This is a genomic window from Acetonema longum DSM 6540 (genome assembly GCF_000219125.1).
Classification (GTDB): domain Bacteria; phylum Bacillota; class Negativicutes; order Sporomusales; family Acetonemataceae; genus Acetonema; species Acetonema longum.
The window spans coordinates 1-57671 of record NZ_AFGF01000081.1 but is presented as its reverse complement, the minus strand read 5'-3'; the positions used below and the strand labels follow the sequence as shown (position 1 = coordinate 57671).

Annotated in this window: 45 protein-coding genes, 4 tRNA genes, 1 pseudogene and 1 riboswitch (1 of these 51 running past the window's edge); of the genes and pseudogenes, 34 read left to right on the top strand and 16 right to left on the bottom strand. The window is 52.2% G+C overall.

Going from position 1 to position 57671, the window contains the following annotated elements:
- On the top strand, positions 1-337 hold the final stretch of the coding sequence (locus ALO_RS09775; RefSeq protein WP_004573336.1) for a xanthine dehydrogenase family protein molybdopterin-binding subunit. Its footprint begins 1943 nt before the window's first position; 337 of the gene's 2280 nt are visible here — the last part of the coding sequence; its start codon lies off the left edge, out of view; the stop codon is at positions 335-337.
- Between the two features lie 162 nt (positions 338-499).
- Complete coding sequence (locus tag ALO_RS09770) at positions 500-832, top strand: aspartyl-phosphate phosphatase Spo0E family protein (RefSeq protein ID WP_004573335.1); 333 nt, start codon at positions 500-502, stop codon at positions 830-832.
- A 73-nt stretch (positions 833-905) separates the two neighbouring features.
- On the opposite strand, the gene ALO_RS09765 is transcribed toward ALO_RS09770, so the two are convergent.
- Positions 906-1154, bottom strand: coding sequence for a hypothetical protein (locus tag ALO_RS09765; RefSeq protein ID WP_004573334.1), 249 nt, complete (start codon positions 1152-1154; stop codon positions 906-908).
- A gap of 344 nt (positions 1155-1498) precedes the next feature.
- Between ALO_RS09765 and ALO_RS09760 the strand changes: the two genes are divergently transcribed.
- Both ALO_RS09760 and ALO_RS09755 read left to right on the top strand, forming a co-directional pair.
- A complete protein-coding gene (locus tag ALO_RS09760; RefSeq protein WP_004573333.1) occupies positions 1499-1786 on the top strand; it encodes a zinc-ribbon domain containing protein in 288 nt (95 codons plus the stop codon).
- Between the two features lie 147 nt (positions 1787-1933).
- The gene (locus ALO_RS09755; RefSeq protein ID WP_004573332.1) at positions 1934-2848 is read left to right on the top strand and encodes a dihydroorotate dehydrogenase; all 915 of its coding nucleotides are present in this window, start codon (positions 1934-1936) and stop codon (positions 2846-2848) included.
- A gap of 75 nt (positions 2849-2923) precedes the next feature.
- Here ALO_RS09755 and ALO_RS09750 read toward each other — a convergent pair whose 3' ends face one another.
- The 4 genes from ALO_RS09750 to ALO_RS09735 all read right to left on the bottom strand — a co-directional run bounded on the left by ALO_RS09750 (position 2924) and on the right by ALO_RS09735 (position 5799).
- Complete coding sequence (locus tag ALO_RS09750; RefSeq protein WP_004573331.1) at positions 2924-3991, bottom strand: HD-GYP domain-containing protein; 1068 nt, start codon at positions 3989-3991, stop codon at positions 2924-2926.
- A gap of 201 nt (positions 3992-4192) precedes the next feature.
- Positions 4193-4618 carry a MarR family winged helix-turn-helix transcriptional regulator gene (locus ALO_RS09745; RefSeq protein ID WP_004573330.1) on the bottom strand — a complete coding sequence of 142 codons (426 nt, stop codon included), beginning with the start codon at positions 4616-4618 and terminating at the stop codon, positions 4193-4195.
- A gap of 110 nt (positions 4619-4728) precedes the next feature.
- Positions 4729-5286 (bottom strand): N-acetylmuramoyl-L-alanine amidase family protein, encoded by a 558-nt coding sequence (locus ALO_RS09740; RefSeq protein ID WP_004573329.1) that lies wholly within the window; start codon positions 5284-5286, stop codon positions 4729-4731.
- A 105-nt stretch (positions 5287-5391) separates the two neighbouring features.
- The gene (locus ALO_RS09735) at positions 5392-5799 is read right to left on the bottom strand and encodes a 3D domain-containing protein (protein WP_004573328.1); all 408 of its coding nucleotides are present in this window, start codon (positions 5797-5799) and stop codon (positions 5392-5394) included.
- A gap of 40 nt (positions 5800-5839) precedes the next feature.
- Positions 5840-5970: riboswitch (cyclic di-AMP (ydaO/yuaA leader) on the bottom strand.
- 241 nt (positions 5971-6211) lie between these two features.
- On the opposite strand from ALO_RS09735, the gene ALO_RS09730 reads away from it, so the two are divergent.
- The 6 genes from ALO_RS09730 to ALO_RS09705 all read left to right on the top strand — a co-directional run bounded on the left by ALO_RS09730 (position 6212) and on the right by ALO_RS09705 (position 17121).
- A complete protein-coding gene (locus ALO_RS09730) occupies positions 6212-7783 on the top strand; it encodes a diguanylate cyclase domain-containing protein (protein ID WP_004573327.1) in 1572 nt (523 codons plus the stop codon).
- Positions 7783-11253, top strand: a complete 3471-nt coding sequence (addB, locus tag ALO_RS09725) for a helicase-exonuclease AddAB subunit AddB (RefSeq protein WP_004573326.1) — start codon at positions 7783-7785, stop codon at positions 11251-11253. Before ALO_RS09730 ends, addB begins: the two co-directional genes overlap by 1 nt.
- Positions 11253-14996, top strand: coding sequence for a helicase-exonuclease AddAB subunit AddA (gene addA, locus ALO_RS09720; RefSeq protein ID WP_004573325.1), 3744 nt, complete (start codon positions 11253-11255; stop codon positions 14994-14996). Before addB ends, addA begins: the two co-directional genes overlap by 1 nt.
- A 357-nt stretch (positions 14997-15353) precedes the next feature.
- A complete protein-coding gene (locus ALO_RS20835) occupies positions 15354-15653 on the top strand; it encodes a helix-turn-helix domain-containing protein (protein WP_004573324.1) in 300 nt (99 codons plus the stop codon).
- Between the two features lie 91 nt (positions 15654-15744).
- Positions 15745-16392 (top strand): M15 family metallopeptidase, encoded by a 648-nt coding sequence (locus tag ALO_RS09710; RefSeq protein ID WP_004573323.1) that lies wholly within the window; start codon positions 15745-15747, stop codon positions 16390-16392.
- A 180-nt stretch (positions 16393-16572) separates the two neighbouring features.
- Complete coding sequence (locus ALO_RS09705; RefSeq protein WP_040293098.1) at positions 16573-17121, top strand: hypothetical protein; 549 nt, start codon at positions 16573-16575, stop codon at positions 17119-17121.
- A gap of 51 nt (positions 17122-17172) precedes the next feature.
- Here the strand turns inward: ALO_RS09705 and ALO_RS20830 are convergent, their stop codons facing one another.
- The gene (locus tag ALO_RS20830) at positions 17173-18603 is read right to left on the bottom strand and encodes a glucosyl-3-phosphoglycerate synthase (protein WP_004573320.1); all 1431 of its coding nucleotides are present in this window, start codon (positions 18601-18603) and stop codon (positions 17173-17175) included.
- Positions 18604-18900: 297 nt separating this feature from the next.
- On the opposite strand from ALO_RS20830, the gene ALO_RS09695 reads away from it, so the two are divergent.
- On the top strand, positions 18901-19371 hold the full coding sequence (locus ALO_RS09695) for a hypothetical protein (protein WP_004573319.1): 471 nt from the start codon (positions 18901-18903) through the stop codon (positions 19369-19371).
- A gap of 135 nt (positions 19372-19506) precedes the next feature.
- Here the strand turns inward: ALO_RS09695 and ALO_RS09690 are convergent, their stop codons facing one another.
- The 5 genes from ALO_RS09690 to ALO_RS09670 all read right to left on the bottom strand — a co-directional run bounded on the left by ALO_RS09690 (position 19507) and on the right by ALO_RS09670 (position 24900).
- Positions 19507-20433 (bottom strand): LPP20 family lipoprotein, encoded by a 927-nt coding sequence (locus ALO_RS09690; protein ID WP_004573318.1) that lies wholly within the window; start codon positions 20431-20433, stop codon positions 19507-19509.
- 62 nt (positions 20434-20495) lie between these two features.
- Positions 20496-21365: a CsgG/HfaB family protein gene (locus ALO_RS09685; protein ID WP_004573317.1), complete on the bottom strand. Its 870-nt coding sequence runs from the start codon at positions 21363-21365 to the stop codon at positions 20496-20498.
- A 191-nt stretch (positions 21366-21556) separates the two neighbouring features.
- Positions 21557-22675 (bottom strand): hypothetical protein, encoded by a 1119-nt coding sequence (locus ALO_RS09680; RefSeq protein ID WP_004573315.1) that lies wholly within the window; start codon positions 22673-22675, stop codon positions 21557-21559.
- A gap of 48 nt (positions 22676-22723) precedes the next feature.
- Complete coding sequence (locus ALO_RS09675) at positions 22724-23638, bottom strand: CsgG/HfaB family protein (RefSeq protein ID WP_004573314.1); 915 nt, start codon at positions 23636-23638, stop codon at positions 22724-22726.
- A gap of 308 nt (positions 23639-23946) precedes the next feature.
- Entirely contained in the window at positions 23947-24900 is a 954-nt protein-coding gene (locus ALO_RS09670) for a magnesium transporter CorA family protein (protein WP_004573313.1), read from the bottom strand.
- 400 nt (positions 24901-25300) lie between these two features.
- Between ALO_RS09670 and ALO_RS09665 the strand changes: the two genes are divergently transcribed.
- Together ALO_RS09665 and ALO_RS09660 are read left to right on the top strand one after the other, a co-directional pair.
- Positions 25301-25389: transfer RNA gene (locus tag ALO_RS09665), tRNA-Ser, on the top strand.
- Between the two features lie 42 nt (positions 25390-25431).
- Positions 25432-25522 (top strand) — tRNA-Ser (locus ALO_RS09660).
- A 137-nt stretch (positions 25523-25659) separates the two neighbouring features.
- Here ALO_RS09660 and ALO_RS09655 read toward each other — a convergent pair.
- Positions 25660-27942, bottom strand: a complete 2283-nt coding sequence (locus ALO_RS09655) for a cation:proton antiporter domain-containing protein (protein ID WP_040293096.1) — start codon at positions 27940-27942, stop codon at positions 25660-25662.
- Between the two features lie 237 nt (positions 27943-28179).
- Between ALO_RS09655 and ALO_RS09650 the strand changes: the two genes are divergently transcribed.
- The 7 genes from ALO_RS09650 to ALO_RS09620 all read left to right on the top strand — a co-directional run bounded on the left by ALO_RS09650 (position 28180) and on the right by ALO_RS09620 (position 34804).
- Positions 28180-28899 carry an NAD-dependent protein deacylase gene (locus tag ALO_RS09650; protein WP_004573310.1) on the top strand — a complete coding sequence of 240 codons (720 nt, stop codon included), beginning with the start codon at positions 28180-28182 and terminating at the stop codon, positions 28897-28899.
- Between the two features lie 204 nt (positions 28900-29103).
- Entirely contained in the window at positions 29104-29460 is a 357-nt protein-coding gene (locus ALO_RS09645; RefSeq protein WP_004573309.1) for an ArsR/SmtB family transcription factor, read from the top strand.
- Between the two features lie 68 nt (positions 29461-29528).
- Positions 29529-31664 (top strand): heavy metal translocating P-type ATPase, encoded by a 2136-nt coding sequence (locus tag ALO_RS09640; protein ID WP_004573308.1) that lies wholly within the window; start codon positions 29529-29531, stop codon positions 31662-31664.
- A 53-nt stretch (positions 31665-31717) separates the two neighbouring features.
- Positions 31718-32074 carry a hypothetical protein gene (locus ALO_RS09635; RefSeq protein WP_040293094.1) on the top strand — a complete coding sequence of 119 codons (357 nt, stop codon included), beginning with the start codon at positions 31718-31720 and terminating at the stop codon, positions 32072-32074.
- 156 nt (positions 32075-32230) lie between these two features.
- A complete protein-coding gene (locus ALO_RS20825) occupies positions 32231-33049 on the top strand; it encodes an ankyrin repeat domain-containing protein (protein ID WP_004573306.1) in 819 nt (272 codons plus the stop codon).
- The gene (locus tag ALO_RS09625; RefSeq protein ID WP_004573305.1) at positions 33046-33504 is read left to right on the top strand and encodes a hypothetical protein; all 459 of its coding nucleotides are present in this window, start codon (positions 33046-33048) and stop codon (positions 33502-33504) included. Before ALO_RS20825 ends, ALO_RS09625 begins: the two co-directional genes overlap by 4 nt.
- Before the next feature lie 148 nt (positions 33505-33652).
- Positions 33653-34804, top strand: coding sequence for a DNA polymerase IV (locus ALO_RS09620; protein ID WP_004573304.1), 1152 nt, complete (start codon positions 33653-33655; stop codon positions 34802-34804).
- Between the two features lie 149 nt (positions 34805-34953).
- Here ALO_RS09620 and ALO_RS09615 read toward each other — a convergent pair whose 3' ends face one another.
- Complete coding sequence (locus tag ALO_RS09615; RefSeq protein WP_004573303.1) at positions 34954-35274, bottom strand: hypothetical protein; 321 nt, start codon at positions 35272-35274, stop codon at positions 34954-34956.
- Positions 35275-35428: 154 nt separating this feature from the next.
- Between ALO_RS09615 and ALO_RS09610 the strand changes: the two genes are divergently transcribed.
- The gene (locus ALO_RS09610) at positions 35429-36562 is read left to right on the top strand and encodes a M20/M25/M40 family metallo-hydrolase (protein WP_004573302.1); all 1134 of its coding nucleotides are present in this window, start codon (positions 35429-35431) and stop codon (positions 36560-36562) included.
- A gap of 31 nt (positions 36563-36593) precedes the next feature.
- On the opposite strand, the gene ALO_RS09605 is transcribed toward ALO_RS09610, so the two are convergent.
- On the bottom strand, positions 36594-37652 hold the full coding sequence (locus ALO_RS09605) for a tetraprenyl-beta-curcumene synthase family protein (RefSeq protein WP_004573301.1): 1059 nt from the start codon (positions 37650-37652) through the stop codon (positions 36594-36596).
- A gap of 135 nt (positions 37653-37787) precedes the next feature.
- Positions 37788-39296, bottom strand: a complete 1509-nt coding sequence (gene ppx / locus ALO_RS09600; RefSeq protein ID WP_004573300.1) for an exopolyphosphatase — start codon at positions 39294-39296, stop codon at positions 37788-37790.
- A gap of 303 nt (positions 39297-39599) precedes the next feature.
- On the opposite strand from ppx, the gene ALO_RS09595 reads away from it, so the two are divergent.
- From ALO_RS09595 to ALO_RS09565, 7 genes are all read left to right on the top strand, one after another.
- Entirely contained in the window at positions 39600-41162 is a 1563-nt protein-coding gene (locus ALO_RS09595; protein ID WP_004573299.1) for a Ppx/GppA phosphatase family protein, read from the top strand.
- A 5-nt stretch (positions 41163-41167) separates the two neighbouring features.
- The gene (locus ALO_RS09590) at positions 41168-43303 is read left to right on the top strand and encodes an RNA degradosome polyphosphate kinase (protein WP_004573298.1); all 2136 of its coding nucleotides are present in this window, start codon (positions 41168-41170) and stop codon (positions 43301-43303) included.
- Positions 43304-43836: 533 nt separating this feature from the next.
- A complete protein-coding gene (locus ALO_RS09585; protein ID WP_004573297.1) occupies positions 43837-44250 on the top strand; it encodes a hypothetical protein in 414 nt (137 codons plus the stop codon).
- A 24-nt stretch (positions 44251-44274) separates the two neighbouring features.
- A complete protein-coding gene (gene larAH10 / locus ALO_RS09580; RefSeq protein WP_004573296.1) occupies positions 44275-45564 on the top strand; it encodes an NPN-dependent 2-hydroxyacid racemase, LarAH10 family in 1290 nt (429 codons plus the stop codon).
- 73 nt (positions 45565-45637) lie between these two features.
- On the top strand, positions 45638-45952 hold the full coding sequence (locus tag ALO_RS09575; RefSeq protein WP_004573295.1) for a hypothetical protein: 315 nt from the start codon (positions 45638-45640) through the stop codon (positions 45950-45952).
- Positions 45953-46191: 239 nt separating this feature from the next.
- Positions 46192-46268: transfer RNA gene (locus ALO_RS09570), tRNA-Arg, on the top strand.
- Positions 46269-46300: 32 nt separating this feature from the next.
- Positions 46301-46377, top strand: a tRNA-Arg gene (locus ALO_RS09565).
- A gap of 240 nt (positions 46378-46617) precedes the next feature.
- Here the strand turns inward: ALO_RS09565 and ALO_RS09560 are convergent.
- The gene (locus ALO_RS09560) at positions 46618-47433 is read right to left on the bottom strand and encodes a helix-turn-helix domain-containing protein (RefSeq protein ID WP_004573294.1); all 816 of its coding nucleotides are present in this window, start codon (positions 47431-47433) and stop codon (positions 46618-46620) included.
- Between the two features lie 397 nt (positions 47434-47830).
- Here ALO_RS09560 and ALO_RS09555 point away from each other — a divergent pair, with 397 nt between their 5' ends.
- The 6 genes and pseudogenes from ALO_RS09555 to ALO_RS09530 all read left to right on the top strand — a co-directional run bounded on the left by ALO_RS09555 (position 47831) and on the right by ALO_RS09530 (position 57655).
- A complete protein-coding gene (locus ALO_RS09555; protein ID WP_004573293.1) occupies positions 47831-50026 on the top strand; it encodes a TonB-dependent receptor in 2196 nt (731 codons plus the stop codon).
- 43 nt (positions 50027-50069) lie between these two features.
- Positions 50070-51695, top strand: a complete 1626-nt coding sequence (locus ALO_RS09550) for a (2,3-dihydroxybenzoyl)adenylate synthase (protein ID WP_040293103.1) — start codon at positions 50070-50072, stop codon at positions 51693-51695.
- 54 nt (positions 51696-51749) lie between these two features.
- Positions 51750-51971: pseudogene (locus tag ALO_RS09545) on the top strand (phosphopantetheine-binding protein); the annotation flags it as partial.
- A gap of 43 nt (positions 51972-52014) precedes the next feature.
- Complete coding sequence (locus tag ALO_RS09540; RefSeq protein WP_004573290.1) at positions 52015-56022, top strand: non-ribosomal peptide synthetase; 4008 nt, start codon at positions 52015-52017, stop codon at positions 56020-56022.
- On the top strand, positions 56019-56231 hold the full coding sequence (locus ALO_RS09535) for an MbtH family protein (RefSeq protein WP_004573289.1): 213 nt from the start codon (positions 56019-56021) through the stop codon (positions 56229-56231). The genes ALO_RS09540 and ALO_RS09535 overlap by 4 nt, the downstream gene beginning before the upstream one ends.
- On the top strand, positions 56228-57655 hold the full coding sequence (locus ALO_RS09530) for an MDR family MFS transporter (RefSeq protein ID WP_004573288.1): 1428 nt from the start codon (positions 56228-56230) through the stop codon (positions 57653-57655). Before ALO_RS09535 ends, ALO_RS09530 begins: the two co-directional genes overlap by 4 nt.
- The last annotated feature ends 16 nt before the right edge of the window (positions 57656-57671 follow it).

Genomic DNA, 57671 nt, shown 5'->3' with positions numbered 1-57671 from the left:
TGCCAATTTGGCCCGGATTCAGGCGGAAGGCGGCCTGGTCCAGGGTATCGGCATGGCCCTTTATGAAGACGTTCGTTATGACGATAAAGGCAGGATGGCCACCGACTCCTTTATGCAGTATAAGATTCCCTGCCGTCAGGATATCGGGCAAGTCCGGGTGCAGTTTGAAGAAAGCTATGAGCCTACCGGACCCTTTGGGGCCAAATCCCTGGGGGAAGTGGTCATCAATACCCCATCGCCGGCGATTGCCCATGCAGTTTATAACGCAGTAGGGGTAAGTATCACCAGCCTGCCGATTACGCCGGAAAAAGTCTTCCGTGGGCTAGGGAACCGTTGAAAAAGGCTCATCTGCGTGGTTGCTCCTGCGGGCGGGCTTATTCAGAAAGCGTCTCTTTTCGGATTCATAGGCAATAGATTTATATCCCTGATAGTTCCAGCTATCAAATCCCAGCTTGCCGCATAAGATACCTTTAGATTATTTTGCGGAGGCAGGGGGATTATGGAGGATATATTAGTCATTCAGCAGCAGATCGATGCGCTGCACCGCCGGCTGGAACGATTGCTTCAGGAGCGGGACGGGATCTGCGAGGATATGATTTTTGCCGGCAGAGGGGCTACTACCCAGACCAGCGCCGATTTGGAGGAAATCAAGCGGGAAGCGGAAGCCCTGCGGCGGCGCCTGGATGAGCTGACGGAACAAAGGGGCCGGCTGGATCCGGATGTGAGGGAAGCCAGCCGGGAACTGGATGAGCTCCTGAACCGGTACTATTGGCTGTGGCAAAAATGCGCCCAACAGGATCAGCGCCAGTCAGAGGAACCCGATATGTTTTAGAAATGCTAAAAAGGCAGCCATTGGCTGCCCTGCTTGATTTTTGGCCGGTCGTTTCAACGGCCGCCGGTTCCGATTATGAAAGGTTCGGTTGATTTTGTCCGGCCATACTCTCAGGTTTGTCAACGCCGGTCAGCTTTTTATAATCTTCGGCTCTCAGAGCCGACAGGGACATCTCCGGAACTTCGCCGTAAGGCAGAGTGTACAGGAACCCATCGGCGTTGGAACCGGCCTGGGTTGCATAATCTTCTGTTCTTGTTCCTGGGCTGCTGAAATAGTTTTGACTTTGTTGCGTCAGATCCCCGGGGGGCCTTTGTTCGTCCATGAAATGCCGCTTCCTAACAATTTTTCTATTCATAGTGTTTCCGTGACAGCGATGATTATGAATCGGGACGGCAGGGGATCCTATTTTATTATTAACATAGAATCAGTGACTTGGTGGCTAACTGGGACTAATCTACCAACCTGTCAAATCTCTATAAAAATTTCAAAAAAATACTTTACAATTCTCATATTTCAAGGTATATTAAAATAGCCCGATGAAAATAGGTCTAGGTACGCATGTCAGTTCTCCTTCTCAAGCTGTTTTGTAGTTTGGTGAAAGAGTATATGCTAGGATTTTTACTAAACCAGTCAGGGCGCAAAACAATTTGAGGAGGATTCCAAATAATGACTGAAGACAAAACCCTAACTTGCCGCGACTGCGGCGCTGAATTCGTGTTCTCCGCTTCCGAACAAGAATTCTATGCTTCCAAAGGATTCACCAATGAACCGGGCCGTTGCCCTTCCTGCCGTGCAGCCCGCAAACAAAATGCCGGCGGCCGCACTGGTGGCCGTCCCCAGCGCGAAATGCATGAAGCTGTTTGCAGCGCTTGCGGCGTAACCACCCAGGTTCCTTTCCGTCCTACCGGTGACCGTCCGGTTTATTGCCGCGATTGCTTCAGCTCTCAGCGGTAAGATCATCTAAACAGCAAAAGGTCTCTCCTGATTATCAGGGGAGGCCTTGTTTTTTTGCGAAATGACGGCTCACTCCCTTGTGTTCCGTTAAAAAATGAGCTATGATGAAACGACATAAAAAATAGACGGGAGGTAGTCTGTGTAAGTATGGAAAAGCATGCAGCCCTGGCTGTCCGGTTAGGCCGGATGTCTCTAAAGAATCCCCTGATGCCGGCAGCCGGGACCTTTAGTGTGGATACAGCCCGGGAATTTTACGATATCAACAAATTGGGCGCTATTGTGGCCAAAACCATTACACCCTTAGAGCGCAGGGGCAATGAGACGCCCCGTGCGGCTGAAGTGTACGGCGGCATGCTGAACAGCGTCGGACTGCAAAATCCGGGTCTGGAAGCCTTTCTGCGCCTGGAAGCGCCGAAACTGACGGAAGTGGAGCCGCCGGTGATTATCAGCATTGCCGGTCATTCCATAGCGGATTTTGCTCTGATGGCTCAGGCCTTGGACCCGCTGAGACAGATTGCGGCACTTGAAGTCAATGTTTCCTGCCCCAACGTAGCCTGCGGCGGACGGGTTTTCGCGGCGGATCCGGTTCAGGTGGAGGCTGTGGTGGCGGCTATTCGCCGGGTAACTCATAAATACCTGATCATTAAGTTATCCCCCAATGTGGGGGATATCACTGAAATGGCCGCGGCGGCGGAACATGCGGGAGGAGACTGTTTATGCCTGGCCAATACTCTTTTGGGCATGAAAATCGATATCCACAGGCGCCGTCCTGTTCTGGCCAATATTGTGGGCGGCATGTCCGGGCCGGCAGTTAAACCGGTGATTTTGCGCATGGTGTATCAGACCTATTCCCGGGTTAAAATCCCCCTTATTGGAGTGGGGGGGATCGCCACCATGGAAGACGTACTCGAGTACATGATGGCCGGTGCCAGCGCTGTTCAGGTCGGCACCGCCGCCTTTACGGATCCTCTGATCCTTCCCCGGCTGATAGATGAACTGGCGGAATATGCCGACCGTCAGGAAATATGCCTGGCCGATCTCATCGGGGTGGCGCAAGTTTAATACAGGCAATAAGGCTGCAATAACAATAAAAAACGCCGAATCCTGACAGGAACACGGCATTTTTTAGCTGGTTTACTACCTTTTTACTATTCCGGAAATCTTAATCTCCCGGTTTTTGCGCAAATCGATATATTCGTCATCCTCGGTTTTGATCACCGGATAGCGGGATTCATTCTGCTGCAGGTAAACCACTTCGGCTTTGCGGCCGTCGCTGAGGAGAATCCTATGGCTTAACAGATAATCCCGGATACGGCGGGTAAAGGTATCAACAACGGCAATGTCCAGTTTGCCGACCATGTCATGAAGCATGCTTTCGGCCAGATAAAAGGGATTGGGCTGGTCTGTCTGTTGGGATAAGGTATGGAAGGTATCGGCCAAAGTGATAATGCGGGCAAAGGGATGGATTTCGCCGTCCCGAAGTTTGCGGGGAAATCCGCTGCCGTCCATGAACTCATGATGCTGGGCGACGGCAGCCAAAATATCGGCGGAAACGCCTCGCAGCGGGCTGAGAATTTTCATCCCCTCCTCCGGGTGCAGGCGGTAGATCGCTTTTTCCGTATCGGTTTGAAGGTTCAGGCCGCTGATCAGGGATAAGGGCAGGCTTACCTTGCCGATATCGTGCATCAGGGCAGCCAGACACAAATGCTTGATATCCTCCGGTTCCCAGTCCATCCAGCGGGCAATGCTGCCGGCGATAGCGCTCACCGTTACGGCGTGCTGCCCCAGGTAATCTGCTTTCGGCGACTGGCTCTCCAACAGCAGATAACTCATAGTGCCGCCGGTCGTTACCAGTGAATACACTGCATAGGATGCTTCCCGGAAATCCAGAAACAGTACCTTGCGGGTATTTCTATAGGCATCAAACAAGTCGGAGACCGTATCGCTGAGCCGTTTGTATTTAGCGGCAAACGGGGTCGGAGCTGGATCGGGAGTCACAGCCGGTACCTCCACTGCCGCTGCTGTCTCTTGCGAAGCGTCCTGGATCATGACGTTTAGAATATCCCAAGTATTCAGCGAGGTAATCATGGACGGCGTGAGGACAGTGCCGGCGGCTAAGAGAATTCTGCGCCGGCTTGACATGATATGTTCACCCAAAATCATACCTGGTTGTACTTCACTAATGGGGACAGTTTTCACGGCCATTTGCATCTCTCCACTCTTGCGCCATTTTAAACCGGAATTATGCGAATGTATAAAATTAAATTTGCTTTCGGACCTATATTACCATAGTTTTCAGGGAAAAAACTACTATATCAATGCATTAAAATAATAAAAGTAAAAAATATATACCCGGCGGATAAAATTCGCCGGGTATTCGATCCCTATCTTTAGGCGGGCCGAAGGTTACAGGGATTCAAAAATTTGCAGCAGTACTTTCCGGAATGCAGTGATTTCTTCCGGGGAGCAATTTTGCAGCATGGTAGATTGTACCTGAGCGGATATTTCCCTGATCGCGGGTTCCAGAGACCGCCCCTTGGCTGTAAGGGAGATATTATAGCTGCGCCGGTCGGAAGGAACATCACAGCGGACCACCAGCTCATTTTTTTCCATACGGTCGATCAGGCCGGTGAGAGTGGAATTATCCAGATAGATTTTCTTGCTTAATTCCGAGATCAGAATACCGTCGCCTTTATACAAAGTGTATAGAACAGCCAGCTGGCCGGGCGTAATGCCAAGGTCATTTTTCTCCAGCAGCCGCTTGGTGTGTTGATAATGCTTCTGTTCGGCTTTAGAGAGCAGGATGCATAGGTTATCAAAAATTTCTAACATACGGCACCTCATATATATGCAATTAGTTATTTGGCGTACAAATTATCAGAATTAATTATACATTTTGCTGCGACTCCTGTCAAGGTAAATTGGTATTTCCGCCGGTGGGCTTATTCCGCTTCGGCAGCAAGCCATTTTCCCAGTCCGGCGGCAATAGCGCAGGCTGCCTGATGTTGAAAGGATTCCTGCCGCAGCAGCTCCTCTTCGGCGGGATTGCTGATAAACGCCAGCTCTACCAAAACTGCCGGCATCAGCGTATGGAGCAGCACGTATAAGGACTGACCGGTTTTGATACCCCGGTCGGTAAGTTCCAGGGCAGCTGCCAGTTCCGCCTGAATCAGCTTCGCCAGTTGGCGCGATGCTGTACAGCCGGCGCAATGCCAGGTTTCAGTGCCGTGGGCCTGAGAGCTGGCGGCGGCATTGCAGTGAATAGAGACAAAAACGTCGGCAGCCGCGTCGTTGGCCAGCCTGACCCGGTAAGCCAGATCATCGCTCTGGGGATCATCACCGCAGCGGGTCAGCAGGCACTGATATCCCTCAGTTCTGAGAATATCCCGGAGTTTTTGGGCGACAGCCCAGGTTATATCGGATTCCTTGGTTCCGCCGGGGCCGACTGCGCCGGGATCGGGCAGGCCGGAATGGCCGGGGTCAATGCAGATCGTAGCCATTTTTACCTCCTCACGTTTATCCATGAATCGTTTACTACAATATATTCAAAAGAAGCCCGCTGTACTCAATGAAGTAACAGCGGGCCACACATTGCTTGGAGCCTTCTAATTTCCCAGGACATAGACTTTTACCTGTTGTATACCGAATTTGTAGGCTTCCTGCACAGTCTGTTTGGCGATGTCGATTCGGCTGCCTTTAATTGCGCCGCCGGTATCCTCGGCCACTGCATAGGTTCCGCTGCCATCGGCAAATTCGATATATACCCGGGTGCGCAGCGGAATGATCTTCGGGTCTACAGCAATGATTCCCGGGCGAACCTGGGTGCCGATATGGGTCAGGTTGCCCCATTTGCCGTTATCGTGAGGACCCGGCGCATAAGCGGTAGCCTTTACGTTCAGCACTTTCGTATAGTTTGCCGGTGCTGCTGTCGTCACCGGCGGCAACAGGGTCATTGCCAGCATGGCGGCAGCCAGCCAGCTATAAAAATTGAAGATCCTGCTCGTTTTGATCATGAGAAATCACCCTTTCTATGGGGTTGCTGCCAAAGTGATTTTCAACAGTCCCCATGCCTCCGGAGTTAGCTGACGGGTTCGGGACAGGGATCCCTACCTGCGCCGGGCGCAGGATTCACCCCAATAAATTGGTTCCTCCGTATTCCTGTGGAAATTCGGCACATTTTAGATGATACAGTAAATCGCTCTGCAAGACAAGGTCCATAATCCGGCAAACGCAAGAGAATTCTCGGCGTTATGTAAACTATGTATGGTGATACAGCCGTATATGTTTTTTTGCTCCTGGTCAGGGTATAGGAAAAAAGGCCTATTTATTTTTGCATAAAGAGTATGATCTGGGAGGAAGTAGGAATTTACCGGCGAATTACCACCATAGAATTATGAGTGGCCATAGCGGGCAAGAGGTGCTAAAATGTTGGCAATAGAACAATTTCAGACAATGCAGAGTGCTTATATGGCCCAATCTTCTTTAGTTGAAAGTCTGATATGCGGAATAGCCCTGACAACCTTGCTGATCATTGTACTGCTGATCCATAGCAAGCGGCGGCAGGCGGTTCAAATCGGTCAGGATTTGACCGATGGCAAAAAAACGGACCAACTCCGGCAGCAGGAAGAGATCAAATTGAGGGGTATCCTTGCGGCGATTCCGGACCAGATTGTCCGGTTTAGCTCTGAGGGAGATTGTTTGGAAGTCATGGCCGCCCCGGCGAAGGAATTACACGGGCTGTCCGTTGAAGAGATCTATCCGCCGGACATTGCTCAGCTCTACCGGCAGGGCATCCAGGCCTTGCGGGACAGTGGTCATCCTCAGATTTTTGAGTACCGGCTGAAGACCGGAGCAACGGTTTCTGACTGCGAGGCCAGACTGGTGGCTTCGGCGGAGGATGAAATCCTGGCCATTGTGAGGGACGTGACGGAACGCAAGAAAATAGAAGATCAGTTTCACTATCTCAGCTTGCATGATTCCCTGACCGGGCTCTATAACCGGGCTTATTTTCAGCAGGAAATGCGGCGGCTGGCCGGTGGCCGGCAGCTGCCGGTGGGAATCGTTGTCTGTGATGTGGACGGGCTCAAATTGATTAACGACACTCTGGGGCATGAACATGGCGATACGTTGATTATTGCGGTAGCCCGCATCTTAACGGAATGCTTTCGCGACAGCGACGTGGTGGCCAGGATTGGCGGCGATGAATTTGCCATTCTGCTGCCCCGGATCAGTTCTTCGGTCCTGGAGAGAATCTGCCGCCGCATACAGGACAGAGAGGCTGTCTACAACAAGCTAAACCCGAGCATTCCGCTGGGACTGTCGGTGGGGTACGCCATCAGTGACGTGGATGCTGTGGATATGAATAACCTGTTCCAGCAAGCCGATAACGCCATGTACCGGCATAAACTGATGGACGGACGGGACACCAGGACCGCTATGGTGAAGGGAATGCTGCAGGCTCTGGAGAGATGCGACTTTTTTGATTATGATCATGCCCATCGCCTGCAATTGTTTATCGGCATGATCGGGGAACGGTTGCAGCTGCGCAAAAGCCAGCGGAGGAATTTAAATCTATTAGCCCAGTTTCATGATATCGGCAAGGTCGGGATTGCGACTGAGATTATTTATAAATCGGCGCCGCTTACGACGGAGGAATTTCAGGAAATATGCCGGCATTGCGAGATCGGTTATCGCATTACCCGGTTTATCCCGGAACTGGCGGGGATCGCCGACTGGGTGCTCAAGCATCACGAATTTTGGAATGGGTCAGGCTATCCTCTCGGTCTGAAGGGAGAGGCAATACCGCTGGAGAGCCGGATTCTGGCTGTGGCTGACGCTTATGAAGTGATGACGGCCGACCGTCCTTACCGCCAGGCTCTGACGAAACAGCAGGCTATAGCCGAATTAAAGGCTCAGGCCGGCATCCAGTTTGATCCCAAATTGGTGGAAGTATTTGTGGCGATGGTTGAGGAGATCGATCCACAAGGAGGCAAATAATGGATATTCGATTATTATATGGCCGGGCCGGGGCAGGCAAAACCTGCGCCTGCCTGGATGAGGTCCGGGAACAGGCGGGCAGGCAGCAATTGGGCAGCCCGCTTATTTTGTTAACCCCCGAACAGGCAACTTTTCAGGCTGAACGGGAGCTGGCCGCCAGCGGCGGCTTTATCGCCGCCCGTGTGCTGGGGTTTCGCCGGCTGGCCCAGATGGTGCTGAGCGAGACCGGCGGCGCCGCCCGGCCTGCCGCCAGCGACCTGGCCAGACGGATGATCGTCCGTAAGATCCTGGCCGAGTATGGCTCCCAGTTAGGCCTGTTAAAACAGGCAGCCAGGCAGAGAACATTTTCCCAGACCCTGCTGACATTATTGGACGAATGCAAGGCCTATGGTCTCAAACCCCAGGATCTGGCCGGGATCAGCGTCGGTCAGGGGGACGGACGGCTGCTGGTCAAGCCGGCTCTGGCGGCCAAACTGGCCGACCTGGCATTGGTCTATGGCGAATATGAGGCACACATGGCTGGTCGCTATACGGATCCGTCGGACTATCTTTCCCTGATGGCCGAACGGATCAGCCGCTCCCACTTGATTCAAAGCGCCAGGATATGGCTGGACGGCTTTGACTGGTTTACGGGAGAGGAGTACCGGGTATTGACGGCCCTGGGGCAAACCGCCGCTCAAATGACCATCACCCTCTGCCTGGATGATCCGGCCAATCCGGAGCACCGCCGGGAAGAGTCTTTATATCACCGCCAGTGGCAGACCTATGAGGCCCTCAAACAGTTCGCCAATCAAAACGGCTGGGATTGGCGGGAAGTCCCGGTAGAGTCTCCCGGCCGCTATCGGGCGCCTCTCCTGGGCCATATCGAGCGGTGCTGGGCGGCTTATCAGACCGCGCCCGGACCGGCGGCCGACGGGAGCCTGATCATTGCCGAAGCCGCCAACTGCCGGGTGGAGGTCGAGGCGATTGCCCGGGATATGATCCGTCTCTGCCGGGAGAAGAAGTACCGCTGGAAAGATATTGCCGTGCTGGTGGCTAATCCGGCTTCTTATATGGAAATTTTGGAGATTACCTTTGCCGATCATGACATTCCCTGTTTTGTGGACAGGCCGCGGCCGGCCGGATATCACCCTCTGGCAGAATTTTTGCGTTCGGCTCTGGACGTTATCCTGGAGCAGTTTGATTATGAGCCGGTTTTCCGGGCACTGAAGACCGGCTTTATTGACCTGCCGGCGGAAGACATTGACCTGCTGGAAAACTATGTTCTGGAGTTCGGCATCCGGGGCAAACACTGGACTGACGAAATGCCCTGGGATTTCGTCAGGCGCTACAGTATGGAAGAAGACGAAGAAATCAAAGAAAAGCAGCAGGACAAGCTGGACCGGATTCAGGCTATACGCCGGGCTTCCGCTGGTCCGCTGGTCGCCTTTGCCCGCTCTCTGCCGCGTCGGGGGACAGCCCGGGAATATACCGGACGAGTGTATGAACTGGCCCTGGAATTAGCCATTCCGGACACTCTGGTCCGGTGGTCGGCTTCAGCCGAACAGGCCGGCCGCTTGGCTCAGGCTGACGAGCATCGCCAGGTATGGAACTCGGTGGTAGAGCTGTTTGACGAAATCGTCGCCAGCTGTGGCGATGATCCTATCAGCCTGCGGGAGTATCGGGACATCCTGAACGAAGGATTGGACGGCCTGACTTTGGGCTTGATTCCGGCCGGACTGGATCATGTGCTGGTTACACCCCTGGAACGGGTTCGCCTGCTGCGGGCCAAGGCGGTGTATCTGCCGGGAGTCAATGACGGTGTCCTGCCGCCCCGGGTCCGGGAGGAAGGGCTGTTGACAGCCGCCGACCGGGAGGAATTGGCAGCCCTGGAGTGGAAGCTGCCGCCGGCCGGCACGTCATCGGCTTTTGCCGCCAATTATCTGATGTATACGGCTATGACCCGGGCCAGTGACATGCTTTGGGTCAGCTATCCCCTGGCCGATGCCGAAGGGACCGGGTTGCAGCCATCGATGGCGGTTCGACGGCTGAAGGAACTGGCGCCGGACTGCGGCGTTGAATCCTTCGGTCTGGAACCGGCAGCCGGCACTGAGAAGGACTATCTGGCTCATCCCCGGCAAAGCGTCTCCTTGCTGACAGCTGCTTTACGCCGCTGTCTTACCTGCGGCCAAACGGATATTGACCCACTGTGGCGGGAGATTTACCGATTCTGTCTGGCGGAGCCTCAATGGAAAACTTATTTGGCCCGCTCCCTGGCCGGCCTGTTTCACGTCAACCAGGTCCGGCCTCTTGCCGTCTATACCGCTGGCCGCCTATATACGAAAGATACGGTTTTGCGCGGGAGCGTGACTGCCTTTGAAACCTATCGGGCCTGTCCCTTTCAGCACTTCGCCCGCTATGGCCTGAATCTGAAAGAACGGCCGGTCTTTCGGCTGGAGGCTCCCGGCATTGGGATGCTGCTTCACGCTGTGATGCGGCGGTTCGACGAGCTGGTGCGGGAAAGGGAGCCGGACCGGCATTGGGGCGACCTTACGGATGAAGCGGTCAGTGCTCTGTGTGAAGTTTGCGTGGATGAACTGGCCCCCAAGCTGCAGCATGAGATTCTGTTCAGTTCAGCCCAGTTCAGGCATTGGGAAAAGCGGCTGCGCCGCACGGTCCGGCGGGTCATTGGCCGATTGGCGGAGTTTGACCGGGTCAGCCGCTTTAAACCCATTGCCCTGGAACAATCCTTCGGTCGTGAGGGCGGGCTGCCGGCGCTGGTATTTGATCTGGACGGCGGGACGAAACTGGAGCTGGCCGGCCAGATCGACCGGATCGACTGCGCCGAGCATGAGGGCCGGAACTATCTCCTGATCATTGACTATAAGTCGGGCCATGCCACCTTACGGTTACCTGAAGTTTATTATGGACTGAGATTGCAATTGTTGACCTATCTCCTGGCCGCCCGGCAGGGGGCCAGGCAGCTGGTAGGGGATGACGCCTTGCCGGCGGGAGTGCTGTACTGCTACTTGATGAATCCTAAATTGTCCAAGGACCAGTATATCCTGCCGGAAAAGATGATTCAGGAGTTGAACGGACAGCTGAAAATGCCGGGCTGGGTCCTGGCTGATCCTCGGATAATCCGGTCCCTTGATCAGGAAATTCAAACCTGGTCCAAATTTACCAAAGTCGGTCTGACCAAAAATGATGAAATCCTCAAGGCTGCTGCCGGCAGCGTCAAATCCATGGAAGAGTTTGAACTTCTGCTGCGGCACGTAGGGGATCAATGCGTACAAACCGCCGGACAGATCCTGGACGGCGATATCGCCATCAGGCCCTATAAAATAGAGCAGCAGACAGCCTGCCGCTACTGCCGTTACCGGCCGGTGTGCCAATTTGACCGGCTGCTGCCGGAAAACCAGTTTCAGCAGCTAGCCAGCCTGGACGACACTGCGATTATGAAGCTGTTGAATGAAAGGAGGAAACCCTGATGGCTTGGTCACCGGAACAAGAACAGGCAATCACGGCCCGGGGGCAAAATATTCTGGTGGCTGCCGCTGCCGGCTCTGGCAAAACCTCGGTGCTGGTGGAACGGATCCTCCGGCGCATCAGCGATCCGGCTGATCCGGCGGATGTGGACAGGCTGCTGGTGGTTACCTTCACCAATGCGGCGGCTGCTGAAATGCGTCAGCGGGTGGCCGGGGCCCTGGCCGATCTGGCACAGAAACAGCCGACCCGCCACCTGCAGCGGCAATTAACCCTGCTGCCATCGGCGTCGATTACTACCCTGCACTCTTTTTGCCAGTCCATTGTCAGGCAGTATTTTTACCTGGTGGACCTGGACCCCGGCTTTAAAATTGGCAATCCCACAGAACTGGAACTCCTGGGCCAGGATACGGCCGAGTCCCTGCTGGTCCGGTTGTATGAGGCCCAGGATCCTGATTTTATGCTGCTGGTGGAACATTACGGTGATATGGACGGAGACGAGGCTCTGGCATCCTATATCCGCCGGCTGTACGACTTCTCCCGCAGCCATCCCTGGCCCCAATACTGGCTGCAGCAGGCCGTGGAACGATTTGACCTGGCGGAGGAGGCCACGCTGGATGAGACTGTCTGGTCCGGTTTAATTCGGGACGGTATTGCTCTTAAGCTGGAGAAGATCCTCTACCGGTTGGAGGCGTTGATCGGCGAAGCTTTGCGAACGGACGGCTTTGAGCCCTATGCCGACGCTTTTCGCCAGGATAAGGCTCTGGTGGAACAATTGCTGCAGGCGGCGCGACAGTCTTGGACGGCGCTGGAAGCCGTCATGCTCACCCTGCAGTTTGCCAAGATCCCCACCCTTGCCAAAACCGCCGATCCGGAGTGGAAAGAATATTTTAAGGATAAACAGCGGGACGGACGAATCAAAAAAACGGTGAATGATCTAAAAGAAAAATATTTTTCCCGCTCCCAGGACCTGCTCCTGGCGGATATGCGCTCGGTCAGGCCGGTAGTGGCGGCCTTGGCGAATGTGGCGCTGGCTTACGGCCGGGAATATAGTCAGGCCAAACAGGATAAAAACCTGGTGGATTTTAATGACTTGGAGCATTATTGCCTGGAAATCCTGCTGGCGTCCGATGCAGCGCCGGGCTGCGCAAAACCTTCAACTGTGGCGGAGGAGCTGGCGGCCAAGTATCTGGAAGTCATGGTGGATGAATATCAGGATACCAACGGCGTTCAGGAGACCATCCTGAGCCTGATTGCCTCCCGTTGTCCGAATCGGTTTATGGTCGGCGATGTGAAGCAGAGCATCTACCGCTTCCGCCTGGCCGAGCCGGGCTTGTTTCTGGCTAAATACCGCAGCTACGGGACGGGACCGGAGGGGGACACCCGCCGCATCGACCTGTCGCAAAACTTTCGCAGCCGGCCGGAAATATTGTCTGCCGTCAATTTTCTCTTCGCTCAGCTGATGACCGAACAGGCGGCTGAAATGGACTATGGTGAGGCTGAGCGGCTTAACCCCGGACCGGACTATCCTGATTGTCCCGGGACCTCTCTGACCGGTGTGGAGCTGCATATTTTTGAACGTCCCCGGACAGGTCCGGCAACGGAGGCCCAGGCAGAGGAGAGAGACGATCCGGACCCGGAAGCGGACCAGGAAGATTCCAATACGCCGACAGCCGGGGAAGCGGCTGAGCCCCTGGCGGGGTTTGAACAGGAAGCCGCTTATATCAGTCAACGCCTTCTGACTCTGATCGAATCCGGCAGCATGATATTTGATAAAGGGCAAAAACAATATCGACAGCTGGAGTGGCGGGACATCGTCATCCTGCTGCGGGCGGTGGAAGGCAAGGCTGCCTATCTGCTGGACACGCTGCGTCAGGCTGGCATTCCGGCCTATGCCGAACTGAAAGCCGGCTACTTCCAGGAGGGCGAAGTCCAGGTCATTATGTCGCTGCTGCAGATACTGGATAACCCCCGGCAGGATATCCAGCTGGCCGCCGTGCTGCGCTCGCCCCTGTTTGGCTTTGCCAGCGAGGACCTGGCGGTCATTCGTTTAGAAGGACAGGGACCAATGGCCGGACGAAATCCGCCTGCCGATCTCTGGGACGACCTGGAGACTGTCTCTGACAATTCGGTTAATCAGTTATTAGCCGCCAAGGTGGCTGCGGCCATCGCCAAAATCAGGGATTGGCGGGAATTAGCCCGGACCCGCAGTGTGCCGGAACTCATCTGGCAGATTTACCGGGAGACCGGCTATTATGATTATGTGGGAGGAATGCCGGGCGGCGTGTTTCGTCAGGCTAATCTGCGGGCCTTGTATGACCGGGCCCGCCAGTACGAGACCACTAATTACCGGGGGCTGTTCCGTTTCCTGCGGTTTATTGACCGGATGCGGCAAAAAGGCTCTGACTTATCCACAGCCAGGGCCCTGGGTGAAAACGAGAATGTGGTCCGGATCATGAGCATTCATAAAAGCAAAGGGCTGGAATTTCCGGTGGTATTCCTGGCTGATCTGGGCAAGGGTATGAATCTAAGCGACACCCGGCAGCCCATTCTCTGCCACCAGGACTTAGGCATCGGTCCCTATGTCACCTTGCCCCAGGAACGCTTCCGCTATCCGACTCTAGCCCGGTACGGCATGATTGAGACCATGATCCGGCAGGCAAAAGCCGAGGAACTGCGGGTGCTTTACGTGGCAATGACCCGGGCCAGGGAAAAACTGATCATGACCGGTTCGGTGGCCAAATTGGCGGAAAAATGTTCGGTCTGGAGCCAGACCCTGGATCGTCCGCTCCTGGCCCTGCCGGATTCTATTATTGCCGGTGCGGCCCATTATCTCGATTGGCTCGGACCGGCAGTCAGCCGCCACCCGGAGGGGCTTCCCTTGAGGAAACTAGCCGGCTTGGCCGATTCTGCCTCTAGCCTGATCAAAGACCCGTCCTGCTGGCAAGTGACGATTCATCCGGCTGCGGTCAAAGGAGACGATGTCCAGCCAGCGGTCGATCTGCCCGTCTTCTGGGAGCAAGTCCGCTGCCTGGAACCGATACCGGCCGGCAGTGAGGAAAGCTGGGTCAGAGATCGTCTGTCCTGGCAGTATCAACAGCAGGCGGCGGCAGGCAAGCCTGCCAAACTGACCGTCACCGAGATTAAACGCCGCTTCGCCCAGCCTGACGACGGGCAGCAGAGATACAGCGCCAAAACCTATGCCAAACCCAGATTCGTCCAGCTAAGCGGCCGGTTCAGCCAGGCCGAGCTGGGGACTATCCTGCACACAGCGGTCCAGCACCTGGATCTGAACCAGGTGGCGACTCTTCCAGCTGTCAGGCGCCAATTGGAACAGATGGTGGAACAGGAGATCCTGCTGTTGGAAGAAGAAGAAACCATATCCCCTCAGTCTATCGTCGATTTTCTGGCCAGTCCCATCGGTCAGCGGCTGCGCCGGGCGAAATGGGTCAGACGGGAGCTGCCCTTCAGCGTGATGACTCCGGCTGGCCGCTTCTACAGCGAACTGGCCGGCAGCTCCGATGAGATCTTTATTCAGGGCGTTGTAGACTGTCTCTTTGCCGAGGAGGATGATACCATGGTGCTGGTGGATTATAAAACCGACGCGATAGAAAATGCCCAAGCCCTCACAGAAAAATATTCAGCTCAAATCACCATTTACGCCGAAGCCCTGGAACAAATCCTCAAGCAGCCGGTGAAGGAGAAATACCTCTACTCCTTCCACTTGCAGCAAGCCATACGGGTGTAACCCAAAAGGTTTATCGGATTTATCTGCAGCCTCGAAACTGGGGCCGTTCAAAAAGGTTCAGATGCTAGGCGCGATGAGGACGGGCGTGAGACTGTACGTTCGGAGGGTACGTCGAACGCCCGCCCGCAGGAGCAACGACGCAGATGAGCCTTTATTCAACGGTCCCCTTAGGACCTTTGGGGGAGGGCGATTTTGGGAGCAGGACTTAGGACTCTTGTAGTAGCAGGTCATAAATCCTAAAAGACCGCTTTTACAGGGGAAAACGATAATCCACCACATTTTGCGGCCTTTGTGGATTCTTGTGCCTGATGATAAGATGGTATCGTATCAAATCAGCGCTTTATTAGGAGTGATGGAATGATTGGTGATACCATCCGCTCGTTGCGTGACGAGCGCGGTATGACGCAGGAAGAGTTGGCTGCGGCTGTAGGGATATCCGCTGTTGCAGTGCAGTATTACGAGTCGAATACATGGCGCCCCGGCATGCCGGTACTGGTAAAAATGGCGAACCATTTTGGCGTCTTGATTACAGATATTGTTAAGCATTGTTCGCTTTACCACGACCCGGAAACCGGCGACTTGGTCCTGCTGGAATCTCTGGGCAACAATAGTGTAAAAGTTTACGGCACGATTAAGCAATCCGGCATCATGCAATAAAAGAATGATTTGGGCGCTCCGGCAACGGAGCGCCCAACGTTTCATTTATGGTATACTTAAGTTATTACCTTTAATCCGGGGAGGGTCCTTATTGCAGTGGTTCAGTGGTCAGCAATGCCTGAAAGTGATGATGACGGCGGCCGCCTTATTGTTATTGCCGCCGGTCTATTCGTTAGCGGCAGGGTCCCAGCAGGACCTGGTCAAGATACAGAATATTGATCCTGCGATCTATATTGATATGCGTTATGCCGGAATCCACAATTTTACCGGCAGACAGGTTTATACCGCGAACGTTTGTGTCCTGCGCCGGGGGACAGCCGAAAAGCTGGCCCGGGCCAATGCCGAATTTGCCAAACGGGGGTTCCGGCTTAAGATATGGGATGCATACCGCCCTTTATCCGTACAAAAAATTTTTTGGAAGCTGGTGCCGGATCGGCGTTATGTGGCCAATCCTCAGGGAAATGCTTCCCGGCATAACCGGGGAACCGCCGTGGATGTGACACTGGTTGATGAGCAAGGCCGTGAACTGATCATGCCTTCGGAGTTTGACGACTTTTCCTACCGGGCCCAGCGCGACTATCCCGGTATTTCTCCTTTTGCCCAGAGCAACGCAGCCTATTTGGCCGAAGTTATGGAACAAGCCGGCTTTCGCTCTCTGGGCAGCGAATGGTGGCATTTTGACGATGCTGACTGGACAATGTACCCGGTGGAGGATATTCCGCTGGAGAATTTTTTATGATCATCCCTGATCAATCTAATCATCTCAGCCTCGTTGAGATGATTATTTTTTTTTGGAAATTTTCCTATAAACATGGTAAAAAGCAGTAAAAAATAAGGGAATCTGGCAATTGACGTCGAATAGACAGGTGAGAATGGATTGGCACGGATCTTTAATATATATTATAAATGGAGTGTTACCATGATGACAGGAAAACGATGCGGTCAGCGTATGCTGCTATGTTTCATCGGAGTTTATGTCTTGTTATTGCTTTGCAGCCAGTTTTCACCCGCCATGGCCGCCGGCGGCGAAAATCCGGAGATAGCCGATGAGCAGGAGGAACGTTACCGGTTGGCAGTGGAGGCAATCAGACTTGGCAGGGCCGGCATCAGTCCCCTGGACCCGATTGCGCGCCGGGAAGAACTCCTGAATAACGAGATCAACCTGCTGCGGGATGACATTACCAGCCTGGAATTTACGGCTCGCCTGTTAATCCTGGGAGAAGTGCTGCTATTGATACTGTTTGGCTTGCTGCTGCATTCATTTTTGCGATTGCGTCAAAAACAGCAGGAGACCGAGGAAAGTATATTTGCCCAGCGGGAGGCGATGCGCTGGGCTGCGTGGCAGGATGCTGCGAGCGGCATACAACCAGGGACAGGGCTGGCAGAAGGCCCAAAATCAGAAGAGCCGTCACCCTTAGAGACGCCTGAGAGGGCTGCCGGAACAACCGGCAGCCCCCAGACCGGATGACAGGCGAGGTTTCTGAACCTGATGCAAAGCAGGTAGAAGTTTCTACCCCTGCTATTTAAATTGACGCCAAAAGATATTGAATCGTTTAATGCTGATTTCAAAGTGCCCCCGGGTGGAGAATACCCGCCGCAGCATAGGCTGGCAGGGTTTTCCGGCGCCGCCTTTTTGACTCATATTCATATCGTGCAGGACCTGCAGGATTTGGAAAGCCATTTCGCTTAAACCGATCACGTCCTTGGATTTATGGATGACTTCTCCCAGATTTACCTGGCAGGTTGCCCATAGACCAACCTGTTTTACCGCCTGAGCCAGCATGGCGATTTCAATGCCATAGTTGGTGGGCAGGTACATTTTTTCCAGCAGGTGGCGATAAATAGCCACCGTACCGGCAAGAGGCTGAATGTAGCCTGACAGTTCCGGCAGGTACAGATTGATATAAGGGCGGGCGAAGATTTCTGTCACCCTGCCGCCTCCCAGTTCAATTCCGCTGGATTCCACCCTGACAGGCCGGGCAAAATAACCCTTGACAAACTCAATCTGCGGATAGGTCAGAATCGGCCCCAGCAGACCGTAAAAAAAGCTGGGGACGATGTTTTCGATATCGGTATCCACCCAGGCCAGGATATCGGCGTCAGTCACAAAGGCGCTCTTAAACATGGCTTCTCCTTTGCCGCGATAGGTCCCCAGATCGGAGCAGATCTGGGAATGACTGTAGACCGGGATACCGTAGGATTTGCCGATGGCTGCGGTATCATCAGTTGAATCCGAGTCGATGAGGATGACTTCATCAATGATGCCGCTGGACTTTACTTCCAAAGCGGTTTCGATGACCTTGCCCACAGTCTTCTCTTCATTGAGAGCCGGCAGGATGACCGATACTTTTTTTCCCAGCTTGCGTTTATAATTCCGCAATGCTGAAGGAAACGAGAAATCATGGGCATCATAGGTGCGTTCCCTGACCCATTTAAAAATCGGGTCACCGGCGTCAAACTCCTCATCGTCGGTTGCCGCAGAGCGCACAATAGTAACGCTGCCGGGATAGATATCCTTGATCCGCCGGTAAAAAGGCAGAACCTCCGACTTGGCTAAAGGAGCGCCAAATAGCAGCATGTCATACTCGCCGGCGATGGATTCAATCAGATCATAAATAGACTGGTCGTGGCGCCAGAAAATATTTACCTGGTCAAATAACCGATTGGCTTCCGGGACAATTGTGCCGACAAAGATGTCTTCCAATTGCGGGATCTTCTCTTCAATGTGGAAGATTTTTAATGCGGCAACATCCGAACGGGCCAGGACGTCCAGAACAGCCTTGGCGTTCATGCCGCCGCGCAGGATGGCCGCCTTGGATCCGGGCCGCCAGCCGTCGGTCATTACTAAAATGTCATGGGGCGCCGATTCAAATGCTGACAAATCATCGAAGGAAGTGACTGTAACCGGTGCAGAGATTGAACTTTGCAGCGGCCAGTTTAGCTGATCCATAGTATCACCGCCTTTCTGACTGAAATTGGGAAGCTTGCAATACGATCTTTTCGCAATGTTGCAGCGTGTATCAAGAAGAAGGCCTAAGAATAGCGTATTTATATATTATGTATTCCATGCCGCATATCCTGCCGATAACTGCTTATAAAATAAGATTTACCCAAATAATCCAATTTATGTATATCTATAATGGACTTTGTCGCAGCGGAGCAGATAAAGGCAAATACTGTTCTGAAATACTGTCGCCACTAATAAGATTTAACAGATTCCACTTTGACTGTCAAAGAGGTGGCGTGGATGCACGAGCAGGCAGTGGTGAATCTGTTGCAGGAAAAGGCTGTTTTCGTGGGAACGGTGGAGGGAGTCCGGCCCAGGGTCAGACCTATGCTGGGCTTTATTGGCCCGAACGGCGGCTTATGGCTGTTGTCTCTTGTCTTGAAGGAACGGGTTACCTTGACAAACAATGACCAGGCCCAGTTGTGCGCTATGGGAGACGAAGGGGATTTATTGCAGATCAACGGTTTTCTGGAACCGATGCCATTTTCTTCCGGGTCAATGTCTCAATGGACGGAAGCAGAGTCGACGCTCCCGAAACATGCCATGGATGCAGATCTGTCGGCGACACTGTATCGCTTACGGGTCCATTCCGTATATTATACCGTCAGGGACGGGAAGACTTTTTACCAGCAGGATGAGGCGGGAAAGATTGAAACCATGGACGGCATCAGACTGATCCCGGGCGCCCCTTTCCGGTTAAAGCAGGAATGACAAGAAAAAAATCTGCTTTTGGCAGAGTTTTTTTCTGTCTGGACAAGAAAGAATCTGCTTTGCTGACTAATTTGTCTAAGTGAATAAAAAAAGACCCGGTCAGAACATTTCTGACTGGGTCTTTCTCTAATAGATTTAGTGCTTGATAACAACGTTGCACTTCAGCAAAAAACCGGTGGGGCCGTTGGCGTTGAGAATCCTGTCGCCGTCAGCGGCGCTGATGACGATGTTGCGGTTGCGGTCCCGGAGCTTGATGGCCTTGACCTCAATATAGTCGGCGCCGGCCCGGGACTGGCCCATGCCGATCAGTTCAATGGCGCCGGGAGAAGCGGCATAATCCACCAGGCCGTTTTGCACCACATAATTTTGGTCTACATACATGTTACCGTAGATGACCTTGCCGGTTTCGTCATAAATCATGGGCGTCATGGTCCGTTCCAGGCCCAGTCTTCTGGCGTCAATTACCAGGCCTGTGTATTGACGAACGGCCGGCTGAGTCGGTTGATATCCCTGATGCGGCTGATTGGGTTGCTGCTGCGGATAGGGTTGAACTGCCGGAGGGAAAGGCCGCTGGGGCTGTCTTTGACCGGAAATGGCGTTGGCCAGACTGTTCTGACCATACATTCTGACGGAGATGACAACTTGATAGGAACCATCCGGCATTTGCTGTTCATTGACAATTTTGTAGCCCTTGAGCATGCCGGACATCCTGGTATTGATAACGTCGCTGGAGACAGCCAGGTTCTCCACCGTCGTTTCCGAGTCCACCTGCACTCCCTGGACGGATTCCAGCAGATTTCTCTGAGCGTCGGCGATGGCAGCACGGCGAGCCATGTTCCGGGCCTGAGCCGAACTGAAAGCGTTGGCCGGAGGAACGCCGAACCCTATTGCTTCCACCGAATCGGTTTCCCAGTTGACAAGGCCGTTGCCGTCAGCCACAGGCTGGCTGGCATAGGGATCATTGTTGTTGTACAGGAACTGAGCGTTATTGGCGTAGGTTACCAGAGGAAGAACCAGAAGCAACAAACTGAGTACCAGACATATCCATGCTTTTCGGGACATGATTTCTTACCTCCCTGATTTATTTACGATACGAAAATCTATAGAAAGACTGAGACGGCAGGCTATAATTTGCTGACCGGCTGCAGCGGTTTAATATCTTCCCACTTTCCTGAGACAACTTGTCCGGTCGAATGTTGATTTTGTACCTGAAAGATTTTAATGACGGCCAGACTTTTTGTCTTTTTGCCCAGTCCCTGCCGGTTGACAGGGTGAACCACCACGGTGCCTTCCTGATAAATCAAGTATTGCTGCCCCACACTGGCGCCCTGTTCGGACCCCAGGTCAATCACAACACTGTTGTCCTCAGGATGTACCTCAATGACCAAGCCGGAGAGAGGATTCAAGGCCTGGATTTTGTCCGTCAGTTGGGCGAGTGCCTGTTGCAGGGCTTCCTGATAGCCGGACTGAGGATCAGCCAATTTCCAACTGTCGGTGTCGGCCAGAAAGGTTTTCCTGGTTTCACCCACCGCGGTCTGGGCAAAGATGATTTCGCCGCTTCTTGCATTGATCAGCCGCATGGCCAAGACCACTTTGACACGCTTTTGCCGAAATCCGTCCAGTTCCACATCCTGACTCTCTGCCCGGATGATTTTACCGGTGACCAGATAGTCCAATCCATGTATCTGCTTTACATCCTGCGTCATGCTGCCTTCAAAAAAGCCGCTGACAGAGATGTTTTGCTCGGCCAGTATGGCGGCTGTCCGTTCAGGACCGATCACCTGATAGGACCGGTTGGTAATCAGGGATTCGGTCAGGAGGCCGGTGATTCGTTTCGTCAGGCCGGTGTTTTGGACCTGAGGCGCCGCTTCAAACTCCAGTATGCCAATGGGCTTTTGGTCGGCGGCCTGGGCAACCGGGACAGATATAGATATGAATAAAATTGCGATAAAGAATAAGATAAATAGAGCAGCGCGGGCGCGGCGTCGATCCATGGTCGTTCCTCCGTAAATTACTGTCTGCTGGTAAATACTATTTCGCTGTCGCCTACTATTTTCCTGCCAAAAGACCGGATTTGGGACGGCGGATGACAAAAGACCGCATTTTCTGCCAGCGGAAAAAATAAAAAGTGAAGGGAAGAATGCATCATCCCCAAGCTGGGAACGATGCATTCTAAGCTGTAGGATCAAAACATTTCAACCTGAATGAGGCTATTGGCGATTTCCAGAATAATCAAGGTAACGCTGCTGCATTGTTCCAGGCGGTCAGCCAGTCTCTGGGACGTACCGATAAAGTTCACGTCAAATTCAGCCGCTCCGTTGGCATAGCTGCGCAGATATACCGCTTTTACGCCGGGGACATCCTTGAGTTCTTTCTGCAGGGCATTCACCTGGCTGAAGGCGGTCACCTGCTGGGCGACGATCTTGAAGGTTTTTTCGGTATCACTGGCGTAGTCCAGAAACTGCTTGGCGATATCCTCAGCCAGTGTTTCACCAGCTTTGGTCAGGGCTTTTTGCCCCGCCACTTCCTGGCTGATATCCGCACCGCCGGACTCGAATCTGCCGGCTGCAATGATTTCGCCGGTGTCCGTCTTTAAAAGCTTCGCCTCAATGCTGGCCCGGGCTGAGTACATACCGGCGCCTGCTATGACTTCACCGGCCGAACTGTCCAGGGCGCTGCCCAGGATTACATAATCCAGCTGATAGGAAGCGGCAATGGTTTGGGCGGTAGAATCGTCCTCTTCCATGGAACTGATAAAGGCATCGGAGTAGAGGTTTTTTGCCTGTTGGGGATCAATTACCCGCTTGAAGCCCAGCTCCCGCAGTTTGCGGATGACGGAAATCTGGCCGGCCTGATTGGGTGTTTGATCGCTGTTGACGATGATGACGCCGATGCGGGGGTCTTGCAGTCCGGCTTCAATCAGCTTGAGCCTTTGCAAGGAGGTCATAAGGGCTGCATTGGGCTGGGTATTGACCTTGATCCGGACTGTGAGGACTACCTGGTCGCCTTGTTTTCCTTCCCGCAGGATTCGGTAATCCTGAACGAATCCTTGGGCTTTGGTGTAAATCTCGTCAGTGACGATACTGGCGTTTTCCACCAGGGTTTGAGCCTCCACAAAGGATCCCACAGCCTTTTCCACCGCATTGCGCATGGCGTCCCGCAGAGCGTCATCCTTCGATGGGCCGTAGCCCTTGACTACGATTTCCCTGGCCGGCGTCGCATCGTTCGGATGGGCCAGCGCCGGCGCACCGCTGAGCAGCAGAGTGGAGATAAACGCCATCAGAAGAATCAGGGATCGTTTCATGAGGTCTCCCTTCTTTCGTGAAACTCACCGGTTTTGAGTATCGGCAGATCACAGCAAGCGGGCTTTGTCTCCCAGCATGACTTTGCCGCTGCCTTCCAACTTGCAGACCGACATTAGGCTATCCACACTGACGACTTTGACGGTGGCGATATCGATCCGGGTCATGCCGATAATCTGGCCCCTGGCATTGATGATGGGTTTGCCTTCCCGGTAGATTTGGAAGCGGTTGCCGGCTTCCACACCCTGTTCGGCCCCCAGGTCTAAGTAGATGGTTTTGCGGTCAACTTCTACGATGGCTCCTTCCAGAGGATTTAACGCGTTGATTTTGCCGGCGATTTCTTTAATTGCCAAAATGGCCGCCTGGTCGTACACCTCAACAGTTACTTTCGTTTTGGAACCGGTGGCGAACCCTCTGCCTCCGACTGCGCCGGCCAGGCCGCCGCCGCTCTTTTTAACCTCACCGGTGGCGGTATGGGACATGACCACGGCGCCGGTAGTGGCATCGATCATTCTTACCGCTACCACCACTCTGACTGTCAGATGTTCATTAGCCACGGCCCATGGACCAATAGCGGCTCCGCCGCCTGTCTTCTCAGCGCCGGCGGATACGATTTTACCGTATACGATATAGTCCAGTCCAACGACCTTGCCGATTCGGGCAGCGGTAGCGTCATCCACCACACCGCTGGCGCCAAGGCGCTGCTCTGAAAGAACTTCGGCTAATTGCTGCCGTTCGAAGACCATATAGTTTTTGTTTTTCACCAGTTCGTTGGTCAGCATATCGGCTGCCCCCGCACCAACGTCGTATTCATAATCCCAGGAAGATGCGACCGAAGTGCCGTCAAACTTGGTGATCCCGATTTTCTTTTGGGCAGCTTCACCGGTTGCCGTGAAAGAGCCAGGCAGAAAAATCAGGGTAAAAGCAAGGGTAACCACAAGGAGCAGATTCTTTTTTCCATTCATGAGCGGATCTCCTTTCATAATCATAGGGGCAATTTTGTAAAGGCATTGCGGAAAATTATATCGTTAGATTCTGTTAAATCTGGTCCAAATCCTTCCTGGATTTTCTATTTGATCAAAATTGTAATAAATTGGCACGCTGCTCGGTTTCCCCTTCCGGTATAGCCGTATTTTACTTCCATCTATGTATCGTTATTGCTGCCTTTTACAATGCCGGTCTGAATTTCCATGAGAACTGAAAAGAAAAAAGGCTTGCCAAAATGCAAACCTCATAAGAACGGGCAGACTGCTGATCTCTTACAATGATCTGCTTAGAACATATCCTTGCGCCACAGGGCGAACGCCGCCACGCTGGCGCCGGTTACCGAAAGGACCAGGATATAGCCGAATCCGAAAGACTGTTCCAGTCCGAAGGGAAGCGGCACATTCATGCCGAAAAAACTGGCGACCATGGTAGGGATTGAGAGGATGATGGTCATAGACGCCAGGAATTTCATAACCATGTTCAAGTTATTCGAGATAACCGAAGCAAAGGTATCCATCATGCCGTTTAAAATGTGATTGTACATTTCCACCATTTCAATGGCCTGCTTGTTTTCGATGATAACGTCTTCCAGGAGGTCTTCGTCTTCTTCATAGACTTTGATCAGGTGCTGCAGCTGATTGTTGAGCCGCAGACGCAGCAGTTTTTCCAGTACAATGCCATTGGATCGCAGGGATGCCGAAAAGAAAGTATAGCCTTTCTGCAGTTCCATCAGCTGGAATAATTCCCGGTTTTGCATAGATTTGCGCAGCTGGCGTTCGATTTCGTCAGTACGTTTGTTGATTTGTTTCAGGTAGGTCAGATAATAGGTTGCCGATTTGTAAAGAAGCTGAAACAAAAAACGGGTGCGCTTAAAAGTGCTGAAATATTTGGCGTTGGTCGGGCAAAAATCCGACAAGACCCGGTTATTCTCCAGACAAACGGTGACAATATAATCCGGTGTCAGGATGATGGAAAGCGGCAAGGTATCATAGCTGTCCACGCCGCGCATCACTGGAATGTTGGTAATGACCAGCAGACAGTTTTCTTCGATCTCGGTGCGGGAACGTTCCTCTTCGTCCAACGCCGCCCGCAAGAAGTCCAAAGGTGCGCCGGTAATGACGGCAGCGGCATTGAGTTCCTCTATTTTTGGATTGATCAGATTCAGCCAGGCGCCTTTTTCCGGGACGCTCAGCGGTAATTCACGCAGCGCTTCATAGCTGCTTTTAAATAGTTGCAGCATGGTGCGGTCCTCCTTTTTAGGGGAATACACCATTTTTTTTGCCACAGAGAGAGCGCGCGGGGTTCCGTCAAGGCATAAAAAGGAACAAGAACTTATTGCACAGGCCTCTGTCTATTCTGAGCAAGAAAAATGGAGTATTCCATTTGAAATTGTATGAATTTTGACGATAATGTGGACTAGGTCGGTCTGCATCCATTTTTCTCACCTCTTTGCCTAATTATTACGGCTTGCATTTGTGCCGCAATTAAAATATACTTCTTCTATTCGGCGAAGTCAAGAGAGGAAATAAACCAATGGCCCCAGTGCGGTGGCCTGACTCTGGATTCACCCGCTGATTTCGGAAAATAATTATTTGACATTCGATTGTTGAATTTGATATAATATTTTATGTGTCGGACACGGAGGGGTGTCCGAGCGGTTTATGGAGCTGGTCTTGAAAACCAGTGATCCCGCAAGGGACCGTGGGTTCGAATCCCACCCCCTCCGCCACGTTTAATCATTGGCAATTTAAGATACACAGCATTCATCTACGGAGTGGTACTCAAGCGGCTGAAGAGGACGGTTTGCTAAATCGTTAGGGGGTGCAAGCCCCGCCAGGGTTCAAATCCCTGCCACTCCGCCACACATTAAGAAAGCACGGCCTATTCCCTTGCGGGAATAGGCCGTTTTGTATTGAAGGGAGCCAGCTTCCGGCAACCGCCAGGTCACTTGGGGCATGGAAGCCGTAGCCTATCTTGCGTAGGGGCCGTATATCGACTATTACAGTAAATCCATTTTAGCCAGTTTACCGGCCATTTTTTGCGAACCCAGAATCCAGAGCAAGTCGTTTTCCTGGAGGCGCATATTGATATTGGGGAAAATAATGGGGTAAAGGTCTCTTTCCAGGCCGAGGAGGAGACTGCCCCATTCGCTTTTTATTTTGGAATCTTTGATGCGGACGCCTGCCAGTGCGGAGCCTTTTTCCACCGTTATGGCGAAAGAAAGCAGTTGGTCAGCTTCGGCGTAGTGTTCCTGATGGTTGATAAAATCGTGCAGGGTGGCAAATTCGCCGGCAGCTTTTTTTGTCAAATCAAAATCAGAAACAACATCCGTATTGTTTAATCCGTCAAGGGTTCCGGCAATGAAAATAATGTCCCCTGGCAAGAGCTTTTCGGTTCCGGCGGGAATATTAATATGCTTATCGTTGCGGATGATTTTGATGATTTTCATGTCGAAACGCTTGGTGATTGACAGATCAAGCAAACGCTTATTTATGACGGAAGATTCGCGATTCAAGGTAACGCTGCTTACATAGATCCGTTCATCCAGCCAGTTGTGCTCCAGACCGGCGTCTTTTCTTTCGTTCAGTTTCCTTTCGTTGAAATTCGTAAGAAATCTTGCTTCAATTTGCAAATAAGGGGTAATCAGCCATTCGGAACGGGCGATAAAAAAGATCATAGCCGCTGCAGCCAGCAAAATGTAGAAGGCGGCGAAATGGAATAGGATGCGAATTGGCAGCGCCACAAGGAAAACCATGATGGCAAACCGCAGGCTAAGCAATACGAGCAAGGGCAGCCGGTTGGTTCTGTTTTTAAACCAAAGGGGAATAAAGAATTCATTCTTTTGAAATAAGCCCTGTCGCAGAAATGGCGCCATCACAATCAGAATGGCCAGCACGGTGAGAATGGCGGCAATGGTCGAATCCATATAAGCGTTCAGGAAAGGCCGGACAAACGAAGTTCCGCCCAGAATAATTCCCAGCATGATGACGGCATAAAGCGTCAGACGGGAAAAAAATTTTTTGACAAAAGCGTTCCAATCGCTGTCCTTTTCCGCTTCGGACCGGTCTTCTGAAGTATGGCGGTTGAGGTAATCCGAGAATTTGGCCGGCAGGTGCTTATTAACAAAGGCATAGGCCCCTTCCGCCGACCGGATGACGAACGGCGTGGTAAAGGTGGTAATGACGGAAACCGAAACCACAATCGGGTAGATATACTCGCTGATCACCCCCAGGGATATGCCCAGGGAAGCGATGATAAAGGAGAACTCCCCGATTTGAGCCAGGGAGAAGCCGCAAAGGATCGATGTTTGTAAAGGCTGTCCGGAACCCAGAACCCCCAGGGTGGAAAAAATCGCTTTGCCGACAATCGTAGTGATGGTAATGATCACAATCGGACCGGCGTATTCCATGATCAGGGCCGGATTGACCATCATCCCCACCGAGATGAAAAAAACGGCCCCGAACAGGTCTTTGACGGGCTTGCTGACATGCTCAATCTCCTCCATGTGAATGGTCCCCGCCAGCAGGGACCCTGCCAGGAACGCGCCCAAAGCGGAGGAGAATCCCAGATGAGTGGCCAGCAGAACCATGCCGAAGCATAGGCCCAAAGAAACAACCAGCAGGGTCTCATCATTCATCAGGTTTTGGGTTTTCTGCAGCAGCGTCGGCAGCCAATAGATGCCCAGAAGCAGCCAGAGGGCCAGGTAAAAGACCATTTTGACCAGGCTGGCGGCCAGCTCACCGCCGGAAATTCCCTGACTGACGGCAATTGTCGACAGTATGACCATCATAAAAATACCGGCAATATCCTCAATGACCAGGGTGCCGAAGACCAGCTCGGTAAATTTTTTCCCCTTCATGTTAAAATCTTCGAATGCCTTGATGATAATGGTTGTGGAGGACATGGACAGCATGCCGCCGAGAAAAATACTGTCCATTTTGTTCCAGCCCATGAGCTGACCACAGCCGTAGCCCACCGCAAGCATAGAGACCACTTCGGTAATCGCTGTGATGATGGCCGTGCCGCCAACCGAGGCCAGCTTATGCAGATTAAACTCCAGACCCAGGGAAAACATAAGGATAATGATGCCGATTTCGCTCCAGGTGTGGATGTTCACCGTATCGGTTACGGCGGGAAACCAGCCGGAATAAGGGCCGACGATGAAGCCGGCAATGATATAGCCTAAAACCAGAGGCTGACGGAGTTTTTTGAACAGAAGCGTCATGGCTCCTGCGACCAAAAGCATTAATGCCAGATCAGAGATTAGTGCAGGTACATGCAATTACGAGAACCCCTTTACTTGTAATATATCGGTAAACAGCAATGAGAAGTTGCACTGGGCTTGCCCGGAATGATGAGTATATCAGTTTGCTGGATAAAGTGTTTCCCAATCTTTTTGAAAGTAACCCGATGAAGCATCGGTAAAAATGGGCTGTACATAAAAAAAGAGGATTTTGGATAAAAAGCAATAACATAGAAGATAAAAGATCAGAAAACAGTGAAGAAAGAGGGAGTAGCGATGGACCAAGCGGCAAAGCTGCAGGCGATGCTGGCCGGCAGCGATAATATTGTATTTTTCGGCGGCGCCGGCGTATCGACGGAAAGCGGCATTCCCGACTTTCGCAGCGTTGACGGCTTGTACAGCCAACAATATGCCTATCCGCCGGAAGTCATGCTCAGCCATAGTTTCTATGTCTCCCATACGGATGAATTCTATGCCTTTTACAAAGCAAAGCTGCTTGCCCCCGGGGCAAAACCGAATAAGGCTCATATCAGACTGGCGGAATGGGAGCGAACCGGCAAAGTGAAAGCGGTCATCACCCAGAATATCGACGGCTTGCACCAGGCGGCAGGCAGCAAAACCGTACTGGAACTGCATGGATCGGTTAAACGCAATTACTGCAGCCGCTGCAAAGCTTTCTATGACGAACAGTTTATTATCCGGGCCAGCGGCGTTCCGACCTGTTCCTGCGGCGGCACGGTGAAACCGGATGTGGTTTTGTATGAAGAAGGACTGGATATGGGCATCATGCAGCAAGCAACTGCCTTTATCGCCAACGCCGACGTCCTGATTGTCGCAGGCACTTCCCTGGTGGTCTATCCCGCCGCCGGGCTGATTGACTATTACCGGGGAAATAAACTAGTTCTGATCAACCGGGCACCAACTTCTGCCGACGGCAAGGCGGACCTGCTGATTCAGGGCAGTGTCGGCGAGGTACTGGGAATGGTTTCTTTATAGTGCGGAATTACTAACAATTTATTTTATCATGTCAAAAAATTCAAGGCAAGTCATCTCCTGCCGAGGTTGTCGCTGTCGCGGTCAAGGAAGGATTAGAGGCAGGAGATGACTTGCCTTGTGAAATTAAAGGCTCTTGACAAAATGATTGCCGGCAGATATTATATAGTTGAATGATTGCTCAATTATTGCGGGGTGGTGATGCATATGACAGACAAACAGATGCTGTGCGATTGTGACGTTATTCATGAAGATGTGGTCAACAGTGTGCGGGAGCGATTCGCGCCAAGAGAAGAATTCAACCGGATGGCAACCCTTTATAAAATGTTTGCGGACCCCACCAGGGTCAAAATCCTTTACGCGCTGGAACTGAATGAACTGTGCGTCTGCGATTTAGCCTCGCTTTTGAATATGACCAAATCGGCCATATCCCATCAATTGAAATCCCTTCGTCTGTCCAATCTGGTGCGGTTTCGCAAGGAAGGGCAGATTGTGTACTATTCCCTTGCGGACTCCCATGTGAAGGATATTCTGGACAAGGGGTTCGAGCATATTCGAGAATAAAAAATTTTCTCTTGATAGTTGAGCAGGTGAGCAACTAAGCAATTATAATTTGAAGGAGGCATATGACAATGGAAGCCGCTGTTCTGAAGAAGGAATATTTCCTGGAAAACCTTTGCTGCCCTGTATGCGCCGAAAAAATCCAAAATCATATCCGCAAACTGGACGGAGTCGCCGGCGCCATCGTTGATTTCCCGTCACAAAAACTTTCGCTGGAGATCAACGACGACAGCCGACTGACGGATATTGTAACCCAGGCGGATCAAATTGCCCGGCATTATGAGCCGGAAATTGTCATGTCGGAATTCAAGGCTATGAAACAACAGAAACCTGAGGCGGATGCCGCCGCCGAACGGAAAGAACGGGTAGAACGCCTGATGATTCTTGCCGGTGCAGTTCTCTTTGCGGCGGGAATGGCCTTTGAATTCGCCGGGCCGGTCAAATTGGCGCTGTTTTTGATCAGTTATCTGCTGGTGGGCGGCGAGGTGGTCTGGCGCGCCCTGAAAAACATCTCGCGCGGCCAGGTGTTTGACGAGAACTTTTTGATGAGTGTCGCTACTATAGGTGCCTTTGCCATCGGCGAATACCCGGAAGGGGTGGCGGTCATGCTATTCTATCAGATCGGCGAAGCCTTTCAGCGGATGGCGGTCAATCGCTCCCGCAAGTCGATCGCCGCACTGATGGATATCCGGCCTGACTTTGCCAACCTGAAGCTGGAAAATGAAGTCCGGCGGGTATCGCCGGAGGAAGTGCGGCCCGGCGACAAGATCGTCGTCAAACCGGGGGAAAAGGTGCCTCTGGACGGATTCGTTGTAGAAGGCAATTCCGCCGTTGATACCTCCGCCCTAACCGGCGAGTCCCTGCCGCGGGATGTAGAGCCGGGCAGTGCCATTCTTTCCGGCTCCATCAACAAAAACGGCCTGCTGACAATCGAAGTGACAAAAGCCTTCGAGGAATCCACCGTAGCCAAGATCCTCGACCTGGTGCAGAACGCCGGCAGCAAAAAGTCTCCCATGGAAAATTTCATTACCAAGTTCGCCAGATACTATACCCCGGTTGTGGTTTTTGCAGCGTTAGCTTTGGCTGTTATACCTCCTCTGTTTGTGCCGGGGGCGAATTTTGCCGACTGGATCAGTCGCGCCCTGGTCTTCCTGGTGGTATCCTGCCCCTGCGCCCTGGTTATCTCCATCCCCCTTGGATTCTTCGGCGGCATCGGCGGTGCTTCAAGGAACGGAATCCTGGTTAAAGGAAGCAATTATCTGGAAGCCTTAAACAACGTGGATACCGTTGTCTTCGACAAAACGGGAACATTGACCAAGGGAGTTTTCAAAGTGTCTCGTGTTGAACCTGCCAACGGCTGGACGGCAGATGGGCTTCTGGCAGTTGCGGCTTATGCCGAGAGCAATTCCAACCACCCCATTGCGGCATCGGTGAGAAAAGCGTTCGGTCAGGCAGTAGATCCGGTCCGGATCGGGGAATATGAAGAAATTGCAGGGCAGGGCATTCTTGCCCAAGTGGACGGGAAAACCGTTTTGGCCGGAAACGGCAGCCTGCTTGCTGCCCATGGCATTGCCTATCCTCAGGAAGAGGTCCCCGGGACCATTGTGTACCTGGCGGTTGACGGGGCCTTTGCCGGCTATATCGTCATTGCCGATGAAGTAAAACCCGATAGTAAGCAAGCCATTCAACGGCTAAGAGACATCGGCGTCAAGCGTATTGTTATGCTGACCGGCGACAGCCGGGCAGTCGGCGAAAGCATTGCCCGTGAAATCGGTTTGGACACGGTATTCGCGGAATTGCTGCCCCATCAGAAGGTAGAGAAGCTGGAAGCCATTGAACAGGAAAAAACGACAAAAGGAAAACTGGTTTTTGTCGGCGACGGCATCAACGACGCGCCGGTGCTGGCCCGGAGCGACATCGGCGTCGCCATGGGGGGCGTTGGTTCCGATGCGGCGATTGAAGCGGCTGACGTGGTGCTGATGACCGATGAGCCATCCAAACTGGTTGCGGCGATCCGCATCGCCCAAAAAACCCGCCGTATCGTTTGGCAGAATATCGTATTCGCTCTCGGCGTAAAAGCGGTCATCCTGGCTTTGGGAGCGATGGGCATCGCGACTATGTGGGAAGCGGTTTTCGGCGACGTAGGCGTTGCGGTGATCGCGATATTAAACGCCATGCGCGCGATGGAAACTCAAACGGCTTCATGAATTTTTCCCAAACTGCTTATACTAAAATCAAGTAAAAGCAGGGAGGGAAAATAGTGAGTGATATGACTGATTCTAACGCCACAGGGGAACACAACAGGCATAAATTGGTCGAAGTGGTGACGGCTCTGGGAAACCGGGCCGGCGAGATGCACCTGGAAGCCGTGATGAGCGGTCAGCCCTTTGATGCCGGTTTGGTAGAAGGCATGAGCCATGCCGTGGAACTCATTGAGTCGGAATTGGATTCTCTGACCGGGGATGACAGCAAACTGGAGAAAATTGTATCCTCCCTGGGGAATGCGGCTCAGAGCGGCAGCCAGGAAGCCAGGGAGGCCGGTGACGCCTTTTCCCGGGGAGTGGCAGCCGGCGCCGGCCATGTGGCTGAGGTGCTGCAGGAAGAAGTATTGCCATGACATAGGCTTTTCGACTCAAATCAGTCTTCGCCAAACTATCCTGGAAGGATATCCGATTGCCCTTGCTGAATCAATCTATACAGGAAACCTATAGGAATTTTCAGGAATTTTGATAGGTTTGGTCGGCAGAGCAATACGCGATAGGGCGGTGAAAGAATGACTGATGAACAAAAACTAGAAAAAGAGCGTCAAGAGATAGAATCACCGGTGGCGGAGGCGGCAGCAGCTGCGGCGGATGTCGCCGGAGCTGCTCAGGAAACGGACAACGAGTTTATTCGTCAAATTAAAGAGAAAATCCGGTTGCAGCGTGAACAGACCAAATGGCATGATGAGTCGGACGGCCTGCTTCAGCCGTCTGCTTTCATTGCCGAAAATTTTTATAAGAAGTTATCCATCACCATCGGCATTATGTTGCTGATCGGGACAGTTGCTGCCGGCTCCACCTATCTGGCTCTGGAAAAGGTACTGCCCCGCCGGAACCCGGTAACCGCCGAAGAAAAACTGGAGGCCCGCGGCATCCCGTTCACTGTTAAGAGTTATTTTCAACAGATCGGCCAAGGGCATCAGGATGTGATGAACCTGTTTCTGGCTGCCGGCTTTTCGGTTGACGACAGACGGACTGGGGATGAGTACACACCTTTGATGGTGGCGGCTCAGTATGGCAATGGGACTATTGCGGAAATATTGCTGCAGCGTGGTGCCGATGTGAACGCACGGGACAAAGACGGTCAGACCGCTCTGATGAAAGCCGCTGCCCAAGGACATGACCAGATGGCGGAGAGACTGCTGGCGGCCGGCGCTGACTGGCGGATCAAGGATAAAAACGGTGAGACGGCGCTGGATATTGCCGTCCGCAAAAAAAGTACGTTATTCAAAGATATCTGGAGGCCAGGGCGGCACTGGATCCGGAGGTTCAAAAGCAAAAGAGGCAGCAGGACCAGGCCCTCCTTGACGAGCTGCAGTCAGCTGGCTTGAATGGATTGTCGCCGGCGAATTTTTCATTGCGGGTCGGTCAGGCCGGTCCCTTTTCAGTAGGCATGCCCCTGGATAAAATACCACGGGAGCTGCCGGTTAGCCACATTCGGCAGAATTATAGCATTTCCACAATTTTTTATGACCGGGTGGAACCGGTATTGGCATTATCCCACTCTCAGGGTGTGAGTAACGCCGTGGCCAACATCATTATTTATGATCCGCGCTTTAAAACCGAAAAAGGCATTGGAGTCAATTCCCGTCTGGGAGAATTGCGGCGGGCCTATCCCAATCTGATCATCGGCTATGACAGTGAAGGATATCTGGCGGCGGATGTGCCGGAAATCGCCATGCATTTTGAACTGGACACAGGTTCGATCGGTCCTGACAGGACAAAATGGGTTCGGCCTGTGGCGTTGCCGGATGATATCAGAGTGACCCGTGTTCTGGTGTTCTAAGGAAAAAAATCTCCCTGCATCGGTGTGCGGGGAGATTTTTCATTCAAACAGAAAGAAGCTCTGCAAAACAGGCTCTTTTCTTGTCTGCTAAACTGCTTTACAAAATAGAACATTTGTTCTATGATGGAAACAGGCAGGAGGGAGATTCGTGCAACGCTGGATTATACATATTGACATGGATGCCTTTTTTGCGTCAGTGGAGCAACGGGATCACCCGGAGCTGCGGGGCTGTCCGGTGATCGTCGGCGGCGTATCTCACCGGGGAGTGGTAGCTACCGCTTCTTACGAAGCCAGACAGTTCGGAGTCAGATCGGCGATGCCCATCGTCGAAGCCAGGCGGCGATGTCCCCAGGGAGTATTTCTTGCCAGTGATCATCATAAATATGCCAGGGTATCCCGGGACATTCACGACATCTTGCAGCAATACTCGCCGCTGATTGAACCGCTTTCCCTGGATGAAGCCTTTCTTGATATCAGCGGCATGGAGTGGCTGTATCCCGAGCCGGTGACGATTGCCTGCAGAGTCAAGGAGCACATCCTCCGGGAAGTAAACCTGATCGCTTCCGCCGGCGTAGCGCCTAATAAGTTTTTGGCCAAACTGGCTTCTGATATGAGTAAACCCAATGGGCTGCTGCTGATTCAACCGGGGGAAGAGCCGTCTTTCCTGGAGCCGCTGCCAGTTGGCCGCCTGTGGGGAGTAGGCGGGGTTACGGCAGCTGTGCTGGAGAAGTACGGTATAAAAACCATTGGGCAAGTGGCCGCGGCAGAACCGGCTTTACTGGAGAGGCTGATCGGCAACGGAGCCTACGAATTGCAGCGTCTGGCCCGAGGCCAGGATGACCGGCCGGTGGTGCCGGACCAGGAGTCCAAGTCGGTGGGCAATGAAGAGACTTTTGAAATCGATTTGACCGGTCGGGAAGCCATCCGGCGACAGCTCCTGGCCCTATCGGAAAAGGTGGGATGGCGCCTCCGGCGGATGGGCCGGATGGGCCGGACGGTTTCAGTGAAAATCCGGTTCGCCTCCTTTAAAACTATCACCCGCAGCCGCACCTTGCCGGACCCCACCTGTCTCGATGAGGTGATCTTCGCCACCGTAACCGCCCTCTGCGATAAGGTAACCTGGGGAGAAGGCGTTCGCCTGCTGGGCGTTACCCTCTCCGGCCTGACCACCGGCCAGGCTCAGGGATCTCTATTCGAACCCGAACCTGACAAACGCCTGGCGATAGCAACAGCGGTAGACAAGTTAAAGGAGAAATACGGCGAGTCCATTGTGGGACGAGGAAATTCACGTCATACTTAAGTTTAGCCTAATAAATATCTTATGTTTCGAATCTGGGATCGTTCAAAAAGGTCCAGATGCTAGGCGCGACGAGGATGCGCGCGCAGACAGTACGTTTGAGAGGGTACGGCAAGCGCGCCCGCAGGAGTAACGACGCAGATGGGCCTTTTTCAACGGCTCCCCCGGTGGAGGCACAGTTGATACTCCAGGGCCGCCACCGCCGCTTCCGGGCTCATGCCGGTTATGTTGAGACTAATAGCGGAGACTAACCCTTCCGGTGATGCGCCCGAGCCGCCTAATTGAATATCCCAGAGGTCTCTGCCGTTATGATAGCCGGAATTTCTATCCGGGTGGTAGCTGGTATAGAGGCAGGCCGCCGGCGATGCGCCAGGTTTTTGGGCTTCGTACATATCAATGACCTTATAGCCCTTTTGCTGCAGCAGGGTGACAGTGCGGGCCAAATCGGACTGAACGGCGATGATCCTGGACATAGGCGCTTCTCCTTGCAGTGTTTGTTTAGGATAGTATTCTTCCGTAGGATACAGTCCATGCGAAAAATTTTAATGATTCCTGCAGGAATAAACGAGATAAAATCCAATAATAACTAGAGTGAAGCGATGGAACGACAAGATCGGAGGAAATAAAGTGATTAATCAACAACGTTTATTGGCCGAATTTTTCGAAATGGTGAAAATCAAATGTTCCACCAGAGCAGAGCGGGAAGTGGCGGATCTGATTAAAAAACGTCTCCAAAGCTACGGTGGCAATGTGACGGTTACAGAAGACAACACCGGAGAAAAAATCGGCGGCAACTGCGGCAACATCATTGCCTACGTCAAAGGCAGTGTGGCTTCGGCGCCGGTGGTAATGTTCAGCGCCCATATGGATTGCGTCGAACCCTGCGGCGGCGTGGAACCGGTCTTAAAAGACGGCATCATCACCTCCGCCGGCAATACCGTTCTCGGCGGCGACGACAAGGCCGGCGTGGTTGCCATTATGGAAGCCCTGCGGGTGGCTCATGAGCAAAAGATACCCCATGGCGATATCCAAATCGTCTTTACTGTAGCTGAAGAAGGCGGTCTGAACGGTTCGAAAAATATGGACCCTAAAGCCTTGAAGGCGGATTTCGGCTATGCCCTGGACTCCAGCGGCATTCCCGGCAAAATCATCGTCAAGGCGCCGGGTCAGAACAAGATCGAAGTAGTGGTAACGGGTAAAACCGCTCATGCCGGCTTAGCGCCGGAAGAAGGCCTCAATGCCATTGTGTTGGCCGGCAAAGCCCTGGCCGCCATCAAAGAGGGCCGCATCGACGAGGAAACCACCGCTAACATAGGTATTATTAAAGGCGGCGGCGCGACCAATATCGTTCCCGACCGGGTGGAAATCATCTGTGAAGCCCGCAGCCGCAACATGGCCAAACTGGAGGCCCAGACCAAGAGCATGGTGGAAACCTTTGAACAGGTGGTTGCTGCCAATGGCGGTAAAACCGAAATCAGCGTGAAAAAAGCCTATGGTCCCTATGTATTGTCAGAAAACGATCCGGTGGTGAAACTGGCTGCCCAGGCTGGCTCGGCAGTTGGCTTGCCGATAACTATGGAAGGAACCGGCGGCGGCAGCGACGCCAACTTCTTCAATTCTTACGGCGTCCCCACCGCCGTCCTGGCAGTAGGCATGAGCAAAGTCCATACCACCGATGAATATATCAAAGAAGCCGACCTCTACAGCACCGCCGAATGGGTACTGGAGCTTATTAAACAAGCTGCCGCACTAAAAAAATAACTCGCCCTCGGTTCCTTTTTCAACTCTTGCCCTAAAGCAGATGGTGACGTCTTAGCAACCCGCACATCTGATACATAAACTTTGTGTAGCCTCCGGCATGGGCCAGGAGGCTTTTTTTTATCGCCTGTTCCGTTCCTGAATCGGCTTTAGGATCTGACAGGTACATAGCCGCCAGGCCCCGCACCACAGTCAGGGTGTAGGCGGGATGCGGCAGCTTAGACGCCTGCTGGCAGGCTTGGTTCATAAAATAGGTCAGGCGGACACACGTCTCCCCTTCCCCCTGATAATAAGACACAAAGTTCAGATCGTCATGGGCTGCATCCTCAGATTGATCAATAAAATAGTCCAATAAAATGTGAAAGCCGGTAATCCAGGGGAAATAGGCCGAGGCGATCCGGTTCACTGCTTGCCGGGAAAGAGAAGGATCGGCGGCTGCCGCGGTCAGGACGAACAGGCCCAGAGTGGACCCGGAAGCGGCAGCCCATTCCCAGCGGGTAATATAAGGATATTCGCCAATATGCCGGTCAGTCCATCGAATCATGGCCTTTTCCCGTATAAGCGGCGAAAGATGCTTATAGGTCTGCAGTTCACAATATAAACCGGCCCAATAGAGAATCCGGTCTTTCACCAGATGATAGCAGGGCAGGGTGCTGATAAAGCGGCGGCAATGCTCCACCAGGGCTGTCAGATAAGCCCCATCGTCTTTTGCCGGATAAAAGCGGTAATAGTCATGGAGAGCTGTACCGGGATCCAACGCATCAGTCATGGCCAAATGAAGCTGGCGGAACGCCGCCTCGTCGCCCCCCGGCAGGCGGTCGCACAGGTTATCCAAATAGTCACTGATCGTCTGCAAGGCCACGATAAAGGAAATAAACTGCCGGGGATTCACGCCGGGATACAGACTGTAAACACTGCCCCCCAGACAGTGAAACCGCTTATCTCGGATGCTGGCCAGAGCCTGATCGGATAAAGGAGAGGAGGCGTATTTGCAGGCATAGGTCTCCCATTTGGCCAAATCCTCTTTTACCCACGGGAAGGCGCGGCCAACCAGCGGAAACATCATTTTTAGCATGGCTTGGACTTCTTGCATCTTCATAACCTCCACCGGTACATATCTTCCTATATTTTACACATATTGCGGCATAATTAATATAGGAAACCATAAAAAGTGCATAAAAAAGCACCCTTCAGGGCGCTGCCCGACATGTCAGCCGGTTGGTTTACGCTATTCCAGGACCATATCCATTCCCATTTCTTTGCGGAACCAGCGAATATGCCGTTCAGCGGATTGACGCTCGATAGGGGCAGGGTTGCTGCCCAAAAGATGCAAGGTCGCTTTTTGTTCGGACAGATAGACCGCGATATCCGGGATCAGCTGCATCTGGGTAGTATCCAGGCTTTCCGCCAGTGCCAAAAAAAGCGCCATTTTTCGGACGGCCTGCCAATCGGCTTCATCAAAAAATTCACCGTAAATCCGGTTGCGGACAAATTTTGTCAGGCCATTGTGCCAGCCGGCCACTACAGCTGCCATCATTTGTTCCCGGTGGGTCAGACCGAATACCCGGGCATTCTCCACCAAATAGGCGCTATGACGGGGATGATCGTAGTAGCTGATCGTGATGCCGATATCATGCAGCTGGGTGGCAACCCGGAGCAGACTGCGCATACGGCTGTCCAGACCGTGAATTGCCTGCAGGCTGTCAAACAGGCAGGTGGCCAGATGGGTAACGTGGCGGGCATGATCGATATGACCTTTATAGAAATACAGCATATTTTCCGTGCTGTGACTCAAGATATCTTCGATGATTTCCGCCTCGCCCTGGCGGGGCAGATAGTTTTGGAAAAACAGCCCTTCCCGTACACCGCAGCCGCTGATGATCAAATGGGTCCCCTGACTGATGTCAAACAGGCATTTGACAATGGTGGAGCCGGCGACGATGATATCGGCGCGCTCGGCGCTCAGGCCGGGGAGTTTTCGCCGCTGATTTAACGTGGTTGCCAGCAGGGTTTTCCATAGATCTTCGAACGACAGACGTCCCAAGCGATAGTTGTGGAGCTTGTTGAAGGGGTAATTTTTGCGTTTTTGATCCATTTTCGCAATATTGCGGGCTGTACCGCCCACACCAACCAGCGGCAGGTTTAGTTTTCTGATCCAGGGAATCTGATCCAGATGCTGCAGCACAAACTGACGCAGCTGAATGAGCTGAGCTTCCGTGACCCGGTCCTCAGTCTTAAACCGTTCGGTCAGAAAGACGGCGCCGAAAGGCAGGCTGATCACCTGCACCGGTTTGCGGTCACGGACTAAAGTCAGTTCAGTGCTGCCGCCGCCTAAGTCAAATAACAGCCCGTCTTTAATGTCGATGGTATTGATGACGCCAATATAACCAAGCAGGGCTTCCGTTTCGCCGCTGATTACTTCAAACTGGATGCCTGTCTCTTCCTGAACCCTGGTTAAAAAATCGCGGCCATTCTCGGCAGTGCGTACGGCGGCTGTGGCCACGGCCAGGATCTGATCCGCGGCAAATAGCCGGCACATGTGGGCGAATATTTTCAGGGTGGCGATGGCCCGCTCCATGGCCGGCGGCTGAAGCCAGCCTTCCTTGCTCATGCCTTCGCTCAGACGGACAGGTTCTTTTTGATGGTATACTAAGTTATAGGCGCCATTATGATAGATGTGCATAACAATCAGGCGGGCGGAGTTGGAGCCTAAATCGATAATGGCTAGGCGAGTCATATCATCACTCCTCACGTACCATAAAATATTCCGCTGTTTTTGGCAAAATCCTTTCTCAATCGTCAGGAATCTGAGAAATTTATCCCGGATTGCCGCTGGGACTCTTGTACCTGGCGTTCGGAAAGGTACGGTCCAAATTCCTATTTCATATTTTAACCCTCATCCGCCGGAATCAGCCGCGCTTTTTTGTGAATAAGGATCTTGCAATGTTTACAATATGTTAACAAATGTATCGCCCTACGAGAGGGATTTTCAATAAAGTCCGTCGAAATAATAAAAATGAGCAGGAGGTGCTTCCGGCGTATGCGCAGACCAACCAGGGACAAAAACTATTTTGCGGCGATTCATGTGGGGTCAGAGCAGGTGACGATTCAACTGGTGGAATATCAGTCGCTGCAGGATCTGAAGCTGATTGATCGCGCCACTTATACCGTTGCTCTCGGCGAGGAAACCTTTAAAACCGGCACCATCAGTTTTGCCGCTGTCCGTGAGATTTGCGAGTTGCTGAAAGGATACCGCCGGATGATGAACGAATACGGCGTGAAGGATTACCGGTTATTGGCGACCACTGCCCTGCGTGAAGCCACCAATCAGCAGTATATTATTGATCAGATCCGGATTAAAACCGGTTTTGACGTAGAGGTCGTGGATATGCCCCAGGAAATCTTTTATAAATACATTGCCTTATTTCGGGCCATGGACCGGAACGGCCTGACTCAGACCCGGGAGGCGCTCCTGTTTGTGGACATCTCTTCCGGCGGGTTAGGCATTACTTTATATAAAGACCATAAATTGAAGTACCAGCAAAACATCCATGTCGGCATCTTGCGCATCAAGGAACGGTTCGCCAAGTATCAGCGGGAATCCGTCTATTTTCATGAGGCCTTGTCCCAATATATCTATAGTATCATCGAACCGGTGGAGCAGGCCTTGAAGCATCAAAAAATCAGGTACCTGATCCTGGCCGGCACGGAAACCCGGCTGCTTTTGAAGATGCTGGGACGGGAACAATCAGAAGAGTTAGCCTACATTAACCCGACGGACTTTAAAGAACTGTATGAGCGGGTCAAATCCCTTAACTTGCCGCAGCTGATACAGGCGTTTTCTCTCACGGAGCAGAAAGCGGAAATGGTGCTGCCGACGATTGTGTTATACGGACAAATCCTTTCCCTGGCCAATATCGAGGAGATTGTGGTTCCTGATGATCACTTCAGCGACGGACTGATTGCTTTGCATGTGGCCGAAAAAACTGCCGATCCGTTTCTGGATGTGGTGGAAGGGCAGATTGAAAGCCTGGCGATATCTCTTGGCGAAAAGTATCAGTATGACCAGCGCCATTCTCATAGGGTAGAGAAGATAGCCCTTTTATTGTTTGATATGCTGGGGAAAGTCCACGGACTGGGACGACAGGAGAGACTCATGCTGCAAGTAGCGGCCATCCTGCATGATATCGGCAAATTCGTCAGCCTGAGACAGCATTATTTTTACTCTTACCGGCTGATCATCTCTTCTGATATTTTAGGATTTTCCGAAGAAGATAAAGCGATTATTGCCAATGTGGCTCATTATCACTCTAAAGGAACGCCGTCCTCCGTAGATGCTCACTTTGCCGTTCTAAGTCCGGAACGAAAAGTGATAACCGCCAAACTGTCGGCGATCATCCGCCTTGCCGATGCCATTGACCGCAGTCATCGTCAGAAAGTCGACCTGGAAACCCTGGAATTGATCTGCAAGGGAGACGAACTCCTGATTACGGCAGACTCCGGGGAGGATATGTCACTGGAAGAATGGACGTTTATTGACAAATCCTATTTTTTTGAAGATGTTTTTGGTGTGAAAGCCACGCTGCAGAGACGGAGGCGATGATATAAATGTTTTCAGCACAGGAATATTTTCTCAACCGGGAGATCAGTTGGCTGAAGTTCAACGAACGGGTCCTGGAAGAGTCTATGGATAAAGACAAGCCGCTGCTGGAGCGGCTCAAATTTATTGCTATCACCAGTTCCAATCTGGATGAATTTTTTATGATCCGGGTGGCCGGACTGAAGCAACAGCTGGAGAGCGGCGTCAATAAGACTGATTTGGCCGGCCTGTCTGTCCGGGAGCAATTACAGGAAATTTATGCCGCGACCAATGAACTGGTCCAAAACCAGTATCATTCCCTGAAAAAGATCATGCAGGAATTGTCGGAACAGGGGATTGAATTCACCATCGTATCGAAGCTCAACCCTAAAGAAAAAGAATGGGTTAAAAACTATTTTCACTATACCATTTATCCGGTGATTACGCCGCTGGCGGTTGACGCCAGCCACCCGTTTCCTTTTCTGGCCAATCGCACCCTCAATCTGGCGGTGCTTTTGACCGATAAGAAGGGTGATACCAGTACGGCTGTTGTCCAGGTGCCGGCAGTGCTGCCCCGGTTGGTGGAGGTCTCCCTGCCGGGAAAGGCGGGGGGCAAGAAAAAAATTGTGTTTTTAGGTGAGATTATTCAAACATACTGTGAACACCTGTTTTTGGGGTATGCCGTGAAAGATGCGGTGCTGTTCCGGATTACCCGCAACGCCGACTTGTTCATTGACGAAGAGGAATCCGAGGATCTGTTGGCGGAAGTGGAGAAATCCCTGCGGCAGAGACGGCACGGTCAGCCGGTGAGACTGGAAATCGGCAAGGCAAAAGACCGTATGCTGCGGGATTTTGTCATTGATTCCGTCAGAGTAGGTGGCCAAGAGATCTTTGAGATACCCGGGCCGATTGATGCCACCTGTTTTATGAAATTTGCCGATCTACCCGGATTTGAACATCTGCGGTATCAGTCTCTGACGCCTCAATTGCCGGCGGACCTAAACGGCATCGAAGATGTTATGGCGGGAGGCCACTTGTTTGAGGTCATCCGGGAACAGGATATCCTGGTACATCTTCCCTATGAAAGCTTTGAACCGGTGGTGGAATTTATCACTAAAGCCTCAGTGGATCCGGACGTGCTGGCCATCAAGCAAACCCTGTACCGTGTCGGCGGCAATTCACCCATTGTGAGCGCCCTGGCCCAGGCGGCGGAAAATGGCAAGCAGGTCACAGTGCTGGTGGAATTGAAAGCCCGCTTTGATGAGGAAAATAATATCCTTTGGGCCCGTCGCCTGGAAGAAGCCGGCTGTCATGTAATCTATGGCCTGGTGGGGCTCAAAACTCACGCCAAGATCACTCTGGTTGTCCGGCGGGAGAGCGGCGGCATCAAGCGTTACGTCCATTTAAGCACCGGCAACTACAATGATTCAACAGCCCGGCTGTATACCGACATTGGCCTGTTTACCGCCAATGACCAGTTCGGCGTGGATGCCTCAGCTTTTTTTAATATGCTGTCCGGTTACTCTGATCCGCCCGTCTGGAACAAATTTGTGGTGGCGCCCCTTGGCCTGCGCCAGGGCATCCTGGAACTTATCCAGCGGGAGATTGAATGGGCTCAAGCCGGTCAGCCGGCCTATATCATCGGCAAGATGAATTCACTCTTAGATAAAGAGATCATCATGAAACTGTACGAGGCTTCCAGCAAAGGGGTAAAGATCGATCTGATCGTTCGCGGCATCTGCGTGCTGCGGCCCGGGCTGGCAGGGATCAGCGAAACCATTTCGGTGCGCAGTATTGTCGGACGGTTTTTGGAGCACAGCCGGGTTTTTTATTTCGCCAACGGCGGCGATGCAAAGGTGTTTTTGTCCAGCGCTGACTGGATGCCCCGCAACCTGGACTTCCGGGTGGAATTATTTTTCCCGGTGGATGATCCGCGGCATATTGCCCGGATTAAGAGTATCCTGGACCTGATGCTGGCGGATAACCAGAAAGCCCGTATCATGCGCAGCGATGGCGTCTACCGCAGGCCTGACAAAAGAAGCAAGGGCGCCGGCACTGCCATCAACTGTCAGGCGCAATTGTACCGCCAGGCCCTGGAAACCGGCAAAGCCGGCCGCCTGCCGCTGGATAAGCAGCTGAAACCCATGTACCGTAAAAAGGAGTAACCCAAAGCCGTTGTGGCGGCATTCATTATTTCCCGGAAATATGTAGCGGTGACCTGAGCCGGAACAGCAGGAATGCTGCTCTGGCTTTTATTTCTCCCGGTTTCACAAGCTGTTCAAAAACTCCACATGGTTTTTCCACATTTTTCTTTTATCATACTTACAGGCAGCCGTTTTGATTCATGGCTCCGGTCTTAGCGGCGCGTGATCCAAAAAACAGGAATAATCGTGACTTGATTAGAGAGAATAGTACAATTGAGAGTGGTTTAGTCATAATTGTCGTAAAAGTAGTGTGCGTCTTTGGGTTCTGGGGAGTCACGTCTATCATTTGAGTTCGTTGCTAGTATCTAGAAATTTTTTCTAGCCATCCCAGTATACTGAGTATATAATAAAGCCAATAGCCATCATGTAAGGGCGGCAACTATACGGAAGACTGAATGATACCGCAGGCAAAAAAGCCGGAAGCCGGTTAGGCAAGGTTATGCGGCTCTGATCAGGATTTTCGGGTTGTCCATCAAGAAAGTGAGGTGTGCAGTATGCAGATCAAGGCGCTTGGCATAGCGGTCCTTCTAGGGAGTGCCATCTGTCTTTTCACGGTTCCGGGCTGGGCTGCCGGTGCCCAGGACCCAACCGAGGAAGAAGGCGGCCGGCGTACCGGACCGGCGTATGATGACAGCCGTTCACAGCCTTTAACCATCCGGCTGTCAGCCGATAAACTGTACGTGGGAGAATCAATTCTCATGACGGTAGGCGGTGGGGTTGAACCCTACAGAATTATAAGCTATGAGCAAAAGATCCGGGTTGTCCCCCAGAGCAAAAATACCTATCAGGTGATCGGCCTGACCGCCGGAGCCAGTATGGTTATGATCGGCGACAACAAGGAAAATAGCATTTCCCAGGAGATCACCGTGCACGAAAAATCGTATTATCACTCTCCCGAAAAAGCATAGCTCTGATACAGGAGGACATCGTTAGTGATACAGCAACCATTACGCTATGGAAAAACTACCTTGCAGGCATCTTTTCCCGAAAAACGAGTCCTGCAAATCATTCAAGGGAAAAAGACCGATCCTGTTGCCGACATCCGGAGCGGCGTTCAGACCGCTTTGCGGCAGCCGACCGGCAGGCCGCCTCTTAAGGAATTGCTCAAAACAGGGGACAAAGTGTCCGTCATTGTCAGTGACATTACCCGCGCCTGGATTCACTACGAAAAATTTCTTCCCTGCCTGCTGGACGAATTGAATGAGTACGGGATCTCTGACCGGGATATCACCTTGGTTGTGGCGCTGGGAGCTCATCGCCGGCACACACCGGCAGAACATCTTCACACCTATGGGAAAGAAGCGGTCGAACGGGTCCGGATTGTGGAGAGTTATGCCCGTGAGGAAGCGGATTTCGTCTATATGGGAACAACCTCCCGGGGCACCCGGGCTTATCTTAACCGGCAGGTAGTCGAGGCCGACAAGGTCATCCTGACAGGAGGAATAGCCTACCACTCCATGGCCGGCTTTGGCGGCGGACGCAAGGGAATTGTGCCGGGGGTGTCCCGCTATTCCACTATCCAGGAAAATCATCGCTTTTGTTTGCATCCTGAGGTGGGACAAGGCATCAGCCCCACAGCGGAAAGCGGCCGCCTGGCCGGCAATCCCATGCATGAAGATCTGATGGAGATTGCGGCTTTTTTGGATCCGGCTTTTTTACTTAATGTGATTACGACAGCGGACGGGGAGTTCGCCCGCTTTATCGGCGGGCACTGGGATAAGGCCTGGCAGGAAGGATGCCGGGTGATTGCTGAACTATACGGAGTGCCGCTGCGGGAAAAAGCCGATCTGGTGATTGTCTCCGCCGGAGGCTATCCCAAAGACGCTAATCTGTATCAGGGGACCAAGGCAGTGGATAATGCCCTGATGGCAGTGAAGGACGACGGGGTTATTATTCTGCTGTTAGAGTGCGTTGATATCGGCGAACCGCCTGATTTCAGCGGCTGGTTCGGGCATGCTGATCTGCAGGAGAGGGAAAGGCATCTTAGAGAGGATTTTACCGTACCTGGCTTTGTAGCCTTAAAGTGCGGCTATGATTTAAGACGGGTTCCCCAAATCCTGGTGACGCTGCCGGAAAATCGGGATTTTGCGATTAAAGCCGGTTTTCTACCGGCCGCTGCTCTGGAAGAAGCTCTGGCAATGGCGGAAAATATCCTGAAGAAGCCGGATTATACCGTTATCCTCATGCCGGACGGCGGCAATACGGTTCCGGTGCTCGCATAATGTTCTTTACAGTTTGTGGTTTCGATTGTATGATAAGAGCGTGTTTCATGGCAAAAGAATGAGGAGGGAACTCATGCAGAATACAAAAAATACATTTCAGGTAGCCATACACCACAACCTGGATTACGGTTATATCGAATACGACCTTCCGAGCAAGACTGCCAAAGTCGTACTGCATAATCCGGCTAAAGGTGAGGCAGTGGAGACCTTTTTGAAGACAAAACTGCGGCTGCAGGTACCGGGTAAAAGCGTTCAAAACTTCGTACCGCGGGAATTGTGCCCCTTGGATACTCTGGAAGATCTCACACTGGCTCTGACCCGGCTGTGGGAGCATACCGGCGTTTTTGTGGATTGGAGTCGCCCTTTGAGTTACCAAATGGGACAGTAACCGACATTATCCACAGAATTATCCCCAAAACGCATAAAATTGTGGATAAACTAAAGAAGGAAGCGTGCTTTTAACAAAAATTAAGCACTGTGATTCCGGAAACCTGTGGATAAAATAAGTCACATTTTCAACAGGCAGCATGAATTCCAGATAATGGGCGGTGCTCCCCGACGTCGAAGCGGTTGCTTGACTTTTGTCTGGCAAATATGTTACAATGCTCTTTGTCGATTATTTCATGACTGCCCGTAGCTCAGCTGGATAGAGCGTTTGACTACGAATCAAAAGGCCGGAGGTTCGAATCCTCCCGGGCAGGCCACTTTACAGCTCGGCCGAAAGACTTGTTTTCATGCGCCCGTAGCTCAGGTGGATAGAGCAGCGGTTTCCTAAACCGCGTGCCGGTGGTTCGAGTCCTCCCGGGCGCACCAGTGATACCAAGGATCTGTAGCAATACAGATCCTCTTTTAGTCAGATGGAAAGTACAACATTTCTGTTTGAGGTAAGTGCAACCGGCGGTTAGCGTTTTTTCTAATATGCAAAGTATAATAATAACAAAGAGGCAGGCTATTTGGCCTGCCCTTTTTATTATGAAAAACCCCTGCGTTAGATGCAGGGGTTAAAAGATCACGGGAAGGTATTCACTTCGATGCTTTTCAATGAATTGCTTATCAACTTTTCATTTCTCTGAATAACTTAGGAGACACACCAGTCTGCTTCTTGAATAATTTGCTGAAGTAAAAGGGATCTGAGTAGCCGACGCAAGAAGAAATTTCCGCGACAGAGCAGGCTGTGGTGCAGAGCAGATCTTTCGCCCGCCGCATCCGGTATTTAATGAGAAACTCATTTGGGCTCAGCCCCTTGTGTTTATGAAAAAAATAGGCAAACTGCTTACTGTTAAGATCATATTGCTTGGCTATTTCCGGCACGGTAAGGGGCTCCATATAGTGATTCTTCATATATTCGGCGGCTTTTTCCGCCAGCTCGCGGCTGTCGTTGTGCAAGCGGCAGCTGGCGCAAGTGAAAATCTCATCCAAAATGATAAAAAACAGGGATTTGGCTCTCAGGCAGGATAGGCTACCTTCTGTTGAGTAGATATGATACAGCCGGTACAATGTGTCGTTTATGCGGGAATTATGTCCCGGGCTGAGTTCATAATGTGACAATGCATAAGGAGCCAGCCCCTGGGTATTGCCATACACTTGGTAATGTACGACCATAAAATCCCACTTCGATTGTCCCAGAACCTCCTTATCCAATGGCGTATTCGGCCCTCCGTGAAATATTTTACCGGGCTCCATGTCATAAGGCACGCCATCGAAAAACATCCTTGATCGGCCACGCAGCGGAAAAATCATACCTGGAAATGGGGAGGTAACCGTACCGAAACGTTTTGTCCCGGGTTCGATAATTGCTCGCCTTATGTCGACTACACTAAAATTTATTTTAGAAAAATAATCGGATAGGTCATGGATATCCACTTCCATTTTCTGTACCCTCCCAAGTAACAATCATTTTAAAGGCTGTATCGAGTTGGTAAAGACTTGATACGTCAGGACTCACTTCAGGAAAGTGAGTCCTTTTTTATAAAAACAAATGATAATAATAATCATAATCATTTTATCAATGCTGGCAATCATTTTCAATTTTATTTATAGTTACATTTCGGTTAATTTGAAAAAAATCAAGGATTATTTGGAAAAATCTCTATTCGTTCATGCTATGCAGTTTGTTATACTATAAAACAGTCAGTGGTGATAATGATAATCATTAACAAAAAATAAATTCAAAAACTTCTATCGGAATATTTCCCCGGAATGCTGCTTCCTTGCTGGAAACTAGGCCATCCGTGGATTTAATACTATTATACGAGGAGTTGACAGCATGAAGAAAGAATTGTCTCCGGCCAAAAAACGTCTGCTTTATGCCCTGATCGGCAGCAGCTTGTTCTGGTACACGCCGGCAATTGCCTACGCCGAGGATACGGCGGAAGCAGAAACAGAAGCAGCTGGTACTGCCGATCAATCTGAATCCAGCATGGAAGAGGTTGAAGTAACTGCCAACCGGGAAACGGTCTACTCCGGCGGCCAGGTAGCCCGAAGCGCCACCCTCGGCGTACTGGGGAATAAGGATTTTATGGACACGCCCTTCAACATCACCAGTTATACCGGGCAGACTATCGAAGACCAGCAGGCCCATACCCTGTTTGACGTGCTTAGCAACGATCCCTCTGTTCGCGTCGCCACCCCCAGCGGACAGGTCAGCGAAAACTACAGAATCCGCGGGCTGGAGGTAAATTATCAGCATCTCTATTTTAACGGCATGTCGGGTTTGGCGCCGCACTATCGTGTTCCCGTCGAATTTTTGGATCGGGTGGAAGTGCTCAAAGGGCCCAGTTCCTTTCTCTACGGCGGCGTGAGCACCTCGGTGGGCGGCGCCATCAATCTGGTGCCCAAACGGGCCGGCGAGGAGGATATAACTAACTTTACCACCAGTTATGCCTCCTCGTCCCAATTTGGCGGTCATATCGATATAGGGCGCCGTTTCGGCGAAAACAAGGAGTGGGGCATCCGTTTTAACGGCGCCTACTCCGACGGCGACACCACAACCGACGACCAGTCCAGGAAAAGGATGCTGGGAGCCCTGGGCGTGGATTACCGCAAGGACAAATGGCGCCTGTCCCTGGACGCTTATGGCACCGAAGATCGTTACGACGGCGGCCTTATTTCCATGTATGACTTAAGCGCTTACGTGAAGGCTCCGGACGGCTCGACCAACATGTTCAAAGGGGTGTCGGGCACCACGCGAAATAATGGGATTCTGTTTAAAGGCGAATATGATATCCAGGACAATTTAACCGCCTATGCCGGTATTGGCAAGCTGTCCGCCAAGGCCAACGGCTTCATAAACGGCAATCACGTGCAAGACCTTCAGGCAGATGGCTCGGCTACTCTCAAAGGTATCTTTAAGCAATGGTTCTGGACCGACACCACTGCCTCCGAAATAGGACTGCGCGGCGCTTACCAGACTGGCGCAATAAAGCATCAGGTTGTTTTGGGGGCGAATTTCCAGGATACGGATTTTTCCAATGCTTATAATAGTACCGCCCTGAATATGCCAACGAATATCTACAACCCGGCTCCGGTTGCCGATCTTTACAACAGCCTGTCTGTGGGAAAAGGCAACAAGACCGCCGTTACTGAGCTTTCCAGTTTCCTCCTGGCTGACACGCTTTCCTTTAACGAGGAAAAGGTCCAGTTAACGTTGGGAATGCGGCATCAAAATGTGGAACAGACAAGCTACAGCTACAACAACACCGATACCACCGGCGGGGTGAAATCAACAAGCTACTACGACTCCGACGCCAACACGCCGATGGTCGGCCTTGTCGTCAAACCGTGGGGAGAATCAGTGTCTCTCTACGCCAATTATATTGAAGCGCTTTCCGTTGGAACTGTGGTGGGAACAGGTTACGACAACGCGGGCCAAGTACTGGCTCCGTATAAAAGCAAACAGCATGAAATCGGCGTCAAGTGGGACGGGGGAGATTTCGCCAATACGCTGGCCTTCTTCCAAATCGAAATACCCAGTTATATGACTGCTGACAATGTCTATTCCTATGACGGCGAACAGAAAAACCGCGGCATTGAGTGGAATACCTTCGGCGACATAGCGAAGAACCTCCGCCTGTTGGGCGGCATTGCCTATACCGATGGCGAACTGGTCCGCTCCAATACTGCCGCCAATAACGGCAACACGCCGCTGGGCGTACCCGAATGGACGATGAATGCCGGCGTCGAGTGGGACACCCCCTGGAATCAGGATTTATCACTTTCGCTGCGGGCCGTATACAGCAGTTCCCAATACGCCGACAATGCCAACACTTTCGAAATACCGAGCTGGGTGCGTTATGACATCGGCGCACGGTACAAGACCGTGATTCATAAAATTCCGGTCACCTACCGGCTCAGCGTTGAAAACCTGTTTGACAAACACTACTGGTCAGGTTACACCGACAAGGGTCTTGCCACGTTAGGCAGCCCCCGCACCGTTAAGTTGTCGGCAACGATGCAATTCTAAACAGGGGTATTATTATTATGACAAAAAAGGTGGTGTATCAATGATGTTGACAGGTTGCCCTTCTTGCCCGGAAAAGTTTGCGGACTGGTACAGAAAAATGGATTGCTGGCGCGGCGAAACCTTCGGCGGAATGCTGCGTGAACGTGCCCAGAGGCAAGGCGAACGCATTGCCGTTACAAGCGGGGAAAAAAATATCAGTTATGCCGAACTGGACAATAGGGCTGATCAATTAGCCGCTGGCTTTCAGAAGCTGGGGATAAAGCAGGGAGACCGAGTGGTGGTCCAGCTTCCTAACATTATCGAGTTCTTTGATGTTTGCTTCGCCTTATTCAGGCTGGGCGCATTGCCTGTCTTTGCTCTTCCCTCGCACCGCAGCAGTGAAATTCGCTATTTTTGCGAGTTTACTGAAGCCGTTGCCTATATTATCCCGGATACTTATATGGAGTTTGACTATCGCTCGCTTGCAAGGGAGGTTAAAAATGCAGCGCCGGCCTTACAGCATGTAATTGTGGCAGGCGACGCCGGAGAATTTATTGCCTTGACGGAGCTGTATGCAGATGCAATTGTCCACCTGCCGGCGGTGAGTCCCTCTGACGTCGTTTTTCTTCTATTGTCCGGCGGGAGCACCGGCTTATCCAAGTTAATTCCCCGAACCCATGACGACTATATCTACTGCGTGCGCGTCAACGCTGAGATTTGCCGGCTGAACCGGGATAGCGTGTACCTTACGGTTCTGCCTGTGGCGCATAATTATCCGCTTAGTTCGCCCGGCGTATTTGGCACGCTATACGCAGGAGGCAGGGTTATTCTTGCCGCTGCACCCAGTCCGGAGGAAGCCTTTCCCCTTATCGAGCAGGAACGGGTCACTATTACTTCGCTTGTGCCGCCGCTTGCCCTGATATGGCTTGAAGCTGCATCCTCCTGCCGTCACGACTTGTCCAGCCTTAAGGTGCTGCAAGTGGGCGGGGCCAAATTCAGTGAGGAGGCCGCGCGCCGGGTCAAACCGGCATTTGGCTGCACTTTACAGCAAAGTTTTGGCATGGCGGAAGGTCTGGTGAATTGTACAAGACTGGATGATCCGGAAGCTGTGATTGTGAGTACTCAGGGAAAACCCGCGTCGCCATATGATGAAATCCGGGTGGTGGATGAGAACGATGTAGACGTGCAGCCGGGAGTTGTCGGACAATTATTGGCCAGGGGACCTTGTACCATTCGCGGCTATTATAAAGCGGAAGAGTATAATAAAAAGGCGTTTACTCCGGACGGCTTTTTCCGGACCGGAGATTTGGTAAGCGTGAACGAGTCGGGCTATTTCGTAGTGGAAGGCCGCGCGAAGGATCAAATCAACCGCGGCGGGGAGAAGATCGCGGCGGAAGAGGTTGAAAATCATCTGCTTGCTCACCCGGCCGTACTCGACGCAGCCATTGTTTCCATGCCCGACGCATTTCTGGGGGAGCGGTCGTGCGCGTTTGTGATACCCCGTAACCCGGTTCCGAGAGCTGGCGATCTCAAAAAGTTCTTAAAGGAACGGGGCCTTGCTACTTTTAAAATTCCTGACCGGATTGAGTTTATCGACGACTTTCCCTATACCCCGCTGGGCAAGGTCAGTAAAAAAGAATTGCGGAAGATGATTGCCGAGAAAGTTAATGAAAAAAAGGTAAAGGAGTGATCTGCGGTGGCTATTCAGCATTCCAACAACGAAGCGGCAGCCGGCTCTCAGAGCCTGACATTGCAGCTTGTACGCCAACAGGTTGCAGAACTTCTTGACGAAGAGCCGTCCGATATCGATGACAATGAAGACTTAACTGACAAAGGCCTGGATTCCGTCAGAATGATGAGCCTTGTTGAGAAATGGCGCGGCATAGGAGTTGATGTTACTTTCATGAAGCTGGTTAAAAGGCCGACCATTGCTCATTGGTGGAATTTGCTATCTTCTTCCAAATAGAAAACTCTGCCCAAGACTGCGACCATGAGGGAGGTAAGGGAGAATGTCTCATTGTCAAGAGGCCCGCTGGACTTTGTCCGGCGCACAATCTGGCATTTGGTTTGCGCAACAGCTTGAACCGGAAAATCCGATTTACAATGCCGGCGAATACATAGAAATTAAGGGAAGGCTCGACCGGATTAATTTTGAGCTGGCGCTGCGCCAGGCTCTAAAGGAAGCGGAGGCCTTACATGTTCGGTTTGGCGTAAATGAACAGGGCCCATGGCAAGTGATCCGGCCTGTCTCCGCCTTTCCTCTGCATTTTATGGATGTCAGTGCAGAAAAAAATCCGCAGCAAGCAGCTGAAAAATGGATGAATGACGACCTTTCGCGACCGGTCGATCTCCTCCATGAACCCCTTTTTCGTCAAGCTTTGTTTAAAGTGGAGCCTGACCGTTATTTTTGGTATCAGCGGATTCATCACATTGTGATGGATGGCTTCGGTTCTTCGCTTATCTCACAACGGGTAGCCGATATTTACACTGCATTGATCCAGAACCGCAGTTACGAGGAGGATTCTTTCGCCCCGCTGCATTTAGTTCTGGAAGAGGACCTGGCCTATCGCGCCTCCACGAATTTTGCCCGCGACCGGCAGTTTTGGCTGCAACAGTTTGCCGATCAACCGGACATTGTTACTTTAGTTGATAGAAAGCCCGGGCGTTCTAAACAGGTGCTTCGCCGGTCGGCGGGCCTGCCGCCTGCTGCCGGCCGCTCCCTGCGGGCTGCTGCCCGCAAGTTTGGCGGCGGTTTATCAGAACTGCTTATTGCGGCAACAGCGATATACATACATCGGATGACGGGAACGCAAGACGTAGTCCTCAGCCTGCCGATGATGGGGCGCTTAGGGTCAGTCTCGCTGAATATTCCCTGCATGATTGTGAATTTGCTGCCGCTTCGTTTACAGGTACAGCCCAATATGAATTTTACAGAACTGTTGGGGCAGGTCGCGGCAGGAGTCGGTAACGTACAGCGGCATCAAAGATACCGGCATGAAGAATTACGCCGTGACCTTAAGCTGCTTGGCGAAAATCAGCGAATGGCCGGTCCGCAAATTAATATTATGCCGTTTGAGCATGGATTAGACTTCGCCGGAAATGAAGGGGTCATACATAAGTTGGCGATCGGCCCGGTTGATGACTTGGCCATTAACGTGTATGACAAGTCTGACGGGAACGGACTAAAAATTGACTTCGCCGCCAACTCTGAAATTTACAGCGACAGCGATGTGCGTCTTCACCAGAAGCGGTTTCTCCGGCTGCTTGAAAAACTTACCGTTGCCGAACAGGGCCAGGCCATTGCCAGGAGTGAACTGCTCCTGCCCGAGGAACGCGAGCGGCTGATGGTTCATTGGAACGCAACAGCGCGAACCTTATCGCCTGCCTGCCTGCCGGCGCTGTTTGAGCAGCAAGTTGTCCGGACGCCTGAGAATATTGCCGTAGTGTTTGAGAATACCGCTCTGACCTACCAAGAGTTAAACCTGCGGGCGAATAAACTGGCGCATTTGCTGGTCGCCAGGGGGGCGGGCCCGGAACAATTTGTCGCTCTGGCCCTGCCCAGGTCCCTGGAAATGATCGTAGGCCTGCTGGCCGTACTCAAGGCGGGCGCAGCGTATTTACCGGTAGATCCGGAATACCCCAATGACCGGATTCGGTTTATACTCGACGATGCCCGGCCGGCCTGTGTGCTTACAAACTCCGGGGCGGCGTCCAAGCTGTCTGGAATTAAGGGAGCGCAGATTGTTCTTGATGCAATCGGCACAATAGAGGAATTAAACCAATATCCGGATACGAACCCGGTGGATGCTGACCGTGTTCAGCCTTTATCGCCGTCCAGCCCGGCGTATGTCATTTATACTTCCGGTTCAACCGGTACGCCCAAAGGGGTAGTGATTCCGCATCAAAATGTGGTCAGGCTGTTTAGCGCGACTGAGCCTTGGTTCCACTTCAATTCAGAGGATGTATGGACACTGTTCCACTCTTACGCCTTTGACTTTTCCGTGTGGGAGATTTGGGGGCCGCTATTATATGGAGGCCGTCTCGTTGTTGTGCCTTATTCCGTCAGCCGGTCGCCGGCAGAGTTTTTGCAGCTGCTTGGGCGGGAAAAGGTAACCGTTCTTAACCAGACTCCGTCAGCCTTCTATCAATTCATGCAGGCAGACCGGGAAAATCCGGCGCTGAGCCGGGAGCTTTCCTTACGCTTCGTAATTTTCGGCGGTGAAGCGCTTGAACTTAGCCGGCTGGAAGAATGGTACAGCCGCCATCCGGAAAATGCGCCAACCCTTGTCAACATGTACGGAATTACGGAAACCACCGTGCATGTCAGTTATCTTAAGCTTAACAGAAGCATTGCTGCCAGAAGAGCCAACAGTCTTGTCGGCTGCGGCATACCGGATCTTAATGTGTACGTATTGGATGCCGGCCTGCAGCCTGTTCCCCCGGGAGTAGTCGGGGAACTTTACGTTGCAGGGGCAGGGCTGGCGCGTGGTTATTTAGGCCGCCCCGGCCTGACGGCCAGCCGTTTTGTGGCTGATCCGTTTGGCCCCGCAGGCACTCGGATGTACCGCACCGGTGATTTGGCCCGCTGGCATGAGGATGGTTCCCTGGATTATATGGGGCGGGCGGATCATCAGATTAAGATCCGCGGTTTTCGTATTGAACTGGGTGAAATTGAGTCTGTGCTGGCTATGCATTCCCATGTTGCGCAAGTTGCGGTAATCGTCCGTGAAGACCAGCCCGGCGATAAGCGTCTGGCAGCTTATGTCGTACCTTCCGCTCGAACCGGTTTTGATTCAGATGATTTGCGGCGACACGCCGCCAAGCTTCTGCCTAATTATATGATCCCATCCGCCTTTGTCGAAATTGCGGCTTTGCCGTTGACGCCAAACGGCAAGCTTGACGGGAAAGCGCTGCCGGCGCCTGATTCTGCGGCAGCCGCTGTCGGGCGCGGACCCAGAACGCCGCAGGAAGAGGTGCTGCGTGATTTGTTTATGGAAGTTCTTGCTTTGCCGCGAGTAGGGGTTGATGATAGTTTCTTTGACCTGGGCGGCCATTCTTTGCTTGCTGTGCAGTTGATGCGTAAAATTCATGATTTGCTCGGGGTTCAAATGAGTATTGGCAATCTGTTTGAAGCGCCTACAGTGGCTGGACTGGCCGAACGGCTTGAGATGGGCAGCGGCCAAAGCGCTTTAGATGTGCTGCTGCCGCTCAGGGCAAAGGGTGAAAGCTCACCGCTGTTTTGCATCCATCCGGCAGGAGGGCTCAGTTGGTGCTACGCAGGATTGATGGCAAGCTTGGGGCCCGGTTATCCTGTCTATGGTATACAGGCGCGCGGTATTTCCCGGCGTGAAAAACTGCCGCAGACACTGAATGAAATGGCTGCGGATTATATCAGGCAAATCCGTACCATTCAGCCAACCGGACCGTATCATCTGCTAGGCTGGTCCCTCGGAGGAAACGTTGTTCAGGCAATGGCAGCGCAGTTGCAAAACCAAGGCGAAGCTATAAATCTGGCGGTTCTGTTTGATGCTTATCCAAGCACTGTCTTGCCTTATAAAGCCCCTGACGAGGAAAAGGCGCTTATTGCCCTGCTTGTTTTGGGAGGATATGATCCCGCCAGCTTGGGAGATAAACCGCTGAATCAGGCCAGCGTCCTTGAAATACTCCGTCGCGACGGCAGTGCGCTGGCCAGCCTGGACGAGGAGACCGTTCTGAACCTTAAAACGGTGTTTGCAAATTCAGTCCGCATCTTGAGTGAACACCGGCCAGAACCATTTACCGGGAACATCTTGTTTTTCCGGTCGGCGTCCATGCCTGAGTGGTTCGAACCCATTTGTCCGGAGACATGGAAGCCTTATATCCGGGGGCGAATTGAACAATATAATATTGACTGCCATCATAAGGATATGTGCCAGCCCCAACCGCTTGCCGAGATCGGGTCTATCCTTGTCCAAAAATTGCAGGAAGTAACAAGGACACATGGTGTTTCATCAAAAGAGGGCGGTGATCAGGTATGAATAATCCGTTTGAAAGCGAAAAGGGCGTCTACTCTGTGCTGATGAATGGTGAAGGACAGCATTCCATCTGGCCTGCCTTTCTGGATGCGCCCTCCGGCTGGACCGTCATATATGGGGAGGAAAGCCATCAACTATGCTTAGATTACATCAACTCCCGCTGGACCGATATGCGGCCCAATAGTTTAAAGCCGCAGGTAAAAGAACAATGAGGCTGCGGCTTGACCCGAAAGCAGCGGTTACTATTGTCTATATAACAGCCATGTTTATGACTATAATGGACGGAACTATTGTCAATGTAGCTCTGCCTGCCATCAGTCATGAATTTCACATTCCTCCTCCGGCCGCCAGTGGCGTCAATGTGGGATACTTAGTCAGTATTGCCGTATTCCTTCCCATGGCAGGATGGATTGGGGACCGGTTTGGGACCAAGCGGACCTTTTTAATTGCATTGGGCGTATTTACCTGTGCGTCAGCCTTATGCGGATTCGCCGATCATCTTCAGATGCTGAATCTATTTCGGGTGTTGCAAGGAGCTGGCGGCGGATTGCTGACCCCTGTGGGAATGGCAATGCTGTTTAGAGCCTTCTCGCCGGAAGAACGGCTGCAAGTCTCCCGGTCCCTTATCTTGCCCATTGCCATTGCGCCTGTTGTTGGTCCGGTCATTGGCGGCTTTCTGGTAGAACAGTTATCCTGGCGGTGGGTGTTTTATATCAATGTCCCTGTTGGCATTCTGGCATTGTTGTTTGGTTTGATGTTTCTCCATGAACATAAGGAAACATCAGCGGGCCGCCTGGACCTGCCGGGGTTCTTGCTGTCAGTTCCGGGCTTTTCACTGCTGATGTACGCGCTTATGCAAGGTCCGGCGCAGGGGTGGCGCTCGCCGGTTATTTTGGGTACAGGTTTTTGTGGCTTGATCCTTGTTTGTCTTCTGGTCTTAGTGGAGCTGCGGGTAAAGGCACCGATGCTCGATTTGCGTTTATTATCGGGCCGGCAATATCGGACGATAAGCGTCATCTCATTGCTTAACGCTGCCGGTTTAACCGGGCTTCTCTTTATCTTTCCGTTAATGTATCAGAATGTACTGAAGGCTTCGGCTTTAGAAAGCGGACTTACCACTTTTCCTGAAGCATTAGGAATGATGCTTGCATCCCGGGTCATGCCCTGGTCGTACGAGCGGTTAGGCGCGCGTCCAGTGATTTCGGCCGGATTACTAGGCGCCATACTAACCGTTGCACTGCTCAGCATGACTGGGCCGGCGACAACTCCCTGGACCTTGAGAACTTTATTTTTTGGCATCGGCTTTTTTCTAGGCCATGTGGGGGTCACCGTACAGTTCCTGGCTTTTCATGATATCACTTCCGCTTCTATGGGGAGGGCAACAACCTTGTTCAATGTTCAAAATCGAATCGGCGCCGCCTTGGGTGTAGTGTCACTGGCCGGCTTTCTGGCAGCATTCAGTACCCATTCTGCCGCTGGGACCGGATTGGAACAACAACCGCATTTAGAAGCTTACCGTTTTGCACTGCTCGGTTCCGCCGCTTTTTTATCGGCGGCTCTGATTTTTGCGCTGCGTATCCGGCCGGCAGATACTGCATCAACAGCGCCAAAGCAAGAGCGCAGTGCACCCTTGTAAAGCTATGGATTGCAAG

Bases quoted from the DNA above. Each gene is read 5' to 3' on its own strand.
- ALO_RS09770 (WP_004573335.1), top strand. From the start codon at position 500: ATGGAGGATATATTAGTCATTCAGCAGCAGATCGATGCGCTGCACCGC.
- ALO_RS09765 (WP_004573334.1), bottom strand. From the start codon at position 1,154: ATGGACGAACAAAGGCCCCCCGGGGATCTGACGCAACAAAGTCAAAAC.
- ALO_RS09760 (WP_004573333.1), top strand. From the start codon at position 1,499: ATGACTGAAGACAAAACCCTAACTTGCCGCGACTGCGGCGCTGAATTC.
- ALO_RS09755 (WP_004573332.1), top strand. From the start codon at position 1,934: ATGGAAAAGCATGCAGCCCTGGCTGTCCGGTTAGGCCGGATGTCTCTA.
- ALO_RS09750 (WP_004573331.1), bottom strand. From the start codon at position 3,991: ATGGCCGTGAAAACTGTCCCCATTAGTGAAGTACAACCAGGTATGATT.
- ALO_RS09745 (WP_004573330.1), bottom strand. From the start codon at position 4,618: ATGTTAGAAATTTTTGATAACCTATGCATCCTGCTCTCTAAAGCCGAA.
- ALO_RS09740 (WP_004573329.1), bottom strand. From the start codon at position 5,286: ATGGCTACGATCTGCATTGACCCCGGCCATTCCGGCCTGCCCGATCCC.
- ALO_RS09735 (WP_004573328.1), bottom strand. From the start codon at position 5,799: ATGATCAAAACGAGCAGGATCTTCAATTTTTATAGCTGGCTGGCTGCC.
- ALO_RS09730 (WP_004573327.1), top strand. From the start codon at position 6,212: ATGTTGGCAATAGAACAATTTCAGACAATGCAGAGTGCTTATATGGCC.
- addB (WP_004573326.1), top strand. From the start codon at position 7,783: ATGGATATTCGATTATTATATGGCCGGGCCGGGGCAGGCAAAACCTGC.
- addA (WP_004573325.1), top strand. From the start codon at position 11,253: ATGGCTTGGTCACCGGAACAAGAACAGGCAATCACGGCCCGGGGGCAA.
- ALO_RS20835 (WP_004573324.1), top strand. From the start codon at position 15,354: ATGATTGGTGATACCATCCGCTCGTTGCGTGACGAGCGCGGTATGACG.
- ALO_RS09705 (WP_040293098.1), top strand. From the start codon at position 16,573: ATGATGACAGGAAAACGATGCGGTCAGCGTATGCTGCTATGTTTCATC.
- ALO_RS20830 (WP_004573320.1), bottom strand. From the start codon at position 18,603: ATGGATCAGCTAAACTGGCCGCTGCAAAGTTCAATCTCTGCACCGGTT.
- ALO_RS09695 (WP_004573319.1), top strand. From the start codon at position 18,901: ATGCACGAGCAGGCAGTGGTGAATCTGTTGCAGGAAAAGGCTGTTTTC.
- ALO_RS09690 (WP_004573318.1), bottom strand. From the start codon at position 20,433: ATGTCCCGAAAAGCATGGATATGTCTGGTACTCAGTTTGTTGCTTCTG.
- ALO_RS09685 (WP_004573317.1), bottom strand. From the start codon at position 21,365: ATGGATCGACGCCGCGCCCGCGCTGCTCTATTTATCTTATTCTTTATC.
- ALO_RS09680 (WP_004573315.1), bottom strand. From the start codon at position 22,675: ATGAAACGATCCCTGATTCTTCTGATGGCGTTTATCTCCACTCTGCTG.
- ALO_RS09675 (WP_004573314.1), bottom strand. From the start codon at position 23,638: ATGAATGGAAAAAAGAATCTGCTCCTTGTGGTTACCCTTGCTTTTACC.
- ALO_RS09670 (WP_004573313.1), bottom strand. From the start codon at position 24,900: ATGCTGCAACTATTTAAAAGCAGCTATGAAGCGCTGCGTGAATTACCG.
- ALO_RS09650 (WP_004573310.1), top strand. From the start codon at position 28,180: ATGGACCAAGCGGCAAAGCTGCAGGCGATGCTGGCCGGCAGCGATAAT.
- ALO_RS09645 (WP_004573309.1), top strand. From the start codon at position 29,104: ATGACAGACAAACAGATGCTGTGCGATTGTGACGTTATTCATGAAGAT.
- ALO_RS09640 (WP_004573308.1), top strand. From the start codon at position 29,529: ATGGAAGCCGCTGTTCTGAAGAAGGAATATTTCCTGGAAAACCTTTGC.
- ALO_RS20825 (WP_004573306.1), top strand. From the start codon at position 32,231: ATGACTGATGAACAAAAACTAGAAAAAGAGCGTCAAGAGATAGAATCA.
- ALO_RS09615 (WP_004573303.1), bottom strand. From the start codon at position 35,274: ATGTCCAGGATCATCGCCGTTCAGTCCGATTTGGCCCGCACTGTCACC.
- ALO_RS09605 (WP_004573301.1), bottom strand. From the start codon at position 37,652: ATGCAAGAAGTCCAAGCCATGCTAAAAATGATGTTTCCGCTGGTTGGC.
- ppx (WP_004573300.1), bottom strand. From the start codon at position 39,296: ATGACTCGCCTAGCCATTATCGATTTAGGCTCCAACTCCGCCCGCCTG.
- ALO_RS09595 (WP_004573299.1), top strand. From the start codon at position 39,600: ATGCGCAGACCAACCAGGGACAAAAACTATTTTGCGGCGATTCATGTG.
- ALO_RS09590 (WP_004573298.1), top strand. From the start codon at position 41,168: ATGTTTTCAGCACAGGAATATTTTCTCAACCGGGAGATCAGTTGGCTG.
- ALO_RS09585 (WP_004573297.1), top strand. From the start codon at position 43,837: ATGCAGATCAAGGCGCTTGGCATAGCGGTCCTTCTAGGGAGTGCCATC.
- ALO_RS09575 (WP_004573295.1), top strand. From the start codon at position 45,638: ATGCAGAATACAAAAAATACATTTCAGGTAGCCATACACCACAACCTG.
- ALO_RS09560 (WP_004573294.1), bottom strand. From the start codon at position 47,433: ATGGAAGTGGATATCCATGACCTATCCGATTATTTTTCTAAAATAAAT.
- ALO_RS09555 (WP_004573293.1), top strand. From the start codon at position 47,831: ATGAAGAAAGAATTGTCTCCGGCCAAAAAACGTCTGCTTTATGCCCTG.
- ALO_RS09550 (WP_040293103.1), top strand. From the start codon at position 50,070: ATGTTGACAGGTTGCCCTTCTTGCCCGGAAAAGTTTGCGGACTGGTAC.
- ALO_RS09540 (WP_004573290.1), top strand. From the start codon at position 52,015: ATGTCTCATTGTCAAGAGGCCCGCTGGACTTTGTCCGGCGCACAATCT.
- ALO_RS09535 (WP_004573289.1), top strand. From the start codon at position 56,019: ATGAATAATCCGTTTGAAAGCGAAAAGGGCGTCTACTCTGTGCTGATG.
- ALO_RS09530 (WP_004573288.1), top strand. From the start codon at position 56,228: ATGAGGCTGCGGCTTGACCCGAAAGCAGCGGTTACTATTGTCTATATA.